Genomic DNA, 57671 nt, shown 5'->3' with positions numbered 1-57671 from the left:
CGCCTGTCCGACAGCGCCGCGATCCGCGCCAACCTGCTCTATTCCAGCCAGGACGTGCCGGACCGCGAGCCCGCCGACCGCGAGCGCTGGGGCGCGGCGGTGTCCGCCCTGCTGACGCCGAGCGAGAGCGTGCGCGTCCTGCTCGACTACTATCACCTCGCGGCCGAGGACTCGCCGGACCTGGGCGGCTATCTCCCGCCGCCGACCGGCACCGAGGGCAACGTCACCCGCTACGCCCCCTGGCACGATGTGCCGGCCTACCTGCAAGACGAGGACTTCATGGAGTCCGAGGTCGACACTTTCACCGGACGGATCTTCTTCGAACCGTCGGAGAACCTGCAGGTCATCAACAGCACCCGCTACGGCACCACGGAGAACGGCTATGTCGTCACCGGGCTGCGCGGAGGGGCCTACGATCCGGCGACCGGCAACTACGCGGCGCTGACGCTGAGCACCCACCAGGGTTGGCAAGAGGTCGAGTATTTCGTCAACCAGCTCAACGCGATCGGCAAGTTCGCCACCGGCTCCATGCAGCACACGCTGATCGTGGGTGCGGAATATTCCGACCAGCAGGTTCGCAACGGCGTCTTCCAGGTCACCAACACCGGTACGCCGAACTGCGGCACGAGCTACTGCCTGACCACCGCAGGACCTGACCGCACGGTAGTGGCGGGTGACATCGGTTCGCTGCTGGGCCGCCAGATCACGCGCGGGGGTGAGGATTCGAACTGGCAGGTGGAAACCTGGTCGTTCTACTTGATGGACACCGTCGATGTGACCCCCTGGCTCACGCTGCACGGCGGAGTGCGTCTCGACAACTTCGACTACAGCAACACGATCACGGCGCTCAGCCGCCCGGTCGGCGATCCGCTGCGGACCACCGAATACAGCTATGGTGACACGCTGTGGAACGGCCACGCCGGCGTGGTGGTGAAGCCGCATGAAGAAGGCATGGTCTACTTCAGCTGGGGCACTGCCCGAAACATCAATGGCGGCGAATCCGATCTGGGCAGCAGCTGCGGCTATGGCGGCATCTGCGTTCCCGGCGACGGTACTTCGACCGCGGGCGACGGGCGGCCGGAAACCTCGACGAACTTCGAACTCGGCACCAAGTGGGACCTGTTCGACGACCGCTTCATGGTCACCGCAGCGCTGTTCCGGACCACCAAGGACGATGTCTTCGAATCGGTTGGCACCGGCTACGAGCCCGGCGGCTCGCTCAACACCGGCAAGCACCGGATCAAGGGCGTGGAACTGGGCCTGGTCGGCAACATCACGCCGCAGCTTTCCGGCCAGATCGGCGCGACGTTCATGGACTCGGAGATCCTCCGGACCAGCGCGGCAGCTCCGGCGGGCGAGACTTACGTCGGCAAGAACCTGTCGAACTTCGCCAACAACCATTTCACCGGGCAGCTGCGCTACCAGGCGACGGAGGCGTTCGCCTTCGGCGGCACGGCGACCTACAAGGGAGCGATGTACACCGGCCAGCCGGACTCGGCGCCGAGCTACAACTTCACGCTGAACACCTACACCTACAAGGTGCCCTCGTATTGGACGTTCGATGCCTTCGCGAGCTACAAGCTCAGCTCGAACATCGCGGCGCGGGTGAACGTGACCAACCTCAGCAACGAGAACTACTACGTTGCCGGTTACCGAAGCGGTCACTTCCTCTACAAGGGTGACGAACGCCGCGCCACGCTGACCCTGACGGGCCGGTTCTGACGAAGCGGGGCCGGGGGCGGCGCAAACCGCCTCCGGCCCGTGCTGCAAACAGGTAAGACATGCTGATCGTCATCGAACAGGTCCTGGACCGGGATGAAGTCGCCGCCATGCGCGAGCTGCTCGATGCAGCAGCTTGGGTAGACGGGGCGCAAACGGCCGGCTCGCGTTCGGTGGCGGTTAAGCAGAACCTCCAGCTCGACCGGGCCGATCCGCTGGCCGGCGAACTCGGCAACACCATCCTGCGCAAGCTGGGGCACAACGCGCTGTTCATCTCGGCCTCGCTGGCAGAGACGATCTTCCCGCCGATGTTCAACCTGTACCAGAACGGCGGACACTACGGCACGCACGTCGATTCCGCGCTGATGCGCATGCCGGATGCGAACAGGACGATCCGCAGCGACCTTTCCGCCACTCTCTTCCTTTCGGACCCGGCCGATTACGACGGCGGTGAACTCGTGATCGAGGATGCCTATGGCGGGCAGGGGGTGAAGCTCGCGGCGGGGGACATGGTGCTCTACCCGTCCAGCAGCCTGCACCAGGTGACTCCCGTGACCCGGGGCCAGCGCATCGCGGCGATCCTGTGGCTGCAGAGCGCCGTGGCGGATACCCAGGCGCGGTCGATGCTGTTCGATCTCGACCAGTCGATCCAGTCGCTATCGGTGGGCCGGACCAAGGACGATCCCGATCTCGACCGGCTGATCCACGTCTATCACAACCTCCTGCGCCGCTGGGCGACGCTATGACGCTCTTGCCGCGCGCCACAGCCAAGGCGATCCTGTGGCTCCTGCTGGCGGTCCCGGCCGCGCTGATGCTGCGCGGGCTAGTGGGCGGAGAGGCGTTGCCGATGGACCTGCTCCACCCGAGCGGCGAGACGTCCGTGCGCCTGATGGTGCTGGCCATGCTGCCGGGGCCCCTGATCGACGCCTTCGGCCCGAACCGCTTCCTGCGCGGCTGGCTTTCCATCCGCCGCAACCTGGGAGTGGCGGCGTTTGCCTATGCCCTGCTGCACCTGGCGATCTATGTCATCGACATGCGCACTATCGCGGCGATGCTGGACGAGCTGGGCCTGCCCGGCATCTGGACCGGATGGCTCGCGCTTTTCCTGATGATCCTGCCGGCGGCGGTCAGCTTTGACCGCGCGATGCGGTGGCTTGGGCGAGGCTGGAAGCGCATCCAGCGGCTCGTCTATGCGGCGTTTGTGCTGGCGCTCGCGCACTGGCTGCTGCTCGACTGGAACTGGAAACCAGCGGCCATTCATCTTCTGCCGCTAGCCATGGCCTGGCTGCTGCGCGCCTGGCGCGTTTCGACCAAGGTAACACGAGAAAGGACTTTCGCATGAAAACGATTCGCCCCCCACTGGTCGCCTTCGCCGCGGCGCTCGGCTGCGCCCTAATGGCGTCGCCCGCCCAGGCCGATGGGGAGGTGACCTGCAACTCCGGCCCCAAGGACAAGTGGAAGCCGATGGCGGAGCTGCGCAAGAAAGTCTGGGCCGAAGGCTGGCAACTCGAAAAAGCGCTGGTGCAGGGCGATTGCTACGAGGTTTATGCCCGCAACGAAGCCGGCCAGGTGCTGGAAGCGTTCTTCCATCCCGTCACCCTGAAGAAGCTGATCGTGTACCGGCGCGGCCAGGAAATCTTCCGCGCCAAGGGCTTCGATCCGGCGGGCTGAAGCCCGACCGCGGCGCGGGTGTTGAAAAAGCACCGAAAGCGCTCGTCGGAGCCTTGGGCCTGACGCCGCCGGCGGCTATCGCCAGGCCGGTGGAAGCGCAGGTTGTCATTGGCGAGGACGAGTCCGGCAAGCCTGTGCGGATTGACATCGAAGAACTGCTCGCCACGCGCCTGCTGGTGCAGGGGAACAGCGGCTCCGGCAAATCGCATCTGCTGCGGCGTCTGCTGGAACAGAGCGCGGGGCTCGTCCAGCAGGTTATCGTCGATCCGGAAGGCGATTTCGTGTCGCTGGCCGACCACTTCGATCACGTGGTCATCGACGGGGCGAGTCACTCCGTCGCCGAGATCGAGACACTGGCGGAGCGCACCCGCAAGCACCGGGTCTCGGTGGTCCTGGCGCTGGAAGGCCTCGACGTGGAGCAGCAGATCCGCTGCGCGGCGCACTTCCTCTCGGCCCTGTTCGATGCCCCGCGCGAGCACTGGTTTCCCGCGCTGGTGGTGGTCGACGAAGCGCAGATGTTCGCTCCGGCGGTGTCCGGCGAGATCAGCGAGGACACGCGGCGGATTTCGCTGAATGCGATGACCAACCTTATGTGCCGCGGCCGCAAGCGAGGGCTTGCGGGCATCGTGGCGACGCAGCGCCTGGCGAAGCTGGCCAAGAACGTGGCCGCCGAAGCCTCGAACTTCCTGATGGGCCGCACCTTCCTGGATATCGACATGATCCGCGCGGCCGACCTGCTGGGCATGGAGCGGCGCCAGGCGGAGCAGATCCGCGACCTCGAACGCGGCCGGTTCCTGGGTCTCGGTCCGGCGATCTCGCGGCGGCCGATAAAAGTGCGGATCGGTTCGGTCACATCGGGCCCACGGGCCAGCAGTGGGGGACTGCTCCCTCTGCCCTCGGCCCCGCCGGAAGACATGGAGGCGCTGCTCCACACGCAGCTTGCCCCCGCCGCCAAAGCGCGGATTGAAGCTCCGCCGCCGCCGCCTGCGCCCTCTTCCGACAGTGCAGCCGAGATCGCCCATCGCATGGAAGAACTGGGGCAGCCGCAACCGCCGGCAGGGCCTGAGGCCCCGGAACAGCCCGCGGAAGAGCGCACGGAGGCAGTCCAGTCGATCTTGCGCGAAATGGCCGCCGATGCGGGCTCTGCCTTCCGACCCACGGCCGCGCTATTCCAGGCCTTTCTCACGCAGTGCCGCAAGCGCCATGTCTCCGCTGGGCTCGACATGTCCGGCTTCCGCCGCCGCTTCGCGATGGCTCTCGCCGGTCTCGACCGCCTGCCGGAGCGGGAACGGGAAGCGATCGCGGAACTGGGCTCCGAGCTGGAAGACGACGTGCTGGCGCCGTTCCTGCTCATCGCCCGAACGATGGCCGAACGCGGCGAAGGTCCCGACGAAGACGAACTCTCGCGCGTCTACGGGACCAACTCTCCCGGCCGCATCAGGCGCCTGCTCGAGCATCTGGAGAAGAAGGGCGTGATCCTCGTCCGCGAGGATTATGGGGGAGGGCGCACACTGAGCGTTCCCGGCCTGGAGCATGCGCAGCCCTGATCTGCGTTTGCGGTGAGCAGTGCTTCGGCGGCGGCGCGCGGCGCTCGCGCGGCGATGTGAGTGAATGTTCCTATATTCACAGGGTTGCCTCTCCTGTAGCGGCTTGAGAAGGCAACCGCCGGCCGCTGCAGCGGTCCCAAGCAGAAGCGCGGCAAAGCAACCCAAGACAGCTGCCCGGGATCAGGATGAGCACCGCAGCGGCAACGAAAGGTCCTTTTGCGTAAACACTATGTCCCAGAATGCAGCCGCGGCGTCCGTTCCTAAACCTGAAATTAACCTGGATGGGCTTGAGTCCTCCCGCAAGGGAGATTGCAACATGTCGATAGAAGCCCATCTCGAGCAACGCCGCCGCGCCGTGGAAAGCCGTGTCGGGCCGCGCCGCAAGCTGCGCCTGCTTGCACCGGGGGCGAGCAGTTCGGGCGAAGCGCTGAACGTCGTCGTGCACGACCTCTCTGAGACCGGCCTTCTCCTGCAGACATCCGGGCAACTCTCCGTCGGTGAACGGATCGAAGTGGTCCTGCCCCACGCCGGGCCAACCGAGGCCGATGTCGTATGGGCGAGCAACGAGTTCTTCGGCTGCAAGTTCGAGAAGCGCATCAGCCGCGCGACGCTGAGCGCCTCGCAATTGCTGAGCGGGCCGCAGCCGGTTTCTGCGGAGGACCACGGCTCGCCGCCCGCGGACGAGCCGGCCAGCGAGGAAAGCTTCGGCACCCGTCTCCGGCGAATTCGCAAGCAACGCGGCATCAGCCTTATCGGCCTGGCGCGGCTCGTCGGCGTCAGCAAGCCGACCGTCTGGAAGTGGGAACGGGACGATGTGCGGCCCCGCCAGAAGTCGGTTCAGGCACTTGCCGTGGCACTCGGCGCATCGGAGCGCGAGTTGCTCTTCGGCGAGACCTCTGCCGCACGTCGCTCAGCGGACGAGCATCGGGGCGCCGCGGAAGGCGAGACCGTGCCGCTGGGAGAATTGGTGCAGAGCTGCAAGCAGAGGATCGCCGAGGCAGCGGGCACGAGTTCGGAGAACGTCTCAATCACGATCCAGATCTGATCGCGCTTGCGGGCCGGGGACTGCGTGAGCCGTAGTCAGATCGAGACCAGGATGCGGTCCAATACGGGATCGTAGCGCACCTCGATCCCCCGGCTGCGCATCTCATCGAAGCTGACGAAGCGCCCGCCGGAGCCGAGTTGCCCGATAAGCTCCTGCCGGCCGGACTTGACCAGGATCCGGCCCAGTTCCTCCCGTGCCATCGAAAGCGTGGAACTGGCATCCACGTGGATGCGGGCGTCCCCTGCGTCGGCCCCGTTCAGGCGTATGGCCTTGCGGATTTCGATCGCCGATCCCCCAACTCGCGATCCCGTCGTGTCGGCGAGGTCGAACTTGATCGCCAGCGCCCCATCCCCCGTAGGGCTCTGGCCTGACATTGCATTCGCCAGGCGCGGGCCAGCCGAGTGTTGCGGCAGCAGGTGGGCCGCGCCCTCCGCCGCCGTGGCCGTTTCGGCGGCAGGCGCAAGGTCCCCCGCGCCTGGTTCGTGCGCCTGGGCGAGAAATCGGCTCCCGGAGGCTGGCGGTCCGGACCGCCGCAAGGCGATGCGCACCGGGTATTCCCCAGCCGCCGAAGGTGCGCGCCCGGCGATTACGTACCATCCCGCCACCACGTCTCCGAGCGAAACGGCGGCCACGCCGGAAAGCGCAAGCACCGCCACCGGCCACCGCCGACCGAACCTACGCTGCAGCTGTGCCATGCGTCACCCCCGCGTTCCCCCGGCATTATCCAGCAAATGGGACCGGAGGTAAACCGACGAAGGGGATCGTGCCTTAACCGGCGGGCGGACTGCTCGCGGCCGGCTCCCTCGGCATCCCCGCCGCCACGGCTGCCGCGCAGCAAAGGGCGAACAGCGAGGTGGACTGAACGTAGAAGAGCGCGCCGTCCACGAACGAATAGGCCGCGAGGATCAGGGCCGCACACTGGAACGGCGCTGCCTCCGCCGTGCGGTTCTTCAGGAAGCGGGGCGCCAGCCACAGCGCCAGTGCGGCGCAGAACGAGGCACCTACGATGCCCCAGACGTAAAGCAGTTGCAGGATGATGTTGTGGGGTTGGGCGACCGACATGGATCCCCAGCGATGCACGAACTGTCCCTCGCCCCAGCCGAACAGCGGCCGTTCAAGCACTTTCGACACAGTGGCTTGCCACAGTTCCATCCGACCGCTCGAGCCAAAGCGAGCCATGCGTGCGGGACCTTGATCGTCGATGGGGAGGAATGCGGCCAATCCGAACGACAGTGCCAACCCGGAGAGGCCGACCAGCCCCAACAGCAGCCAAAGCCGCGAAGAGCGGAAGCGCGGGAGCAAAACAGCACACACAGCAAAGCCAACCACGACAGCCGCGACCACGCCCCGCGCACCTGTCCAGAAAGCCACGGCAAATGCCACCGCAGCGGCAAGCAGGGCGATCTTGTCGCGCTGGAGAATGCGCATGGCGCAAAGACCGATGACCGCGGCGGCGTAGTACCCGAACCAGCGGATATTGCCGAACGCCGGTAGGTCGAACGCACCGACCACGGGGTGCGCGGTTGTCGCTACGAAGCCGCCAAGGAGTGCGAAGAACACCAGGAACCCGACCAACTGCGCCCGGACGACGCGATCGAAGTCGAGCATGCCTTGTAGCCGCAGGTTGACCAAGGCCAGGCCGAACAGCACGTGGATGGTCCAGGCCGCCGTTCGCGCGAGCGCCGCAGCAGGCTCGGCAGCAGTGATTGCCGTGCCCCAGGCCAACAGGCCAAGCGCTCCGAGAAGCGCCAGCGGGAGTGCTTGGAGCTTGCCGAGCCGGTTTCCCTCGCCGAACGAGACGATGACGATGGTCAACTCCGCCGCCAGCACCGGAAGTGCGAACGCCCGGGCCATCTGCTGCAGGGGCGTGAACTCTTCGGTCCAGGTGAGCAGGAACAAGGCAGCCGGCGCGAGTCCGAAACTCCACGCGACGAGGCGGTCCAGTTGATCGCGATGTGCGGCAAGGCTGCTCACGAGTCGCGCTGCGGCACCGCGGTGCTCGCCTCCGCCGACCGGGCGAGGCCAGCGCCGGACGGGGCAACCGGCAGTTCGACGGCCCCGTCTGCGCGGGCGATCCGGCGCGCTGCGGCACCGGCGGCGAGCCAGATCAACCAAGTCGCCGCGATCGAGACATATCCGTCGACTGCGTAGTGGTACGCCAGATGTACGGAGCCGATCATGATGATCACGAAGAAGGCGCCGAACAGCAGCCCAGCTATCCTGGATATTCGCCGCATCGCCAGGAAAAAGAGGAATGCGATGGACACGTGCATCGATGGCATGGCGCTGATCCCGCGTCCGAGACCGCCACTGCCGGATGTGTACCAATCGATCAGCTGTTGCTGTACGGCCAGGGTCATCACCGGGTAGTGCGCGTTGGCGGCCTTGAGATAGGCCATCTGCTCGTCGAAACGCGGATCGCCCAGCATCGGCCCGACGAAGCACGGGCCCACGGATGCGAGGGTGATCGCCAGCCCATTTCCCAGCAATGCCCAGCAGGCGAAGTAGGCGACGAAGAATTGCGCCCTCAGCTGGCGGTCGCCCACGAAAAAGCAGAAGCCCACGCCGCCCGCGTAGATCAGCAGGATCCACAGGTGATAGAACCCGGCCAGGATCGAAGTGACGAGAGGGTAGCCGAAGACCGGCTGCAGAATCCTCCATGGATCGGTGCCGTGCAGCGCCCGGTCCAGCGCGATCCAGGTGTCGTCCCAGGTATAGGAACTGAACAGCGGGATGGCGCTCTTCATCGAACCGAACACGGGCAGGAAGATTACCAGCGCCAGCAGCATCGGAATACCGCGCACCAGCTGACTGGACACGCCGCTGGAAACGAACGACGCCGCGACGAAACGGATCGGACTAGCCGGGCGATGTCGCGCAAGAACGCTGGCCATGCCGAGGACCAGGCTGACGAGAAGCGCCGCGAGGTAGAGATTGAAGTTCAGACGGTAAGTCTGAGGGGCCAGTGCATTGATGCCTTTCCCGGCAAGCAACGCGACGTAACCGGCCCAGGTGAGGCACAGCGCGAGCAGTATCGCTCGATCCGCCGCCGCACCGCGGCGGAGTTCTCTCAGCAGTTCTCGCACCCGGTCCCCTCCAACGGCCTGCATCGCACACCTAACGGCCGGCGGTTGGTGCAGCAACAGGGCCGGGTGCGCCGCTGGTTAAATGCAGCGCGCTTTGTGTGCTTGGATTGAGTGATTCGGGGTGATTCGAGGCTCACGACCCTTCATCTGGAGGTAAGCTGCGCGTTGCTCTTCAGGCACTTGGGGTGGGAAAATACCCCAAAATGGGTAGCCGCCGCAGTCAATAGCGTCTCGAAACGATACTGCAAAGGAAACCAAGTCGTTATGCAATTGACTGTTTTGGCAACTAGGGAAACATAGCTGCAGTTCGCAAGGAAGCCTGCGTTTCGGGGTCCGGCAGCAGCCGGAAGACAAAACGGGATCGTGCCGGTTTCAGGAACTTCCTCAGGCGAGCGGGGGCAAGCCGGAAATAGAAGCCGGAGCCTGTGGTAAACTCCCGCGGCATGCACTGCCCGCGGGCTTAGTGGGGTATTGTGACATGAAGACTTTTCTCAAGACGTTCCTCGCGGACGAATCCGGCGCTTCGGCTGCCGAATATGCTCTGATCCTGGTTGTGATCGGTGTTGCCATCATCACTGGCGGTTTGGCACTCGGCGATGCGATCGGGAGCGCCATGTCCAAGGCTGGCGAGTGCATCCTGGATCCCTCGACGGGTGGCGTAGTGAACAAAGCCGACTGCGGGGACTAAGCGCCAACAAACTCCGCCCGCCTTCGCGGGTGGGCGGAGTTCCTTCTTAACGGGATCATCTGGGGGCGAGCCGCATGGAACGGCGTAATCTGATAATCGTCGGCGTTGCCGTGGTTCTCGGCTTGATGGCCGTCTACTTCGCCAACGCTTGGTTTAGTGGCGTTGAGCAGCGCCAGGAGCGGGTGGCCGAAGAACAGCAACTCGTCCGCGTTGCGGTTGCCAACCAGGATCTGCAATTCGGCAGTCCGTTGACGCGCGACAACGTCCGCGTGGCTAACTGGCCGGCGGACTCCGTCCCACAGGGAGCATATCGCGACAGCGAGTTCGACCGGCTGCTGTCCGGCGGCAACGTTGCCATTCGCCCGATCGCGCGCGGCGAACCGATCCTCCTATCGAGAATTTCCGAGCGCGCGGTCCTTTCCGCCAATATCCCGGAAGGCATGCGCGCTGTGACCGTGCCGGTCGACGCCGTGAGTGGCGTCGCCGGCTTCGTTACTCCGGGCGACGTGGTCGACGTGATGTTGACACGGCAAATGCCCGGAGAGGGCGCAAGCGGCGACGACAAAATGGTTTCCATCATCCTGGAGAGCGTGCCGGTTCTGGCGATCGATCTGCGCGCCGACGAGCAGAACTCCGAGGCGGCCGTAGGTCGGACCGCCACGCTGCAAGCCACTCCGCGCGATGCGCAGAAGCTGGTGCTAGCCACGCAGGTCGGCCGCCTCAGCCTGGCGCTGCGCAATATCGAGAGCCTGGACAACGGCAGCCGGGCCACCGTCACCACCCGCGATCTCGGCGGTGGGTACTACATCCGCGGCCGCTCGTCCGCGCCGGTGCAGCAGGTGCAGACCGTGCGCGCTTCCGCGCCTGCGGTTGCCGGTACGGCCGCATCCGCTGCCGCTCCTGCGCCGCGGCGCCCGTCCGGACCCACGATGGTCGTGGTGCGCGGCGTCGACACCACCAATGAAGAGGTCCAGCGCTATGGTTCGTAATATAGCCCGCAGCACCGCGAGTGCGGCGCTGGCGCTGGCGCTGCTCGGCACCGCCGTCCCAGCCAGCGCCCAGCTACTCGAGAACGGCGTCCATGGCGGCTCCCTCGAAGTGCCGGTCAACAAGAGCCAAGTGGTCTCCGCCGACCAGCCGATCGCCAAGGCGATGGTCGGCAATGCTGCGATCGCGGATGTCGTGCCGCTCACCGACCGTTCGATTTACGTGCTCGGCAAGGCGATGGGTACTACCAGCCTGACGCTTTACGACCGTGGCGGTCGCGTGCTGGTGGTGATGGACATCGCCGTGGGGCCGGACGCGCAAGGCTACCGCGAGCAGATCGCGCGCCTCGTGCCCGGCACGCAGATCGATGCGCAGATCTCGGGCAATTCGCTGATCCTGACCGGCATGGCCAACGACGCCGGCGCGATCAGCCGCGCCGTCCAGCTGGCGCAGACTTATGCCGGCGAGAACGTCGTAAACATGATCGGCCTCGGCGCCAGCCAGCAGGTCATGCTGGAGGTCAAGTTCGCCGAAGTGCGCCGCGAGATCGGCGAGGATATCGGGGTGCGCGGCTTCGCGAACGGCGACAACTTCGACGGCGCGTTCGGCGGTGGCGCCTCCGTCGTCCCCGGTGCGGACGGCCGACCCGTTTTCGAGATCGGCAGCATCCTCAACAGTTTCGGTGTGTTCGGTACGACCTTCCGCGCGCTCGGCCTGGATTTCGAAGCATATCTCAACGCGCTGGAGAACAAGGGCTTCGCCAAGACCCTGGCCGAACCGACCTTGGTCGCGCTGTCGGGCGAGACAGCCTCCTTCCTGGCCGGCGGCGAGTTTCCGATCCCGGTGGTGCAGTCCGGCGGCGGCGGTGACGACGGCGCGAGCAGCATCACGGTGGAATTCAAGCCGTTCGGCGTCAGCCTCGGCTTCACACCCACGGTGCTCGGCGACGGCACTATCAACCTCAAGGTCGAACCGGAAGTGAGCGCGATCGACCCGGCGGCCTCGCTGCAGCTCAACGGCATCTCGATCCCCGGTCTGCAGACGCGACGGGCGAGCACCACGCTGGAACTGCGCAACGGCGAAAGCTTCGCCATCGCAGGGCTGCTGCAGCGGAATTTCCAGACGACGATCAACCAGGTGCCGCTGCTCGGCGGGATTCCGATCCTGGGCGCGCTGTTCCGTTCGACCGAGTTCCAGAAGGGCGAGACCGAGCTGCTGATCGTTGTCACTCCGCGCCTGGTAGCGCCGATCCGGCCCAGCCAAGTGCGGCTGCCGACGGACCGCGTGAAGGATCCCGATGTCGGTGCCGCGGTGTTGCTGGGTGAAGCTTACGATCCAGTACCTGCAGGCGAACTGGCGGCCCAGCCCGCCGAGGGGAGTGGCGACTATGAATACTGATCTAGTTCGGCGCGCCGCATGCCTGTCGGCTCTTTCTCTCCTCGCCGGCTGCGCCAGCGTTCCCTCGGTGTTCGAGGAGCCCGGCGACGCTGCTTTCGGCGAGGCCAACCGGCAGACGATGATGGCCCAGGTGATCGATCCCGACCCGGTCTACGGCGGCCCGATGATCACCAGCGGCGACCACGCTGCCGATGCGATCGAACGCTACCGCAACGATGCAGTCAAGGAACCCGAGACGATCAGCACGACCAGCGGCGCTGGCGGCAGCGGCAACTGAGTTTCACGGTGAGGGAGGCATATGTCCAAGCGCGGCTGCAAGGCTTTCTGGCGTAACGAGAACGGGGCCACAGCCGCGCTTTACGCGCTGGCCTTGCCGGCGCTCGTGGCGGTCGGCGGCGTCGGGTTCGATTATGCGCGGCTGGCGGGCATGGACTCCGAACTGCAGAATGCGGCGGACCAGGCGGCGCTGGCCGGGGCTACGCAGTTGGATGGGAAGACCGATGCAACATCCCCCAGCGGCATTGGCGCGTGCCAACGTGCGATCAACGCAGCGCGAGGCGATCTCGTCACCAACAACACATTGCTGGCGAACGACGCGAATCAAACTCGAGCCGTTGATATTGCTCCTGCCTCCGACGATGAGGACGCGGCAGAGATCGCATTCTTCGCCGAACGATCGCACGCGGAGGCCTACACCGGCGATCCCGCGGATGCAAATCGCCTCGACCTCGCTGACGCCGACTGCGACGAGGCCGCTCGCTTCATCATCGTGGAGACGGAGACGAGGGCTGCCAACTACGCATTGACGCCGGTTGTCGGCGCGTTCGCGGGCCGACTTAAAGCGGCAGCAATCGCTGGCTTGGGGTCTTCAGTGTGCAAGGTGCCGCCAATAATGATCTGCAACCCCAACGACACACCTGGGGATGGGGTTCCGCCGTTGCCGTTCAACGCGGCTTCAAATCGGGGGATTGGTGTCGTTGCGACGGGACATAGTGTCGGGAAAAGCAACAATGGAGGGGAGCCCGGTAGCGACACCCGCACCACTTGGGCGCCAGGCGACTTTGGTTTCTTGGAAGTCGGCGAGTCAAGCGAACCAGGTCCAAAAAATGCGGCGCTGCTGAGGGCGCTTGCCTACTCGAACCCGCCAACGAACTGCGTGCCTATCGGCGAAAACCGTGTGAGCACTGGAACTCCGCAAAGCTTGTATAATGCGATAAATACACGGTTCGATATCTATGACTTCAACGATAATGGAAGCAATGTACTTGCGAGCTGCCAAGGGTCAACTTGCCCTCCTTCCTCGAACGTCGTAAAAGACTTCATCAATTCCAAACCGGGAAGTAGTTGCAAGTTGAAGACTGGACAAGGAAACAATGGAGGCTGGGAGCTTCCTGCTGCTGGTAGCGAGTTCAAACCACTGGGGCCAACTGCACAGAGCGATGGCACCTATGATGATAACGGTGTCGTTGCGGCGATGGGCTTACCACGCGACCTCTGTCACTATACGTCATTCAACAATAGCGGGTTTTGCGCTGGAGGCGGTGGACGGTTTGGCGATGGTATCTGGGCCAAAGCCGACTATTTCCGGTACAATCACCCGGGCGTCACTCCCCCTTCCGGTTTAAATACGCGGTACGATGTCTATCGTTGGGAATTGGGGCTGCTCGGTTCCGGGGGCGTGATACCAAGCCTTGCGCCTCAAAGGGGTGCTCCCGTCTGCTTTACGGGGAGCGCCACGCCGCATCACAACAGGCGGGTCTTGACTGTAGCGATCGTCGCGAACTGCGGCGATGATGTGGGCGCTTACCGACGGTTGAGTGGTCAATCAAGCGATGCGCTGATCGAAGAATGGGTCGATGTATTTCTTGTGGAACCTTCAACTGACCACGCCCGGCGGTACAATGCATTCAAGGACGCGATCTACGTCGAAATCATCGGACGGTCTCAAATGGCAGGCGATGGGTCTTACGCTTCGCAGCAAGTCCGCCGCGACATGCCGTATTTGGTCCGATGATGCGGTGGCTCTGGTCCTTCATTCAGAACAGTCGCGGTGCGGCGGCGGCGGAGATGGTGTTGATGCTGCCGCTGTTGGTCATCTTATTGTTCGTCACATTCGAAGGCGGTTACTTCTTGTGGAGCGAGCATAAGGTGGTGAAGGGCGTTCGTGACGGCGCGCGTTACGCCGGGCGGCTCGACTTCTCGAACTACACCTGTTCCTCCTCAGCCGCAGATGCCACGGCTACGACTAACATCAAAAATCTGACCCGCACAGGCGAATTGAGTGGCGGAACTGCGGTGGTGCGCGGCTGGCAGAATGCGCACATTACCGTTTCCGTCAGTTGCGTAACCGGTCAGGGCGGGCTCTACGACTCCGTGTCCGGTAACGCCCCTCGAGTCACGGTAAGCGCCGCCGTTCCTTACCCCTCGTCGCCGCTCTCCGATTTGGTCTCAGTACTGGGCTTCGACAGCGGCAGTATCAACCTGAGGGCCTCGGCGCAAAGTTCGGTGATGGGGCTGTGATCGTTCTACTCGCCATCCAGCGCGACCAGCGCGGCGGTAGCGCCACCGAGTTCGCGCTGATCCTGCCGCTGTTCCTTCTGTTCCTGCTCGGCATCATCGATGCCGGACGCTATGCGTGGGAGTACAACCAGGCAGAGAAGGCCACGCAAATCGGCGCGCGCTGGGCGGTCGCGACCGACATGGTCCCGGGCGCGCTGAAGGACTACAGCTACGCGGTTTCGTGCAGTGTTCCGCAAGGAACGCCTGTCGGGCCGGCCGAGTTCGAGGGTACCACTTGCACCGGCGACGGTACAACGGCGACTTGCACGCCGTTCTCGCAATCCTGCTCCCCCACGGTTCCGGCAACGGGAGGGGACGGTACAGCGTTCGGCACGCTCGCCAGCCGTATGAAGGACATCTATCCCGCCATTCAGCCGCAGAACATCGTGGTCGCCTACGCCAACTCCGGCCTCGGTTTCTCCGGCGATCCGAACGGTCCCGATGTGGCACCGCTGGTGACCGTCAGCTTGAGGAACCTCACGTTCCAACCGATGACGCTGATGTTGTTCAACGGACAATTGGGCATCCCCTCCGCCAGCTACACCCTGACGATGGAAGATGGCCGAGGGGAGAGTTCAAACTGACATGGGACAACAAGACAGCCCTCTCAGCCCCGGAAAGGAACGGCGCTTGCGACTTCCCGCGCCACTGACGGTGCTTGCCGCCAGCGAGCAGATCGCTGCCTTGCGTGCGGCTGCCGGAGCGCCGTGGATCGAGGGCGCGCGGCTGCTTCCGCTGGAGCTGCACGAAACGATCACCGACGCGCACCTGTTCGGCGCCGGCATTCTGGTCGTGCAGGTCGATCCCACAGTGCCCGGCTCGATGGACCGCGTGGAGAGGGTCCGCGCGCTGCGTCCGGACTTGCCGCAGATCGTCGCGCTGGAGAGCGCCGACCTGCGGCTGGTCCGCACCCTCGTGCGGCAGGGCGTCGCCGACGTCGTTTCGTTGCCGCTGTCGCCGGAAGAGCTGCTGCAGGTCGTGATCGCCGTGATGGAGGTCCAATCCGCGAAAGACGGTTCGCGCGCGGGGCTCGCGCCGCTGATCGCGGTCACACGGGCACTGGGCGGGGGCGGAGCGACCACGCTGGTCACGCATCTGGCGGCGAGCTTCGCCGATCCCGAAGCCGATAAGCCGAATGTCTGTCTGCTGGATCTCGACATTCAGTATGGGCGCGCGGCGGAAGTTCTGGGCCTCTCCCCCAAGCGCAATCTGGCCGATCTTCTCGAGGCCGGCGACAGGCTCGACGCTTCCCTGCTGGGGTCCGTGGCTGCACCCCATGCCAGCGGCGTGGCGGTGATCGCCGCGCCCGCCGAGATCGTCCCGCTGGAGTCGATCGACGCCGAGCAGTTGCGGCGCGCCATCGATCTGGCACGGCAGGAGTTCGACTTCGTCTTCATCGACTTCCCTTCGAACCTGACCAACTGGAACCTCTCGATCCTGGCCGAGGCGGACGGGATCGTCATGCTGGCGGAGCAGACCATCGCCAGCCTGCGCCAGGCGCGGCGGCGGCTGGACCTGTTTCGCAGCGTCGGGATCGATCGGCGGATCGTCTCGGTCGTGGTCAACCGGATGGAGCGTCGCCTGTTCGGCACGATCAGCTTAGCGGATGTCGAGAAGGCGCTCGACCACCCGGTCCTGTGCGGCCTCCACGCCGACGGGCAGAGCATCGCCGTGGCGCAGGACCAGGGTATCCTCGTCCGGCAGGTGCGCGCCAAGAGCGCCTACGCTGCGGATGTCGCCAAGCTGGCCGACACGCTGCGGCCGCGGCTGGAGGGAGGAGCAGGGCTATGAGGTGGCAGATCGCAGGCGGGCGGGCGTCCAGTGTCGCCGTCGAGGAAGCCGCGGCGGCATCCGCGCTGCTCACGGCCACGGCCACATCGGAAGCCGAAGTCGACCGGTATCTCGGCCTGAAGACCACGATCCACCGCAAGCTGCTCGACCGGATCAACCTCAGCATCCTCGACAAACTCTCGCGAGAGCAGATCGCAGCGGAGGTCGGGGACATCGTCCTGGGGCTCCTGATCGACGAGGATGCGGCGCTCAACTCGCGCGAGCGGGACCGGCTCGTCGGAGAAGTGCTGGACGAGCTGCTCGGCCTCGGCCCGCTCGAGCCGCTGCTCGCGGACGAGTCGATTACCGACATCCTCGTCAACGGCCATAGGACGGTGTTCGTCGAGCGCCACGGCCTGCTGGAGAAGGCTCCCACGCGTTTCCAGGACGAGCGCCACCTGCTGCGCATCATCCAGAAGATCGTCAGCGCCGTGGGGCGGAGGATCGACGAGTCATCGCCGTTCGTGGACGCCCGGCTTGCCGACGGTTCGCGCGTCAACGCGATCGTGGCCCCGTTGGCCATCGACGGTTCGCTGCTGTCGATCCGCAAGTTCGCCAAGAAGCGCATCGGCATGGCCCGGCTGATCGAGCTGGGCAGCATTCCCGAAGCGGTTGCCGAGGTGCTTTCCGCGATCGTGCGCTCGCGGCGCAACGTGCTGATTTCCGGCGGCACCGGTTCCGGCAAGACGACGCTGCTGAACGCGCTCTCGTCCTACATCGACGGGCGCGAGCGGATCGTCACGATCGAGGATTCGGCGGAGCTGCAGTTGCAGCAGGAGCACGTTGCACGGCTCGAGACGAGGCCGCCGAATATCGAAGGGCGGGGCGAGGTTACCCAGCGCGAGCTGGTCAAGAACGCGCTCCGCATGCGCCCCGACCGGATCATCGTGGGCGAGGTGCGCGCCGGCGAGGCGTTCGACATGCTGCAGGCGATGAACACCGGGCATGATGGGTCGATGACCACCGTCCACGCCAACACCGCGCGCGATGCCCTGTCGCGCCTGGAGCAGATGATCGGCATGAGCGGGATCGACATGCCGCCGGCGTCGTCGCGGGCGCAGATCGCCTCGGCGATCAACGTCGTCGTCCAGATCGGCCGCCAGGCGGACGGCCGCCGCCGCCTGCTCAGCCTGTCGGAGATCACCGGCATGGAAGGGCCGACGATCACCATGCAGGAAATCTTCCGCTTCAAGATGAGCGGCCGCGGGGAGGACGGCGAAGTGCTCGGCCACTTCGAAGCGACCGGGATCAGACCGAAGTTCCTGCAATATGCGTCCGAGCACGGCATCGAGCTTCCGGCCGAGCTGTTCCGGCCCTCGCTGCGGATCGGGAACGCATGATGCCCAGCACCGAGATCGTCCGGTTCCTGATCCTGGTCGCGGTGTTCGCGTCGGTGTTCCTGCTGATGCAGGTCGTCCTGCGGGTGTCGGTCGAAAGCGGCCTTCACGCGAATGCGGTGAACCGGCGCCTGAAGCTGATCGCCGGTGGCGCCGACAGGCGGGATATCATCGGCTCGCTGCGCAAGAACGATCCCCTCCTGGGACCGGAGGGGGTGGGGCCGTTTGCGAAGCTTTACCGCACCTTCCGCCGCAACCTAACGATGGCGGCAGTCCGCTTCACCGCGGCGCAAGTGGGGCTCGCGATGGCAGTGCTCTTCGCGGCCATCATCCTGCTCGTCGCCATCCTGGCCTGGAGCGCGAACTACCCCCTCTCGGCAGGCGTGATCCAGCTGATCGTGGCGTTCGCGGCGGCCACCGCAGTAGGTATTCCCGTAACGGTCGTGGGTTTCCTGGCGCAGCGGCGGCGTAAGAGGATGCAGGCGCAGTTTCCCGTGGCGCTGGACATCTTCGTCCGCGCTTTGCGCTCCGGCCATCCGGTCGCCAGCGCGATGGACCTCCTGACCCACGAGCTGGAGGATCCGATCGGTTCCGAGTTCGGCCTGGTGATCGACGAAGTGTCCTATGGCGCCGAACTGACCGACGCGCTCCACGACATGGCCGAGCGGTGGGACCTCGACGATATCCGCATGTTCGTGGTGTCGCTGTCGGTGCAGAATGAAACCGGCGGCAACCTGGCGGAGATCCTCGACAACTTGTCCAAAGTTATCCGTGAACGCGCTTCGCTGTACCTGAAAGTGCGCGCGCTCAGCTCCGAAGGCAGGATGACCGGCTGGCTGCTCGTCGCGCTGCCGATCATCACTTTCGTCATGCTGTTCTCGATGAACCCAGGCTTCTACCTCGACGTGGCGACGGACCCGATCTTCTACATCGGCTTTCCGGCGATGCTCGTCTGGTATGCTGTCGGGGTGATCGCGATCCGCAAGATGGTCAACCTGAAGGTCTGAGATGGTCGAATTCCTCGCCAACAACGTCATCGCGCGGGCCGCCTTCCTGGCCCTGCTGTTCACGGCCGTGATGGTGGTGGTGCTGCTGAGCTCCCGCGCGGCAGGCCGGCGCGCCGCGCTGAGGGCCGACCTTAGGGCGATCGCCGGTTCCGGCTCCACCGGCGGCCGAATGCGGCTGCAGGACCAGAAGGACAGCGGCTGGGCGAAGCTGGCCGAAAAGATCGAGAAAGCCGGGCTCAGCCTCACCGACAGCAAAGGCGACAAGCTGCGCGCGAAGCTGATCGCCGCGGGATTCACTTCACCGGCGGCGCCGAAGATCTTCACGCTGGCGCGCCTGGTCCTGGTGATCGTCCTTCCAGCCGCGTACCTGCTGATGGCGAGCGCCGGCGGGGAGGAGATCTCGTTCATCAGGCTGTACTTGTTCGGTTCGGTCCTCGCGCTGACCGGGCTGTACGTGCCGAACCTCTATGTCACGGCGAAGGCCGACCGCCGGCAGGAGGCGATCAGGAACGGCTTCCCGGACTGCCTCGATCTGATGCTCGTGTGCGTCGAAGCCGGGCTGGGGCTCGAAGCGGCCATGGACCGGGTCGGCCGGGAGATGGTCACGTCCCATCCGCTGGTGGCGGAGCTGCTCTCCGGCGCGACGCTGCAGCTGCGGGCGGGGGCTCGGCGCGAGGAAGCCCTGCGCAAGATGGGGCAGAGCAGCGGGGTGGACGAGATCCGCAGCTTCGCCACGCTTCTGATCCAGTCGGACAAACTGGGCACGAGCATCGCCGACACGCTGCGCGTCTATGCCGCGGAAATGCGCGAGAAACGGCGTCTGCGGGCCGAGGAGAAGGCGCACCGCCTTCCGGTGATGATTTCCATTCCGCTGGTCGTCTGCATGCTGCCGACGATGATCGGGGTTCTGATGATGCCAGGGGTTGTCCGAGTGGTGCGGCAGCTGATGCCCGCCCTTGCAGGGGGATGATGATATGAAGAGGCTGGTCAAGTTTACGTGCGTGGCCGCGTGCGCGGCGATGCTGGGGGGATGTCAGTCGTTTCCGCTCACCGGCTGGATGTTCAAGGGCAAGCGGCCGGCAGCGGAACAGCGGACCGAACTGGCCGGTAACACAGCGGGCGCGCTGGAAGAGGGCCGGGCGCAGCTGCGCGACGGCAAAGTGTCAGCCGCGGTCGCGTCCTTCCGCATCGCGCTGCTCGATCCTGCCACCAGGGCGGAAGCAAGCAACGGCCTGGGCGTCGCCTATGCCAGGCTTGGGCGGCCGGACCTTGCGGAACGCTACTTCCAGGGGGCCATTATGGCCGAACCCGCGAACACCAAATACGTCGCCAACCTGTTGCGCCTGCAGCAGCAGGTCATGCTTGCGACCCGCGCGAACGCGTTCGAAGCCGCCGCGCTGGCGCACACGGTGAACGCCGCCGAGCCGCGGAGAGAGCGCGAGGCGCTCGCCGGCGGAAGGGTGGTCCGGGTCTCCCGAGGCGAGGTCGTGGTGCAGTCGCGCGGCGACCTGGGCAACGCTCCGGCGATCGCCGTCGCCTACAGGGACGCGACTGCGGACCCCGCGGCTGTACCGGGCGCTCCGTCAGAAGGCAGCTATCCCGTGAGAATAGCGCTGCCCGAATGAGCTTCGCCTTTGCGCTGCTGCCCGCTGCCGTCCTTGCAGCCGCGGGCGCCTATCTCGACATACGCCACCGCCGCCTGCCGAACCGGCTCTGCGCCGCTCTCGCGGTGGCTGCGGCGGCCGGACTGGCCCTCAGCGCGGGCGCGGGCGCTCTGCCTTGGGCCCTGCTCCATGCAGCGATCGCGCTTGTCATCGGCATGCTGCTGTTCGCGCTCGGCGCGATCGGGGGCGGCGACGCAAAGTTCTATGCCGCCGCGGCGCTGGCCATTCCTGCTTCGCCCGTGGCCGGTCCGCTCGCCTTGCTCGGCTGGACCTCCGCCGCCGGGCTGGTTCTCCTGATTACGATGGCTGTCGGGCGCCGCATGCTGGGCCGCCCCGGCAGCTTCCTGAAAGGCTGGGAGGTTCCTTACGGGGTTGCGATCGCGGCGGGCTTTTTGCTCACCCACTGGCTGGATACGCCGATAGCACTGCCTTCCGGCGTACTTTGAGATAACGGCGCCGGTTGCCCCCCCAGTGCTTCCGCCGACCTTCCGGTTGAGCTGACGCGTCGAACTCGGCGCCGCGAATACTTCGCAACGCTCCGACAATCTCGCGGTGACTATCCCAAAACGAGACAGCTGCCCCAAGGCTTGCGCCAGCCTCGGGCGCGGTTGCGTGGCACGTTTACGGATAGCGCGCTGATAATGCGACCGTTTTTGAGCTTTTTCCAGAGCCGCGAACGGACTGTTGCAACAAGTTAACAAGATTGCAACCGACCGGGAAACCTGCTTGTTGGACGGGTATTGGCGACTCACCGCTGGAGCAGAACGTTTCAGCGAGCGGGCGCCGGACGAGGCCGCAGGATTGATGGTGAATCCAACGGTGCTGCAGGAGCACAATCCTGCAGTTCACGCCGCCGCGCGGATGGCTGCGCGGGAAAATCCATCCTTCAGGGTCTCCGAGGTGGGGCAAGACGATGATGGATTTCGAGGGCCAGGGCGGGAACGCATTCGACAACCCGGATTTTGCGCAGACCGAAGGCGGAAGCCCTTTGCCGGTCGCAGGCGCGGGTGTCCGTATCGTCCTGACGCCGGACAGCCAGGGCGTGGTCGTGCTCCCCGCCGGCCTTACCCTCCAGGACATCCAGATCCAGGGCCGTGACCTGGTAGTGATCGGCGCCGACGGCGCTCGGTACGTGATCGTCGACGGCGCCATGGTCGTTCCACAGATCGTGGTCGAGGGGGTGGCCGTGCCGCCGGCCAACCTTGCTGCCCTGCTGGTCGGCAACGAGCCGGAGCCCGCCGCCGGCCCGCCCCGGAGCTCGGGCGGCAACTTCGCCGATCCGGTCGGCCCCCTCCAGGACGCGTTCGGGTTGGGCGATCTGCTGCCTTACACGGAACTGCAGTTCACCGCGGAGGACGAGCGGGAGGTCATTCCCGCCGAAGCCGACCCTCGTCCCGATATCTCGATCGAGGTCGGCAACTCCGGCGTTTCGGTCCGCAACGCGGAAGCATCGGTCAGCGAGGCAGGCCTCCCCGCGCGTGCGGGCGAGCCCGCCGGCAGCAACAGCGCCGCGGACAGCGAAAGCACCTTCGGCTTCATCAACTTCTCGTCGCCCGACGGTACCTCGCAGGTTGCCCTCAACGGCGTCCCGATCACCGCGGTAGGGCAGACCTTCGCCACGCCCTTCGGCGTCCTGACGATCACCAGCATCGCAGACGGCCGGATCGGGTACAGCTACACCCTGACCGACAACACTGCCGACCCCGCTCCGGAACAGCGGTTCACCGTCACGATCACGGATTCGGACGGCGATACCGCAACCGCCACGCTGGTCATCACGATCGCCGACGACGCGCCCAACGCGGCCAACGACACCGACAGCGTTGCGGCCGGCAGCTATGCCGCGATCGGCGGCAACGTGATCACCGGCCAGGGCACCGACAGCGGCGCCGCGGGCGCCGACACCCTCGGGGCGGACAACGCCCGCGTCACTGCCGTGGCGAATTCGGCCGGACAGTCGGTCAGCGGCAGCACCGTGCTGGTCATCCAGGGCGCTTACGGCACCCTGACCCTGAACGGAGATGGGTCCTACAGCTATCAGCGTGCGCCGGGCACGCCGGGCGGATCGACGGACACCTTCACCTATACGCTGACCGACGGCGACGGTGACAGCGACACTGCCACGCTGACGATCGCCATCGGCGATGCCCCGGCAACGGTGACTTCCGTGCCCCTGGTGGGCGATGGCACCGTCGTCGACGAAGCCGGCCTGCCGCCGCGCGGCACCGAGGCACCCGGATCGGCCGAGGCCACCGATGTCGAGACGACGTCCGGCACGATCACCTTCGCGGCGCCCGACGGGGTCGCCGGCGTCTCCCTCAACGGCGTGGTCGTCACCGGCGCCGGGCAGCAGATCGCGCTGCCGCAAGGAACGCTGACGATCGTGTCCTACGATCCCGTCGCAGGCACGCTCGAGTACAGCTTCACCCTGGCCGACAACACCTTCGGCGATGCCACCCAAATCGGGCTCAGCGTCACCGTGACCGATACGGACGGGGACAGCGACACCGAAGATTTCGTGATCATGGTGGTGGACGACACTCCCCTCGCTGTCGACGATTCCGCGGCCCAAGGCGCGGAGAACGCGCCCGTGATGGTCGACGTGTTCGCCAACGACACTCCGGGCGCGGACAGCGTGAGCCTCGTTTCGGGCATAGCACTCGTCGCCGGCTCGCTGAGCGGGTCCGGCACGGTCGTCTACAACAACGACGGCACCTTCACCTACACGCCCGCGCCGGGCGAGGAAGGCACCGTCACTTTCGACTACACGATCACCGATGGCGACGGCGACACCTCGACCGCGACCGTGACCATCGTCCTCGCGCCGGATTCCACCCCCACGATCGACGTGATCGAAGCGCAGGGCGGGGCCATGGTGCACGAAGCCGGGCTGCCGGCGGGCTCCAACGCCGCGGCCGACAGCGAAACCACGGTCGGCACTTTCGCGATCGCGACCGGCAACGATCCTGTCGGCTCTCTTGTGATCAACGGCGTGAACGTGACCGGCGGAGGCACCGTCGCAGGCGCGCACGGCACGCTGACCGTCAGCCTGTCGGGTGGCAGCTATAGCTACAGCTATACGCTGACCGGCAATACCGCCGGGGACGGCACGCAGGACGTGTTCAGCGTGGTCGTGACCGACAGCGACGGGGACAGCGCCAGCGCGCCGCTGGTCATCGACATCGTCGACGACGTGCCGACCGCGCGGGCCGATGCGGACAGCGTCGGCGAAGACACTGCCCTCGTGGCCGACGGCAACGTGCTGACCGGCAGCGGCGGAACGGACGCCAATGCTTCCGACGGTGTCGCCGATACACGGGGCGCCGACGGCGCTTCCGTCACCACGACCGGCAGCTTTGCCGGGCTCCACGGTACGCTCGTGCTCGCCGCCGACGGCAGCTACAGCTACACGCTCGGCAACGGCAGCACGGCGGTGCAGGGGCTTTCCGCCGGCGAAACGCTGACCGAGGTCTTCACCTACACCATTCGCGACGGTGACGGAGACACGTCCGCCGCCACCCTGACGATCACGATCAACGGCACGGACGACGGCGTCTCCATCGGCGGGCTCGACGGCGCCGGCGCCGAAGAACTGGTCGACGAAGCCGACCTGGCCGACGGCTCCTCGCCCGATGCGGCGGCGCTGACTCAGGCCGGCACGTTCACCTTCACCGCGCCCGACGGGCTCGACGATGTCGGCATCGGCGGAACGCAGGTCGTCACCAACGGCGTGTTCACTCCCGGCCTCACCGCCTCGAGCCCGCTCGGCACGGTGACGATCACCGCCTTCACCCCCGTACTTGCTGCCGACGGCTCGATCGTCGGCGGCACGTTCAGCTACTCCTATACTCTGGGCGACAACACGCTGGCACACGCGGGTGCGGGCCGGGACAGCGTCACCGACAGCTTTGGCGTCACGGTGACCGACGTGGACGGCTCAAGCGCCACCGCCAGCCTCGACATCCGGGTGGTGGACGACGTGCCGACGGCGCAGGCCGACGCGAACAGCGTGGCCGAAGGCGCGGTGGCTGCCGGCAATGTGGTCGGCAATGACAAGTTCGGTGCCGACGGTGCGGCACCAGGGGGCGCCGTCACCGGCGTGGCTGCCGGCAGCGATCCGTCGAGTCCGATCACGGGGGGCATTGGGGGCGTGATCGCCGGCCAGTACGGTACGCTGACGCTGAACGCGGACGGCAGCTATACTTACGACGGCGCCCCCGACACCGTCCCGCCGATCGGGGCGGTCGACACGTTCGTCTACACGATCACCGACGGGGACGGGGACACTTCGACCACGACCCTGACGATCACGCTGAGCGACAGCGGCCTCGCGGCGGCGAACGAGGATGCCGCGGTCGACGAGGCGGCGCTGGCGACCGGCAGCGATCCGCTCGGCACCGGCGAGACCGCGAGCGGCACGCTGGCGAACAACGTCAGCGGCGGCACCGGGCCGTACAGCTTCGCGCTGGTCGGCGGCGGCGCCGGCAGCAACGGCACGCTGACGCTGAACGCCGACGGCACCTGGAGCTACACGCTGGCGACGCGGGTCGACGGGGCGACGTCGGACAACGGGCCGAATACGCTCAACGATGTCGAGACGTTCACCTACCGGGTGACCGACGCCAACGGCAACACCGTCACCCAGATCCTGACCATCGACATCGTCGACGACGTGCCGACCGCGCGAGCGGATGCGGCGACCCAGGCGGCGGAGAACGCGCCGATCGTGATCGATGCGCTCGCGAACGACGTGTTCGGCGCCGACGGAGTAGCTCCGGCAAGCGTGTCGGTGGCGACGCAGCCGGCTTTCGGCACGGTCAGCTACTCCGCCGCGACGGGGCTGTTCACCTATACGCCCGCGCCGGGTGCGGGCAGTGCATCCCTCACGGACAGCTTCACTTACACCATTGTCGATGGCGACGGGGACAGCTCGACCGCGACGGTGACGATTACGCTGCGTCCGGACTCGCAGCCGGTCGTCGAGGCAGTGACGGCGGCCGTGGACGATGACGGCCTGGGCGGCAGCGCGCTCTCCGGCACCGGCGATATCGACGCGAATGCCGGCGAGGTCCCGTTCAGCTCCAGCGAAGCGGTGTTCAACGGCAAGATCGACGTGAACTTCGGTGCCGACGGCGGCACCGTGACTTTGGCGAACCTCCACGGGACGGCCGGCCAGGTCGGCGCCGAAGCGGTGACTTACGGCTGGGACGAAGGATCGCGTACACTGACCGCGACGGGCGCTCGGGGTCCGCTGTTCTCCGTCACTCTCCAGCCGGACGGCACCTATACGGTCACCTTGCTGGACAACGTGCTGCACTCCGCGGGAGGCGATGAGACGAGCGCTCCGGCAGTCGTGCTCGATTATCTCGCGACCGACGGCGACGACGGCGATCCTGCGACCGGGACGCTGACGATCACGTTCAACGACGATGCTCCCTTCGCGACCGACAATTCCGCGAGGGCTGAAGAAGGCGAGAGTGTCAGCGGCAATGTCCTGACAGACGGCACGCCGGATCAGTTCGGAGCCGACGGCGCGGCCGCACCCGGGGCGGGGGTGATCGGCTTCGCCCAGGGCGGCACCAGCGCGGCGCCGGGTGGATCGATCTCCACCACGCTCGGGACCCTGACCCTGAACGCCGACGGCAGCTACACTTACGTCGCCAAGTCCAACACGATCACTGCCGATACGACGGACACCTTCACCTACACCATCGAGGACGGCGACGGCGACCGGTCGACCGCCACGCTGACGATCAATGTCAGCGCGGTGACCGGAACGGTGTCCGACGACAATGTTCTCGTGAACGAGGCCGGCCTGAACGGCTCCGGCGGCGTAGGCGTCGGCAGCGCAGCAGGCACCGACAGCGAGACCGATTCGAACGGCTCCGTCACGGCAAGCGGCGGGACGCCACCTTACACATATTCGATCACCAGCACTCCGGGCAGCCCCGTGGGTACGCTGACCCTGGACAGCTTGACCGGCGCGTACAGCTACACGCTCGACGGGCCGATCGATGGGCCGACGGCGGCCGATGGCGCGCAGACGCTGTCGAACGTGGAAAGCTACGGCTACGAGGTCCGTGACATCCTCGGCAATCTCATCGGGACCGGCACGATCGTGATCGACGTGGTCGACGACGTGCCGACGGCGCGGGCCGATGCGGGCGTCGTCGTGGCAGAGGATAGCCCGGCTGCCGTGGGCGGAAACGTGCTCACGAACGATACCCCGGGGGCGGACGGGGCGACCATGGTTTCGGTCAACATCGGCGGAACGGACTACCTCGTGCCCGCCGCCGGAACGACTATCCCCCTCGCCAATGGAACCTATACGTTCCAGGCGAACGGCGCCTGGACCTTCGATCCCGCCACGGGGCTCGACCACACGGGCGGGGCGATCGACGCCTCGTTCACCTACACCATCGAAGACGGAGACGGGGACCGCTCGTCGGCCAGCCAGCCGATCTCGATCACTGACGGAGCGGGCCCGACAGCCGGTCCCGCGATCGACCTGGTGGTGGACGACGAGAACCTCGCGGACGGTTCGAACCCGGCTACTCCCGTCACCGACAGCCAGGACATCGTGTTCACCGCCGGATCGGATGCCATCGCGACGGTCGCCTTCGGCCTCGACCTTTCGGGACTTAGCCCGAGCCTTTCGTGGACGCGCGTAGATGGCGACACCATCGTCGGCCGGGACGGAGCCACGCCGATCGTCACGCTCCAGCTGACCCGCACGGGCAACACGGCGACCGTTACGGCGACGCTGCACGACAACCTCAGCAGCCATCCCGGCATCGACGCCGACGACCTGCTGGCGCTCGGTTCGGTCGATGTGATCGCCACGGACAGCGACGGCGACACGGCCACGTCGTCCGTTTCGATCTCGGTCTCGGACGATGTGCCGGTGGCGGACGACGACGCGAACAGCGTGACGGAAGGCCTTGGCAATACGGCCGCAGGCAACGTCTTCGGCGCGACCGGCTCGAGCCCGGGCGACGATGCCGATTCGATCGGAGCCGACGGGCCGGCAGCGGGCGGTGCGGTGACCGGAGTGCGCGTGGGGACCGAACCGAGCGGCGGCGCGCTGGCCACTGTGGCCGGAGCGACGGTGGTCAGCGGGGCTTACGGCAACCTGACCATCAACCCTGACGGCACCTACAGCTACCAGCTGACGACGGCGTCGATTCCCACTGGAGTTACCAGCGAAACGTTTACCTACCGGATTACCGATGGGGACGGCGACACCGACCTGGCCGAACTGGTGATCGCGCTGAACCAGGATGCCAACGCGCCCAACGTGACCGGCGACGCGCGGACGGTCTACGAGGACGGCCTTGCGGATGGAGCCCAGTACGGGGCGACGAGCGAGACTGTAACCGGCACCTTTACGGTCGCCGCCAACGGCGAAGGCTACACGCTGACGCTGGACGGCGACGTCGGCGGCCCCGTGACAATCCTCGCCGCTGGCGACAAGGTCACCACCAGTAAGGGCGAGCTGACGATCACTTCGATTTCGGCCCCGGTCGGCGGAGTGGTGACCTATGGCTACAGCTACACGCTCTCTGGGCCGCTGACGCACACCGGCGCGGGTGAAGCGAACCCGCTGCTCGATACGATCACCATGACCGTGACCGATGCGACCGGCGACAGCGACGGAACGCCGGGCTCGATCGTCATCACGATCGTGGACGACGTGCCGACGGCGATCGCGCCGGCGGCCGCCAGCGTGGTCAACAAGGCCGGCTCTTCGACGACCGCTGCGCTGGACCTGAACGGCGTGACCGACAACTTCGGCGCGGACGGACCTGGCCTGATCACATTTGCGAACATCGCGCAGGGCTCGAACTCGGGCATGACGTCCGGCGGCACGGCGATAACCCAGTGGCTGTCGAACGACGGCCAGACGCTGCAGGGCCGCATCAACAGCACCGACGGCTCGGACGGTACGCTGATCTTCGAAATCGATCTGAACCAAGGCGCCAGCAACTATACGATCGCCATGTCGGGCACGATCGACAATGGCGCGGGCGTTTCGTTCAGCAATCTCACCAGTACCAACGCGGGCAACGATCTCTACCGCGGCGTGGGGGCCAACAGCGCCGCCACGAAAGTGGACCTGCTCCTCTCCGGCTCGGCCCCCGGAGGGGCCCCGGATACGGTGAACACCAACAACACGGCAATCGGCGTGGGGAATCAGTCGGTGGGCCCCGGCGACACCCTGCGCATCGATTTCGTGAGCAACCTGACCAGCGGTGCCGCAACGCCGAGCGGCTTCGGCTTCACCGGACATGTCTCGACCATATCGTTCCTCGGCCGCATCGCGGAAGTGCAAGGGAACCAGAACGAACAGGTCAATTTCAAGGTGTGGGCGCTGAACACGACCTTGACCCAATCCGGTACCCCCGACCGTAATCCCGCTGGCGGCTTCTCGGACAGCAGTACCGTCACCATCACGGAAGTCACCGTAAGGGATTATGCAACCGGGGGCACGACGACGGTCGACATCTCCAGCTTGCCAGTGACCGGGGCGAAAGCCATCGCCTATGGCATCAGCGTTGTTCGCAATGCGGATGGCTCGATCACATTCCAAGGTGTTCAGGAGGGAGATTCCTACGGGTTCAAGACCAGCTCCGGCACTTTCGACGCGGTTGCGGTTCAGGGGCTTACGGGCGGGTTCGACGTCGGAACCTTTTCGATCGGCACCATTATCACCGGGGACCCGATCGATTTCTCCTATGATCTGCAAATCACCGATGGGGACGGCGATTCCGTGCTCATGCCGGATGCGCTGAACATCACGGCCAACCCGGCCACCCCGCCCGTTGCGCTCGATCTCGATGGCGATGGCGTGGAGTTCCTCGGCCTCGATGCCAGCGTGGCCTACGATTACGGCGATGGCCTGAGGACCACGGGATGGGTCGCGCGCGACGACGGACTGCTGGCGCGGAACACCGGCAGCGGCCTGGACATCGTCTTCACCGACGACGCGGTCGGCGCCACCAGCGACCTCGAGGGTGTACGGCTCGGCTATGACAGCGACGGTGACGGGTTGTTGACCGCCGCCGATCACCGCTGGGCTTCCTTCGGCGTGTGGCAGGATGCCAACTCCAACGGGAAAGTCGATGCCGGCGAGTTCAGATCGCTGGCGGAAGCGGGCATCACGTCGATCGGTCTCGTTTCCGACGGTCAGTCGTACAGTGCGGCGGACGGCGATGTGCTGGTCCAGGGCACCGCGAGCTTCACACGAGCGGACGGAAGCACCGGCGATGTCGCCGATGCGCTGTTCGCGACGACTGCTCAGCAGAAGGCCGACCAGCGCACCGTGGAAACGGTCGTCACCGCGGCCGCTGCGGGCGCGCTGCTGGTGCCGCAGCCGGTTCTTGCGGACGATCGGGTGATAACGGCAGACGTACCGCTGGAGCGGATCGATGCGGGCCTGATCGACCCGGACGCGCCGGAGCCGGCCGGCTTCGCGACGGAAGCCGATCGCACCACCGACGCCGACCTGTTCGAAGCGGCGGTTCAGGCTCAGCCGGCAAACCCTGCGGCGACCGCGGACCTGTCGGATGAGGATTTCGCTCCTGCGCAGAACGCAGCGGCGGATGCCCCCTCGGCCAGTGTCGCTCTCGATTCCGCTTCCGAGCCGGCGGCCGACTTCGGCGGCTCGGTTTTCGCGGGCTTCGATGCCGATGTAAGCGGCGGCGCGCTGATGGAAGCGCTCCTGGCGCTTCAGGCAACGCCGGCGCAGCCTGCGGCCTTGCAGGCTGCGGCGATCGGGGAAGCACTCGGCGAAGCGGCCGACAGTGCCGCAGTCGACGCGGTCATCGACCACTATGCCGGCGGGGAAGCCGCGGAGTTCGCCAACTGGGGCGGCGACATCGAACCCGCGATGCTGCTGCAGGCGCTGGATGGACATGTCTTCGCCGGCAACGGGGCGGTCATTTCCGATGCGATGGACGATGCGGCCACGATGGCCGCAATGGCATCGGCTTGAAATCGAAGAGCGAGGGGCATCCGATGAGAATACGATTGGCGCTACCGGTCATGGCGACCTGCCTGGCCGCGGCCCTGCCGGGCGTGGCCCAGGCGCAGGCAAACACCGACGGTCTGGCGGGGGCCGATGTCGGCACGCTGCGCTCTGAGATCGGGCAGAGGTACGATGCGGCTCTGGCCGCGACGCTGGACCCGAGCGTGGTCAACGCGGACGATTCCCGCTTCACCTGGGCTTCGGAAGCCAAAGTGCAGTGCGGCATCGCGCTCGGCTTTCTCAAGTCGGGCACACGGGACCAGACGAGCATCGCCAAGTGCCAGATGGCTTCCGACCTGATGACCCGGCAGCCGGCGCCGCAGCAGGCCGCCCCGCCGCCCCCGCCGCCGCTGTCCACGCAAGCCTGCCGCGGCGATCTGCCCGGGATGGTCTTCTTCGACTTCGATTCCGCCGTGCCGCCGGCCGATGCCGGGCAGACGGCGGATTTCGTCGCCCGCAACGCCGGCCCCTGCGGCTGGAGCAGCTTCACGCTGACCGGGCATGCGGACCGTTCGGGCAGCGAAGCCTACAACATCGATCTGTCCCGCCGCCGGGCCGAGGCCGTAGCGAGCGTGCTGGCTTCCGCCGGCCTGCCGCGCGCTTCGATCACGACCGATGCCAAGGGCGAACAACAACCGCGAGTGCCAACGGCGGACGGCGTGCGCGAGCCGCAAAACCGCCGCGTCGAAATCACGGTAAGGTAACTGGGGGTCACATGCGCAAGATCACACTGCTCGCAACCGCGGCCTTGCTGGCCGGCACTGTGCCGGCCGCGCAGGCGCAAGACGGAGCCATATCGCTGCAGGACGCCATTTCGGTGGCGATGCAGACCAATCCGCAGATCATCCAGGCCCAGATGAACAAGGAAGCGATCGAATTCGAGCGCAAGCAGGCCCAGGGCCTGTTCTTGCCGCGGGTCGATCTCGAAGCTTCCGCGGGCGTCCGCCGGCTGGAGAACCGCACGCGGCGAACCCTGGGGATCGCCGACGACGAGCTCTACCCGCTCGAAGCCGGGCTGACCGGCGAGTGGACCGTCCTCGATTTCGGCCGCCGCCGGGGCGAACTGCTGCGCCAGGCGGCCCGGGTCGACGGTGCCTCGCTGCGGGTGGTCGAGCGGTCGGAGTTCGTCGCGCTGCAGGTGGCGCGCCAGTATTTCGACGTGCTGCTCCAGCAGCGGATCGCCGCCGCGTCGGAAGACAATGCCGCGTTCCACCAGGCGCTCGTCAACGACCTCGGGCAGGGCGTCGACCAGGGCTCGATCAGCATCGCCGACCGCCAGCAGGCGGAAGAGCGGCTGCAGTCCGCGCTGGTCCGGCGCGAGGAGGCCCGGCAGGGCCTCAACGAAGCGACCATTGCGCTGCGCCGGCTGACCGGGCTGGAGATCGGCCAGGTGACGCTGCCGCCGAACCTCGCCAGCGCGCTTTCGCCCAGCCTGGCGGACGCCGTCGGGCAGGCGCGCAACCAGCACCCGCTGGTGCGGGAAGCCATGGCCGATGTCGATGCGGCGAACGCATTGGCGAAGTCGGCGGAGGGCGATCTCTACCCCACGGTCGGCGTCGAAGTGCGCGGCCGCGTCGGCGAGGATATCGACGGGTTCCAGGGCGCGACCAACGACGTGCAGGCCCGCGCGGTGCTGCGCTGGAACATCTGGGACGGCGGCATCAACCGCGCCAAGCTGCAGGAAACGGTCCGCCGCGCGAGCGAGACCCGCTACCGTCTCCACGACCTGCAACGCCAGGCGGAAGAGGACGTGCGGATGGCCTGGTCGACGATGCAGACCCAGGCCAACATCGTGGAAGTGCTCAACCGCCAGAGCCAGGTCAGCGACGATCTGCTGCTGTCGTACCGCAGCCAGTTCAACGTCGGCCGCCGGTCGCTGCTCGACGTGCTCGACGCCCAGAACACCCGCTACAACACGCAGGTCCGGCTCGAGACGGCGCGCTTCTCGCAGCTTTTCGCGCAGTACCAGGCGCTCGCAGCGGCGAACGATCTGCTGGAAGCGCTGAACATCACTCCGGGCGCCGGAGCGGGCGCCAACGAGCGTGCGCGGTTCGAATACGGCCCGCCCGTCGCGGCCGAACTCCAGCGCCGCGTGAACCCCTGACCCCGTCCGTCGCGGCCGATTAGAAAGTAGCGCGTGTGTCCAGGTTCGATGAACGTACCGAAGGCCGGCTGGTGGATCCCCTCGCCGAATGCGTGGCGGAACTCGCCCGGCGCCTGTCGGCGGGCTTTTCGGCCGTCGTGCTGGACGATCTCCCGCGCGACGTTCACGGGCGCCTGCCGGCCCATCAGGCGGGCGCCGCGCTCGAGCTGGCGGGGCTGAACTTCGACATCCGCGGCCGGCGCAAGCTGCCGCGCAACGGCGCGCCTTATCCGGCGCTCGTCGAGCTGCGGGGCGGCGAGTTCGCGATCCTGCTCGACGTGCGGGACGAGGACCTGCTGGTCTGGCGGGCCAAGCGCGGCGAGGCGTGGGAGCCGTTCAAGAGCGTCGCCGCCGAGTACGCGGGCCGCTTCATTTCGGTCTACGGCGATCCCGATACGCTGCGCGAAGGGGAAGCGCCCTGGCACGCCAAGGCGCGCAGCCACTGGTTCTGGGGCGAACTGCGCAAGGAACGGCGGGCGTTCTCGCCCGTGTTGCTGGCCTCGCTGCTGATCAACTTGCTGGCGATCGCGCTGCCGCTGTTCACGATGAACGTCTACGATCGGGTGATCCCGAACCGTGCGGGGTCGACCTTATGGGTCCTGGCCCTGGGCGTGGTCTTCGCGTTCGCGCTGGAGTTTGCCCTTCGCCGGGCCCGGACGGCGGTGGTCGACGACATTTCCCGCCGGCTGGACTTGCGGCTGTCGCAGAAGATCTTCGGGCGGCTGCTCGCCACTCCGCTGGAGGAACGCCGTGGCCACACCGGCGCCCTGGCGGCGCGGGTCTCCGAATACGCCGTAGTGCGGGACTTCTTCGCCGCCACGACCGTGATGCTGATCGTGGACCTGGTGTTCATGGTCGTGTTCATCGCCGTCGTCGCTATCATCGGCGGCTGGCTGGCGCTCGTGCCGCTGACCATCATCGCGGCCATGGCGGCGGCGGGCTTCGTGCTCCAGCGCAAGGCCGTCGAGGCGGCGCAGGACGCGCAGGCCGATCACGGCCTGCAGCAGACCCTGCTGGTCGAATCCATCGCGGGCATGGAAACGCTGAAGAGCATGGCGGGCGAGGGCGGGATGATCAGCCGCTGGCACCGCCTGGCGGAGATCGGCGCGCTTTCGCAGCAGCGGCTGCGCGACGTCACCTCTCTGGCCGTCGGCCTGGCGCAGACGTTCCAGCAGGTCTCCACCATCGCGCTGATCATCGGCGGGTACTACCTGTTCGCATCCGGCGAGATCACCATGGGCGCCATCATCGCGATCGTGATGCTCGCCTCGCGCTCGATGGCACCGGCCGGGCAAATCGCGTTCCTGCTCACCCGCGGGCGGCAGGCGCAGGAGACGCTCGGCAGCATCGAGCGGCTGTTCGACGGCGAGGACGAGCGCCGGAAGGGCAGCAGCCTGGCGCCCGCGCGCATCGAAGCGCCGGCGATCCGGTTCGAGAACGTCCAGTTCCGCTATCCGGAGGCCTCCACGTCCGCGCTCGACGGCATCGATCTGGAGATCCGGCCCGGGGAACGCATCGCCATCGTCGGCCGCGTGGCTTCGGGCAAGAGCACCCTGGGGCGCGTGCTTTGCGGGATGTACCAGCCGACCGACGGCTCGGTCCTGATCGGCGGCATCGACAGCCGGCAGTACCGCCCGCAGCAGCTGCGCGCCGCCTTGCGCTTCGTCGGGCAGGACTCGGCGCTGTTCACCGGTACGGTGAAGGACAACCTGACGCTGGGTAACCGCGAGACCTCCGACGATGAACTGATCGCGGCCATGCACGCCACGGGTGCGGACCAGTTCCTGTCCCGCGACGCCGGCGGCTTCGACCGTCCGGTGGGCGAGGGCGGGCGCAGCCTCTCAGGCGGTCAGCGCGCGTTCCTGGCGCTGACGCGAGCGCTGGTCTCGCCTAGCGAGCTGCTGTTCCTGGACGAGCCGACAGGGGCGATGGACAGCCAGACGGAGAAACATTTCGTCGAGCGACTGTCCCAGTCTCTGACAGATCGACAGACCCTGGTCATTTCGACCCATCGTCCGGCCCTGTTTTCGATCTGCGACCGCCTTATCGTACTCGACAAGGGGCGCATCGTGGCTGACGGACCCATGCAGGAGGTCATTTCCGCCTCGGGCGCAGAAGGCGCGATCGTTCGATGACAGCTTTGCACATCAACCCGCCCGTAAGCTTCGCGGATCGGATGCGGCCTCGCGGCGTGGCGCTGCCCAAAGTCGCCGCCGCCGTGGCGGCGCTTGCCGTTGCAAGTGCCGCCGCCGGGTTCTTCCTGCTGCGCCAGCCGGCTGTCGCAGCGCCCAACGTGCAACTCAGCAGCACCATGCGCGCCGAGATCGGGGCGATGTCCACCGGGGCGGAACAGGCCGTGTTGGTCTCCGGCGAAACGGCGCAGTTGCGAAACGCTCGCATCCCGTTTGCGGCCGAGAGCCTCGGCGGCATGCGCGGCTTTGCCGACATCGACAGCGCATCGCCGCAATACGGCACCGCGCTCAAGTGCCTGACCCAGGCGATCTACTACGAAGCCGCGAACGAGACTGAACTCGGCAAGCGCGCCGTGGCGCAAGTCGTGCTCAACCGCCTGCGCCATCCGGAGTATCCGAACTCCGTGTGCGGCGTGGTCTATGAAGGCGCCAGCGCGCCGGTGTGCCAGTTCAGCTTCACGTGCGACGGTTCGCTGCTGCGCCGGCCGATGGCGCGCCAGTGGGCCGAGTCCCGCCGGGTCGCGGCCGCGGCGCTGGCCGGCAGTGTCGTCCCCGAAGTCGGATCGGCGACCCATTACCACGCCGACTACGTCCTGCCCCGCTGGGCCTATTCGCTGGGCAAGCTGCGGCAGATCGGAACCCATATCTTCTATCGCTTCCCCGGCCGCGTCGGCATGCCCGAGGTGTTCGCCGACCGCTGGTCAGGCAGCGAAGCCATCCCTTCGCTTGACTTCGGCCGCCTTCGGTCCAAGCTGGCCGTGGCTGACGAGCCGGTGATCGAGGAGGCGGAGCCGGCCTACGTGCCCGGCCTCGCCGTGGTTCCGGACGTGAAGGACCGCCACGCGCCCGCCGACGTCGGTGGCCGGATCGATCCCGCTGCCGGCTGGCGCCTGTCGATCCCCGATCCGGTCCAGCTGAGCGCCAACTATCGCTCCGCGCTGTCCCAGCAGGGCGCAGCCAAGGCGGATGCGGGTGCGGCGGAACCTGCGGCTCCCGCGCCTACCCAGGGTCACGCAGCGCCATGATCGCTGCTTTGCCCGCGCGTTTCGCCGGCTGGGATTCCAGCCGCCGCCTGATTGCCGTTTCCGCGGTGGGGATGCTGTTGCTGATCGTCTGGGCGGCGTTCGCCCAGGTGGACGAAGTGACGCGCGGAACCGGCAAGGTGATCCCTTCGAGCAAGGCCCAGCTGGTGCAGCCGGCGGAGCCGGCGATGGTCGCCGAGATCCTCGTCCGCGGTGGACAGACCGTGAAGCAGGGCCAACTGCTGGTGCGGCTCGACGATGCCCAGGCTTCCTCGGAACTAGGGCAGCTGGAGACGGAGAACGAGCGGCTCTCGGTCCGCGCCCGGCGGCTGGCGCAGGAGGCGGCCGGCGGTTCGCTCGGCTGCGCGGAAGGCACGGTCTGCGCCGAAGAGCAAAGGCTGCAGCAGGTGCGCATGGCCACGGCCCGCTCGCGCGAGGGCGCGCTTGCGGCCGCGATCGAGCAGCGCCGGCGCGACCTGCAGGAAGCGCAAGCCACGGCCGGTTCGCTGGAGGACAGCCTGCGCCTGGCGCGGGAGCAGGTGCGGATGCTCGAACCCCTGGCCAGGCAGGGCATCGTCCCGCAGACGGAACTGCTGACGGCGCAGCGGGAGGTTGTCGACGTGCAGGGCCGGCTTTCTGCCGCCCGCCAGGCCGCCGCTCGCGCTTCGGCCTCGATCCGGGAGGCTCAGGCCGAGCTGAATTCCGCGCGGCTGGAGTTCCGCCAGCAGGCGCTGGACGAACGCAGCGAAGTGACCACCAGGATCGCCGTCAACCAGGAGACCATTCGCGGCGCATCGGCACGGCAGCAGCGCAACGAGTTGCGCTCCCCGGCGGACGGCATCGTCAACGACCTGCAGATCACCACGGTCGGAGGTTTCGTCAACGCCGGGCAGAAGATCATGCAGATCGTGCCGGTGGGCGACAAGCTGCTGGTCGAAGCGCGTGTCGCGCCGAGCGACATCGCCTTCATCAAAGTCGGCGATCCGGCGAACGTGAAAGTCACGGCTTACGACTTCTCGATCTTCGGCGGGCTTCGCGGGCGGGTGCAGCAGATCTCTGCCGACAGCATCTTCGATGAGGTCGAGCGGGAGGCCTATTACAGCGTGCTGATCGAAACCGACCGGTCCTACATCAGCAGGAACGGCCAGCGCCTGCCGATCGTGCCGGGCATGATCTGCGACGTGGAGATTCTCACCGGCCGCAGGAGCATTCTCAGCTACCTGCTCAAACCCGTGAACAAGGCGCTCGACGAGGCCCTGACCGAGCGGTAGCGCTCAGTAACCGTGCAGCCAGACCTGGTGGCCGCTGAAGCTCAGGATCGGCCGATAGTCATGGGCCTGCGAGGCATCGAGCAAGGCGTCGCTGCCGTCGTCGAGCATCACGAACCCGCCTTCGTGGCGGACGATCAGCACGGCATGGTCGGCATTGCGCACGAGGTCGCGGGCGATCGTCAGAAACATGTCTCTGCGCGGGATCCCGGCGGCGGCGAGGAGCTGCATCTTGGTCAGCGCGATATCCTCGCAGTCGCCGCGTCCAAGCTCGAGAGTCTTCTTCGCCCCGGCCCAGAAGTCGGCGCGGGAGAACAGGTTGCGGTCCTCGGTATAGACGATGCGATCGTTCACCCAGGCGTTCACCCGGCTCAGGATAGCCGAGCGGCCGTGCGCTCCGTCACCGATCAGCGCCCGATAGCGCGCCTTGCTGACTTCGTCGTTTCGAACACGCTGCCAGTCCCGGTCGAACCCGGTCCGCCCGATCGCGAGCCGCTTGCTGGCGAGGAAGTCGTCGCCCGACAGCACGGCCGGACGCGGCATGGCCATGCCGGCGTCCGGCGCCCGCCAGCCGGCGCATCCAGCGGCCTGTACGCGGAAGCCGCCGGCGGCAGGGGCAAGCGGCTTGCGCTGCGTGTGCCCGGTTGCAGCTATGGCGGCTGCCGGTTGCGGCATGGCTGGGCTGGCGCTTTGCAACATTCGGATGCGGTCGAGCGCGCTCGGCTGCCCGCCGAGGATTGCGGCGCTCTTGGATGCCGGAGCCGCGGGTTGCAGCGGACGCGCCGCCGCCAGTGAAGTGATCCCGGTCTGCTCGCATGCAGCGGAAGCAAGGGCCGCGGTCTCGGGCTCGGTGGCAAGAGGCGCCGTGGCAGCCTGGCCGGGCGACGCGCCGAGCGCCAGGCCGCTCACAGCCGCCGCCAGGGCGGTTCGTGCAAGTGCCGGTCCGGTTGTCCAGTGAGCCACGCTCCAGAATCTGGAGCCAAGCGGTCAAGGTTGAGTGACCGGCTGTAGTTAACGCCCCGGTAAGGAATATCGGCCAGAAGCCCTGGCCCTTGCACGGGAGGGCCTTGTGTAAGCAGTCGGAGTCTCTAGCGGGATAGGGGATCGAGCGGCGCGCCGTTGGATCGCACCTCGTAGTGCACGTGCGGCCCGGTGGAATTGCCGGTCGAACCGACGAATCCGATTACGTCGCCCTGCTCGATGGCCTGGCCGGCCGTGACGTTGAGCCGTGAGAGGTGGGCGTAGCGAGTCTCGACACCACCACCGTGCGCAATCGTCACCAGCAGGCCATAGCCCCCGGACCAGCCGGCGGTCTTCACGACGCCGCCCAGCGTGGCCTTGAGGGGCGAACCGGCAGGCGCCGCAAGGTCGATCCCGGAATGGAAGCGGGAGCCGCCGTGGATCGGGTGATAGCGCATTCCGAAGCCGCTGGTCAGCGAGGCTGCGGCGATCGGCAACATGGTCGGGAAGGCGGCGGGGCCGCCGATTTCGCGAAGCAGCGGACTCGCGGCGAAGGAAACCGCCAGCGCGCTGCCCGCGACAGGTGAGCGAACCGCATAGCGCACGGGACCGACGTCGGCGTTTTCCGCCCCGACGGTGATCCGCACGGCCGGAGGGGGAACGTTGCGCAGCGGCTGTCGTTCGTTTCGTGTGGTATCCTTGCCATTCGCGATCTCAGGCACTTGCAGCGAAGCCCCGGCGACGGTCAACTGGACAGGCGCAGCCGCCGTCATCGGAGCCTGGGCAAAAGCCACGCCCGACATCATGCACCCGCAAGCGGCCGCCGCAATGGCGAACACGTTCGGGTTGAAAACGGCCCTGGAACCCATGATCCCACCACCTCCCAGCGGCGTGCGGTATCGTACCCGATCCACCGCGGGCCCCCAAGTGGAATGGCTGCATCGGCACGCGGCAAATGCGGGGTGCCCCCGATTGGTACAAAGCTGCAGGCCTGCAGCGACAAAATCGGCCCGGGGTCAGCTTGTTGTCACAAACCCGTAATACGGAGATACCAAGACAGCGCGGCTGCACAGCGATGGATATTCCCAAACCCAGCGGACCTGAGATCCTTTCCGAAGGCTTTGCGCCGGCGCGGCAGCGCTATTTCAATCGCGAGCTGAGCTGGCTGGCGTTCAACGAGCGGGTCTTGGCCGAAGCGCGCAACCCGGAATACCCGCTGCTCGAACGGCTGCGGTTCCTCTCCATCTCCGGCAGCAATCTCGACGAGTTCATCATGATCCGCGTCGCGGGCCTGGCCGGGCAGGCCAACCGCGGGATCGAAGCGCGCTCGATCGACGGCAAGACGCCGTCGCAGCAGCTCACCGAGATCCGGCGCCGGGTGAAGGCGCTCGACCTGGCGCAGCAGGCTGCGCTCGCCGACCTGCGCGGGCTGCTGGCGAAACGCGGGATCGAGATCGCCGACGGCAAGGCGCTCCGCCCCGACGTGCTGCGCCATTTGCGCCGCTATTTCGTAGAGCAAATCAGTCCGGTGATCACCCCGCAGGCGATCGATCCGGCGCATCCCTTCCCCTTCGTCGCCAACCTGGGCATGGGCGTCCTGTTCAACCTGACGCGCAAGGCCGACGAAGCGGCGCTGGTCGAAATGGTGCTGATCCCTTCGGCCATCCCGCGCTTCGTGCGCATCCCGGGTGACGAAGCGATCTTCGTGTCTATCGAGGACGTGATCCGGCTGTCCGCCGACTTGCTGTTCCCCGGCTTCCGGGTGGAAGGCAGCGGCGTGTTCCGCGTGCTGCGCGACAGCGACATCGAAGTGGAGGAAGAGGCGGAGGACCTCGTCCGCTACTTCCGCAGCGCGATCCAGCGCCGCCGCCGCGGCCGCGTGATCCTGCTGGAGCTGGACGGCGATTTCGACCCCGACGCCGAGCAGCTCCTGCGCCAGCAGCTCGGCCTGCGGGGGGCGTTCATCACCAAGACCGGCGGACTGCTCGGCATCAGCGCCCTTTCGGCGATCGTCGAGGAGGACCGGCCGGACCTGAAGTTCGAATCCTTCAGTCCGCGTTACCCCGAACGGGTGCTCGAGCATGACGGCGACTGCTTCGCCGCGATCCGCGAGAAGGACATGGTCGTCCACCACCCCTACGAGAGCTTCGAGGTTGTGGTGGACTTCCTGCGCCAGGCGGCGGCCGATCCGGCGGTGGTCTCGATCAAGCAGACGCTCTACCGCGCCGGGCACCAGTCGCCGGTGATCGCCGCGCTGATCGCCGCCGCCGAAGCTGGCAAGTCCGTCACCGCCGTGGTCGAACTGAAGGCGCGGTTCGACGAGGAGCAGAACCTGCACTGGGCGAACCAGCTCGAACGTGCCGGCGTTCAGGTGATATATGGCTTCGTAGACTGGAAAACCCATGCAAAGGTCTCGATGGTGGTGCGCCGCGAGGAAGAGGGTTTTCGGACTTACTGTCACTTCGGGACAGGGAACTATCACCCTGTAACAACGAAGGTTTATACGGACCTCAGCTTCTTCACCGCCGATCCGAAGCTCGGGCGAGATGCCGCCCGGCTGTTCAACTTCGTCACCGGCTATGTCCAGCCGGTGCGCACCGAACTTCTCTCGATCTCGCCGCTCGATCTGCGTGAGACGCTGTACCGCCACATCGACCGCGAGATCGAGAATGCCCGCAAGGGCCGCCCGGCGGGTATCTGGGCCAAGCTCAACTCCCTGACCGAAAAGGCGATCATCGACCGGCTCTACGAAGCCAGCGCGGCCGGGGTGCAGGTGGAGCTGGTGATCCGCGGCAATTGCTGCCTCCGCGCGGGCGTGGCGGGGCTGTCGGAGAACATCCGCGTGAAGTCGATCATCGGCCGCTTCCTCGAGCACAGCCGGATCTGGGCGTTCGCCAACGGCTATGCGCTGCCGAGCGCGCGTGCCCGCGTGTTCATCTCGTCCGCCGACGCCATGTCGCGCAACCTGGACCGGAGGGTCGAAGCGCTCGTGCCGATCCGCAACCGGACGGTCCATGACCAGGTCCTGGAGCAAGTGCTGCTGGCCAGCTTGCTCGACACGGAGCAGAGCTGGGCGTTGGCGCCGGATGGGACCTACACCCGCATGAAGAAGCAGGGTGAGGCAGGGTTCAATTGCCACACCTATTTCATGAACAATCCTAGCCTCTCGGGCCGGGGCGCCGCTCTTGCCGGGTGGAGCGTCCCAAAGCTGACTTTACGCAAGGGGGCCTTATGATCGCCGAATGGTCCGCCCCGCGCTGGGCTCCTCCGAGCCCCGACCGGGCGGTGATCGATATCGGTTCGAACACCGTGCGGCTGGTCGTCTACTCGGGCGCGCAAAGAGCGCCCGACGTCTGGCTGAACGAGAAAGTCGCCGCGCGGCTCGGCCGCGACCTGGCCGACACCGGGCGGATTTCGGACAAGGCGGCCGACATGGCGCTCGTCGCTCTTCGGCGCTTCGGCGCGCTGCTGTCCGGCCTCGGCGTGCGACAGGTGGAAGTCGTCGCCACCGCTGCCGCGCGGGATGCGACCAACGGCGGTGAGTTCCTCGACAAGGTCCGTGCGCTCGGCCTCGAGCCGCGGCTTCTCACCGGGGAGGAGGAGGCGCGCGCTTCCGCCTGCGGTGTGATCTCGGCGTTCCCCGGTGCGCACGGCGTCGTCGCCGATCTCGGCGGCGGCAGCCTGGAACTGGTCTCGATCGAAGGCGAACAGGCGCACCAAGGCGTCAGCCTGCCGCTCGGCACTCTCCGCCTTGGAGCGCTGCGCAAGCGCGGAGCCGGGCCGTTCAAGGATACCGTTCACCAGGCCCTGGCGCAGGAGGGGTGGGCCGCGGCGCATCCCGGTCCGCTGTACATGGTCGGCGGGACGTGGCGCGCTTTCGCACGCTTTGCGATGCAGCTTCTCGGCCACCCGCTGCACGATCCGCACGGGCTCGAGATGGGCGTGGAAGAGGCCGATCGGATCGCGCGCGATCTGGTGCGGGCGGATCCGGCGAAGCTGAAGGAAGACGCCGACCTCCCCACGATGCGGGCCGTGAGCCTGCCCGATGCCGCCGCATTGCTGCGGGTGATGCTGGCGGAACTGCAGCCGACCGCCCTGGTCTTCTCCTCGTGGGGCCTGCGGGAGGGCTTGCTGCACCAGAAGCTCCCTCCGCTGGCCCGCAGGCAGGATCCGCTGCTCGTCGGCGTGTCCCATTTCACCGCCCCTCGTGGAGGCTCGATCTCCCGCGCCGCGACCATTGCCGGGTGGACCGCCGACGTGGCCCGGGGGGAGGGCGCCTATAGCGAGCGCTTGCGCCTTGCCGCGATCATGCTCGCGCTGGCCGCCGCACGCCTGGAACCGAACATCCGTTCCCGCCATGCGCGCGACTGGGCGCTGGAGAAGCGCTGGATCGGGCTCGACATGGGCGGCCGTGCGCGCCTTGCAGCGGCGCTGGTCGGGGCCTGCGACAAGCCGGCGTTGCCGCCGGAGCTGCTCGCGCTGGCCGACGAGCCGCTGCTTCGGGAGGCTCTGGGTTGGGGCCTGGCGGTGCGGCTGTGCCGCCGCCTCGGCGGGGGATCGCGCCTCTCGCTGGCGGGCAGCGCCTTGCGGGTCAGGGACGGCAAGCTCGTGCTCTGGTTCGATCCGAGCCAAGCCGATCTGGTCGCCGACACCGTCAGGGCCGACCTCGCCACGTTGGCGAAGTGGCTGGGCATGTCGCCCGAGATCGTCGTCGGCGAGAAGGTCGCTGCCTTGCCGATTTGACAGTAATGTGACTGTCCCCCGCTGCGCCTTGGCGAGCGGGGGCGGCAGCGCGATACTGCAAGGTCAGGCGCGATGAGGGGGCCATGCATGGAGCGTACGAATACCGTGGATACGGACGCGAAGGGCTCGCCGGCACAGGAAGCGAGGAGCCCCGCGCATGCGGATCTGACCGACCGGCAACTGGCGGAAGCCGTGCTTGCGCGCACGCTTCGCCCGCGGGCGGCCGACATCCGCCGCCTGGCCGAAGCCGTGCTGGCGAAGTCCGCGAAGAAGAAGGCCAAGGACGGGACGAAGAAAGCGGCCGGGAAGAAGGCGGCCGGCAAGAAGACGAAGGCTCACAAGGCCAACGGCAAGCTCGCCAAGATCCCGGGGCAGAAACGCAAGAAGGCCTGACGGCGGCCCACGTGGTTCGGCTCTACCCCTGACCCGTTCGTCCTGAGCTTGTCGAAGGGCGGCCGGCGCGCCATGCGTGGTTCGACAGGCTCACCACGAACGGAGCGTTGAGTGGGTTCGAGAGGTGCCGGACCCTTCCGTTCGTCCTTAGCCTGCTTTCCGTTCGTCCTGAGCTTGTCGAAGGACGTTGGACCGGCAACCTAGCCGCAGATATCCTGGCTCCAGCCGATCGCCGAGATCCCGCGCCGCCCTTCGCTGCGGCCGAGCTGGACGATCACGTCGATCACCGAAGTGGCGTATTCGATCGTGTCGGACCGGCTGAGGCCGATGCCGGTCTGCATGACCATCAGCGAAAGCTGTTCGAGCGCCCCACGCAGCGAGTTGGCGTGAATGGTCGAGAAGCTGCCCGGGTGGCCGGTGTTGATCGCGCGCAGGAAGCTGACGCTTTCCGCGCCGCGCAGCTCGCCCAGCACGATGCGGTCGGGGCGCAGGCGCAGGGCCGCCTGCAGAAGGTCGTTGGGCGTGACTTTCGCCTCGCCCAGTTCGCCCTTGACGGCCACCAGCCCGACGCCGTTCGCGCCCGGCAGGCGCAGCTCGGGCGTGTCTTCGACCAGCACCACGCGCTCGTGCCCGGGGATCTCGCCGAGCATGGCATTGAGGAACGTCGTCTTGCCGGTGCTGGTACCGCCGGAGATCAGCACGGTCTTGCGCGCGGCGATGGCTGCCCGGAGGAACGCGATCGGCTGCTGCTCCGGGTCCGGAAACGCTTGCTCCGGCGCGGCGCTCAGCGGACCGCAGTCGTAAGCGTCGAGCGGCAGGTCGAGCCTGCGGTGCCGGCGGATCGCCATGGCCCAGTGCCGCCGGGTGGCGGGCGGACCGCAGAACTGCACGCGCGCGCCGTCTGGCAAAGTCGCGCCGAGCAGCGGGTGCTCCCGGTTGATGCCCTGGTGGCTGACCCGGGCGACCTGTTCCGCGAGGCGCTGGATCAGCCGGTCGTCGATCTCTTCGGCAACGACGCGCTGCATCCCGCCGTGGGCGGAATCCTCCACCCACAGCTCTCCGGGGCGGTTGACGAGGATCTCGGTCACCGTGTCCCGCTCCAGCCAGTCCCGGAACGGCAGCAGGTAGGCATCGAGATAGGCGCTGCCGCCGGAGGGCACGACCGGAGGCTCGGACGCGGCGAGCTGGTGGATCTTCGCGGTCACAGGCGGGGCGCGCGCGAGAAATCGAGGTCGCGGGCGGTAAACACGCGGATCGGTTCGCCCTGGCGCACCCGGACGGTCGGGCTGATGTTGTTGCCCTGCTGGACCGCTGCCGCCGCCGCGCTCTGTCCGCCGCCGAGGATGACGCCGGCGCCGCCGGTGCCGAGCGTGCTGAGGCCGCCGATCACCGAGAGTAGCATCGCCGAACCGAAGCGCTGGAAGAAATGACTGTTGACCTTCCCCTCGAGCCCCGTGCTGCCGTCGAAGCCGGTCGCCGGGGAGGCGAGGTTGACCGAGACGCCATCGGGCCGGATCAGGCGCGTCCAGATGACATAGGCGCGCTTCTGCCCGCCCTGCAGGCCCGACTGGTACTGCCCGATCAGGCGGCTGCTCCGCGGCACGAGGATGCGGGTACCGTCGAAGCTGCGCACGTCCTGGCTCACCACCGCGCGGGCATAGCCCGGCACGTCGGTATTGATCGCGGTTTCCAGGATCGCCGGGATCATCGTGCCTTGCGTGACAGTGGTCTTGGGATCGACATCGACCCGCGCCTGAGCCGGTCCGCCGCCGACGCCGCCGATGCGGCTGGCGAAGTCGTTGGCGTTGTTGCCGGTGGCCGCTTCCGTGCCCGGTGCTGCCGGTACCGCGAGACTTGGCAAGCCGCCCGCGTCGAACACCACCGTGGGAGAGCTGTAGGGATTGCCAGCCGGCGCGAGATTGGTCTGGGGCGGTGCGGCAAGAACCGGCGCCGGGGCGGGATCCGGCTGCGGCGCGACCGTTTGGGCCGGCGCGGGCTGCGGCTGCTCCGCCAGCGGCACGGGAGCTTGCGCGGGTTGCTGCTGCTGTGCCGGCTGCTGCGCTTGTGGCGCGGCCTGTTCGGTGCGCGTGGCGTTCATGCCCCACAAGGTCGCGGCGCCCAGCAGGGCCACCACGCCTACGCCGGCGGCGAGACCGAGCGCGTCGGACTTGCCCTTGCGCTGGCTGACGACCGGGTAGGCCGTGCGGCTGGCGAGATCGATGATCTCGGCGGTTTCGCTCTCGCGCGGGTCGCGGTCGTTTTCCTCCGCGATCGCCGGTTTGGCGGCCAGGCGCATTGCAAGCTTCATCACTTCACCTCGTCGAGCTGGGCGAGGGCGGCGCTCTGCCGCTCCGGTCCATTGTTGCCGATCGTCGCCAGGTCCTTGCCGGAGCGCAGGATGATCTCGCGCGGGACCCCTTCGATGACGATCACGTCACCGCGCACGGCGAAGTTCACCGGGCCTTCGGTGCCCGCCTTGTCCTTCACCAGGATCGCCGGGACCGGAGTGCCCGCGGGCCAGGACAGGAACGTCGCCGCGCCGTCGTCGTAGATTCGCGCAGGGAGCAGCTTCCGGTCGCCTTTGCCAGCCCAGGCGAAGTTGAGCTCCGCCGGATCGACGATCGCTTCCGGAGCGGTCGCGGCCGCCATCTCCAACTCGTTCGGCTGCTGCGCATCGAGCTGACGCGCGGGCGCGGGCTCGATCTCTTTGGGGTAGGAAAACGAGAGCACATAGAGCGGGTTGGCGTTGCGCGGGCTGGCGACCAGGTCGAAGAAATAAGTGCGGTTGTTGGTCACCACGGTCATGTTGGTCGCGGCGCGCTCGGCCAGCGGTTTGAGGAACAGCAGGTTGGCGCGCTTGTTCGGCGTCACCTGCCAGCTTTCGGAGTCCCCGATGGCGACGTTCTCGATCAGTTCGTCGTCCGCGAACTTGATCGTGGTCTGAACGTTGGCCTTGCCGTTGATGCGCACGACTTCGGCAGGCTCGTAGAACCGCTCCACCAGGCGCGGGTCCTCGGCGTGCAGGGGCGTGGCGATGGCGAGCAGGGCGAGCGCGGCTGCCGGCGGGAGGCGGGTCATTTCAGCTTCTCCGAGTGTCGAATGGGTGCGGCGCGGAAGCGGCTTCCGACGCCGCGCGCACGGGACAGGAACTGGGTCGATGTCGGGGCGGCGTGGCCTGCCGCGCTGCCGACGATGCGGGTCTCGCGGCGGGTGGTAGCACCGCCGCCTTGATCGTTGGCCGGGGCCGGTGCGGGGGCCGCCATGCGGATCTGGCGCGACGGAGCCGGTGCGCTGCTGCGCGCCTGATCGACCGCGGCCGCTGCGGCGGACTGGGCGTAGACTTGCCTGGCGGGCGCGGCGCTGGCGGCTTCGCTCCGTTCGCTCGCGGCGCCAGCGGTGAGGCCGAAGACCGACCAGCCGGCGACCATCGCCCCGGCCACTTTCATCACCAAGACCATCAGCGCCATGTGAACCGCGCCGATCATGAAGAAGGCCATCGCCGCCTGCGCGTTGATCTCACCGGGCACCGTCACCAGCGAGGAGAGCACCGGAACCGCCAGCTCCAGCATCAGCGATCCGCCGAGCACCGCGAACAGCGGGGCCATGGCCAGCAGGACCACGCCCTTCAGCCATCCGGTGAACAGCCCGCGCGTGCCGGGGAACAGCGCCAGGACCACGAAGACGGGGCCGAGCGCGAGGAGCACGGCGAGCGCGATGCGCGAGGTCGCCAGCACGCCGACGGTGCCGAGCAGCAGCAGCGTGCCGCCTAGCCACAGCAGCCCGGGGGGCGAGAAGGTGCTCTGCGCCTGCTGTCCTTCCGAGGCCTGGACCAGCGACTGGAACACGATGTCGATCTTCTGCGCGAACACGTCCGTGGCGTTGCCGGGTGTGCCGGTGAGGATCGCGGCAAGCTGGTTCGGCGTGCCGGTCGCAAGGTTCCAGACGACGCTCTGGTAGGCGATCCAACTCGTCGCGAACGTCAGCACCAGCCCGAGCGTCACGATGCGCGGCGTCAGCGAGGAAATTCCGATCCGGCTGCGCCCGGTGATCAGCGCGAAAGCGAACAAGGCGACGAACAGCGTGAGCAGGATCGTGAGCGCCGGCACCAGCACCCCGCCGCTGCCGAAAAGGCGGCCGAACGCCGCCTGGGCCATCTGGCTCGAGGCGCAGTCAACGGCGCGCAGCGAAGCGGCGACGCCGCTGCCGACGCCTTCCATCGTTTGCTGGCAGGCAGCGGCGTTCATTCCGCGGCTTCCCACACGTAGTCGTCATCCTTGCCCGTCTCGCCCGGCCAGGGATGGCCGGTGAGCGCCGGGTACCAGTCGACCGGATCGTCACCGACCGAAGCCCGCACCACGTCCAGGCGGCGCACGGCGCTTTCCCGGCCGGAGAGCACCGTCAGCACTTCCGGGGCATTCGAGAGGTCAAGGCGCACCACGACCGAGGCATCGGGCTGGCGAACCAGGAACGCACGGCTGTGCGCCGGCAGGCTGCGGATCAGCGCCAGTTCGTGATCGGTCAGGCCGAAGCCGTCGCAATAGTCCTCGGCGCGCGCCTTGGCGTTGGGCATGAAGATCATCGTCGCGGTCTGCTCGACGAGCGCGGTTGAGATGCGGCTGTCGAGGGCGTCGCGGGCGGACTGGGTGGCGAAGCCGACCAGCGCGTTCCGCTTGCGCAGAGTCTTCAGCCAGTCGCGGATGCGGGCGGCGAAGACTTCGTCGTCGAGCGCCTTCCAGCCTTCGTCGATGAGGATCATCGTCGGATCGCCGTCGAGCCGCTCGTCGATCCGGTGGAACAGGTACATCATCACCGGCGTGCGCAGGCGCGGGTTCTCCAGCAGCGCGGTCATGTCGAAGCCGAGCACGCGGTTGGAGAGATCGAGCCGGTCGGTCGCGTTGTCGAACAGCCAGGCGTGCTCGCCGCCCTCGATCCACGGGGCGAGCCGGTCGGCCAGATCGCCCGGCTGCGGCCGGCGCGCGCCCGAAAGCAGCTCGCGGAAATGGCGCAGGCGGCGCAGGGCGGCGGCGTTGGCGTAAGCGGCGTCGACCGCCTGCGCGATCGTGGCGAATTCCTCCGGCCCTTCGGCCTTGAGCATCACCGCGAACCAGTCGCGCAGGAAGGCGCGGTTGGCCGGGCTGTCGGGCAGGGCGAGGGGGTTGAACCCGGTCGGTTCGCCCGCGTGGATGCGGTCGTAGCGCCCGCCGATGCCGCGGATGAACAGCTCCGCGCCGCGGTCCTTGTCGAACAGCACGGTGCGGGGGCTGAACTTCTGCGCCTGGGCGGCGAGGAAGTTCATCACCACGGTCTTGCCCGAGCCGCTCGGCCCGATGACCGAGAAGTTGCCGAGATCGCCGTGGTGGAAGTTGAAGAAGAACGGTGTCGCGCTGGTCGTCTCCAGCAGCGCGACGGCGTCGCCCCAGTGGTTGCCCTCGGCCTTGCCCAGCGCGAAGCCATGGAGCGAGCCGAAGCTGGCCATGTTGGCGCTCGAGATCATCGCGCGGCGGACGAGATAGTGTTCGTTGCCGGGGAATTGGCCCCAGAAGGCGGGTTCAAGATTAGTATCTTCGCGCACAGCGATCGCACCAGTATCCGCAAGCGCCGCCGCGCAGGCGGCGGTGGCGTCGTCGAGCCGCTCGAGGTCGCGCTCGCGCACAAGGACGGTCAGGTGGTGATCGCCGAAGCTGACCGAGCCGCCGCCGAGCGCGTCGCGCGCGGCGAGCATGTCGGAGCGTTCGGACATCGCTTCCTCGTCGGCCGACTTGAGGCGGCGGATGGCGAGGTCGATCCGTTCGCGGGCGGTCTGCCGCTCGTGCGGGGCGAAGCTTTCGCTCACGACCATCTCGCACGGCAGCCGCAGCAGCGCGTCGAGCAGGCCCGGCGAGGTCGCGTCGGGATAGTCCTTCAGGCTCAGCATCGCGCCGAAATCCGCGCCGGACGATCCGCGCAGCTCCATCGCGTCGAGGCCGAAGCTGGCCCGGCGATAGGGCAGCATGCGGCCGATGTCGGTATCGTCGGTGGGCCGCCGGACCGGCCGCATCTCGCCATTGTAGAGCGCGCTCAGCAGTTCGAGCAGCTCGTTGTTGGTGGCCCCGCTCGGCCCCTCGTAGTCGCCGAGCATCTGCGCGCCGTAGTCGCCCAGCGTCGCGGCGAGCGCCTGGACGGCGGCGCGGAGCGAACGCAGCTCGCGCGGGTCGGCCTCGACCTGCTTCCGCCCATTGCGGCGCCAGAGCTTCGCCGCCTTCTCCGCCAGGCCGGCCTTGCCGCGTGCCGGTCGGCGGATGAGGGTGACGAACTGGTCGTTCACGAACAGCGATCCGCCGGCCAGCTTCTCGCGCCAGCGCCGGTCGATGTGCGCCGAGAGCGGGTCTTCGAAGGTGGCGTCCAGTTCAACGCTGACCTTGCGGCGGACGACGTGATGGTAGAGCACGAAACGCGCATCGAGGCTGGAGCGGAGCATCACCTCGCGCGTCGCCGCGTGGGCGTTGAGCGCGGCGCTGTCCTCGGTCTCGAACAGCAGCCCGGGCACCTGCAGCGCGCACATCAGCGATCCGTCACGCAGCATCATCGTGTTCGCGTCGACCAGCCGGGCATAAGGCAGGCGGTCGCCGGCGTGGGTTTCCTTGGCGCTCCAGGCGGCGGCACCGAGCCATTTCTTGGTCATGCTTAATTTCCCAGCCCGGTCATGGGGCGTAGCTGTTGCAGCCCCAGCGCTGCCAATTCTTCACCCGTGGGCACTTGCTCACTTTGGTCATCCACAAGTCGAACACCCGGGGTTCCCGCAGGCAGGCGAAGTAGCCCACGCCGTGGATCGCCAGCGCCGCCAGCAGCGCCAGGAAGCTGCCCGTGATCAGGAACAGCTCCGTCGTCACCGCGGCGTTGATGATGAAGAAGTTGTACGTCACCCCGGCGAACATCTGCGGCCGCGTGAGCGTGCGGTGTACCGGGTGGCGGACCAGCTCCATCGGACGGGCTCAGCCGACCGCAGCGGCGGACTGGATGCCCGAGACGATCGAGGCCGCGCCGAACAGCACGAAGCAGCCGACGATCACCGTCGCGCCGAAACGCCAGTTCATCCGCCCGGTCAGCATCATGAAGCCGACGGCCGCTACGGCCATGACCGCCACCGCGGTGGCGACATTGCCGAGCAGCGTGCCCTGCATCCACGACAGCGCCGCGACGATCGGGCCGGAACCCTGCGGGTCCGTGCTCTGCGCCATGGCCGCCGCCGGGCTCAGCAGCGCGAGGACGGCGGCAGGGAGGGTGAACTTGCGCATTGTAGCTTATCTCCGGGAGTGAGCAGACAGGCGGCCCATGATGGCCGCCACGTAGGTTTGGGTTTCACGGATGCGCGGGATGCCGCCGGCGCGCAGGACACGCCCTGGGCCCGCGTTGTAGGCGGCGAGCGCCTTCTCGACATCGCCGTCGAAGCGGTCGAGCTGTTCGCGAAGGTAGCGCGCGCCGCCTTCGAGATTGGCGAAAGGATCGTCCGGGTTTACGCCGAGGTCACGTGCCGTGCCGGGCATGAGCTGGGCAAGGCCGCGGGCCCCGACCGGCGAGCGGGCATCGGCCCGCCAGCGGCTTTCCTGCCAGACCAGCGCCTCGATCAGCGCGGGGCTGAGGTCGAAGCGGGCGGACAGCTCCTTGACCTTGGCGGCGTAAGTGGTCGGAACGTTGGCGGCATTGTTCGAAACGTCGGCGACGACTGCTTCGGGAATGGCGGGCGCTTCGTCGAGATTGAGCGCGGGAGTCTCGCTTACCGGCTGCTGCCCGCCGACGATCCATTGCGCACCGGCGGGGCCGATCTCGAGGACATCGGCGCGTGCAGCCGCAGGTGCGCCGGCGAGGGCGCCCAAGACTGCCAGCAATGCGACTCGATTCCACGTCATCGGACCCTCCGGAAGCGGGCTCTGCGATTCCGAAATGACAGGGCTGTGACAGTGCTGTCGCAAATGCGGCAGGTGGAAGACGGCCTATGCGCAGGAGCTGCCGGATGCCCTCTAAAACGGGCTCAGCTGGCGTCCGACGTGACAGCAGACCTTCGAGCGGGGCTGCCGGATGGGCCCTGAAACAAGTTCAGGGTGACGAAGGGGGATGGGGGATGGGGGTGACGTTGGGAACTGAGTGGAGGTCATAATGCCCGTCATCCTGAACTTGTTTCAGGATCCATCTCGCCCCCAGGTGCGGAGCAGGCCGCTAAAGGGCCTTGCTCTCGGCCAGCTCAGACGCACTCCGGCGCCGGCGGCGCATACAAAAAGGGCCGCGCCGGCAGTGCCGGGCGGCCCATGAGTCAGGGCAATCGGCTTTGGTTCAGCGCGAGGCGAACTGCGTGGAGGCGAACGCGCCCTGATCGAGCATGGCCAGCGCGCGCCTGGCGAGGTCCCGTGAATCCATCCAGTCGCCGCTGGCAGTCTCCAGCCGATAGCGCTGCTCGCTCCGCACCGCGGCCTTGAACATCGCCCTGGCGTCTTCCGCCCGTCCGGCGCGGGCATAGGCGATACCGAGGTTGATCAGCCGGGCGGGGTGATCGGCATCCCCTTCGGCCTCCCGCTCGATCTTCGCGATGGCTGCCGCCGTGTCGCCCGACGTCAGTTCGTCATACGCGACCTCGACAGCAGGCGCTTCCACCGTTGCCTGTGCCATCAGCAGCGAGGCGATGAGTGCAGTAACAGCCATGATCCTTACTCCCACTTCTTCTTAGTGGATTGAGAATGATCCCGTTTCGCCTCGACTGCAACACAAATGAAACACTGTCATCAAGATGTAACATTGATCTGCTGGCGACTCGGAAAGCGCCATGTTGTCACATCGCGGTCATACAACGGTCACTGACACATCGCGGCATTTATTGCAAAAAAAGCGTCACTTTCCGGTCCTACCCCGCCGCTCGCGACAACCGTTCGCGTTTCCGATTCTCGGATCATGAGGGGACAGTTTCCTGTGACATACTTCCATCGCTCGCTCGTTCTTGGCTGCAGCATGCTGGCGCTTTCCGCCTGCGGCCCCGACGACATCGCGTCGCCCGGCGCCGGCAATGTCGACATCGACATCAACAACCCGGCGCCGTCGCCCACTCCCACGCCGACTGGCCCGGCCCTGGTCACGCCGGCCGGCGCCTGCCCGACGATCGCCGACCCGCAGGGTCTGTCGGACGAAGGCACGATCACCGGGCCGACCGGTACGTATCGGGTCTGCGAACTGCCGAACCTGATCCGGGTGTCCTCCACCCTGCCGAAGGTTCCTGGGCTGCTCTACTCGATCAACGGCCGCGTGAACGTCGGCTGCGACGGCGGCTTCACCGCGCCCACCACGGCTGCGCCGCACACCTCCACCACCGTCGGCTGCGGCTCGCTGACCTCCGACAGCAACGTGACGCTGACGATCGCGCCGGGCGCGGTGCTCTACGGCGCGACCGGCCAGTCCTGGCTCGTCGTCAACCGCGGCAACAAGATCAACGCCGACGGCACGGCGACCCAGCCGATCATCTTCACCAGCGAAGACAATGTCGCCGGGTTCAACACCGACTCCTCGCAAGGCCAGTGGGGCGGCGTCGTGCTGCTCGGACGCGGCCGCACGACCGACTGCGCCGTCGGCTCGGTCGCTTCCAATACCTGCGAGCGCGACACCGAAGGCGCCGCCGACCTGGCCCGCTTCGGCGGCACGGACGACACCTACAACGCCGGCACCATGCGCTACGTGCAGATCCGCTACTCCGGCTTCGTGCTCGGCGCGAACTCCGAGCTGCAGGCTCTCACCACCGGCGGCATCGGCAGCGGCACGACCCTGGAATACATCCAGTCGCACAACAGCTCCGACGATGGCGCCGAGTTCTTCGGCGGCGTCGTCAACCTGAGGAACTTCGTGGTCACCGGCGCCGATGACGACAGCCTCGACGTCGATACCGGTTCGCGTGCCGACCTCCAGAACGTGCTGCTGATCCAGCGTCCGGGACAGGGCGACGCCCTGATGGAGATCGACAGCAACGGCAGCGAGGGCGACACGCCGCGCACCCGCCTGCGGGTCGCCAATTTCGTGGGCCTGCAGCCGCAAGTCAGCGCCTCCAACGAAAGCAGCTCGCGCGCATCGCTGTTCTTCCGCGGCAATGCCGACGTGACGCTGGTCAACGGCCTGGTGGTCACGCCGAACAACGAGTGCATCCGCATGAACGGCTCCGGCACGACCCCGGCGACGCTCACCGCCCGCTCGGTGGCGCTGACCTGCAGCACCGACAAGTACATCGGCAGCGGCTCGTATACGCCTGCCAATGTGCAGACGATGTTCGGCTCGGGCTCCAACAACAACGACGACAACCTGGCCTCGACGCTGACGATGCAGTTCGTCAACGGCGCGAACGAGAATGGGATCGTCGCGTTCGACGCCAGCACCTTGTCGAGCTTCTTCACCGTGCCGAGCCCGAACCGGATCGGCGCGGCCTGGAGCGGGAACACGTCCTGGTACACCGGTTGGACCTGCAACAGCTCCACCGCGAACTTCGGCACCAGCTCCACGTCGTGCTCGTCGCTGCCCACGACCTGACCGGCTGCTGACACTCATGCGGGGGCAGCCGGTCTGGCTGCCCCCGTCCATGCATCTGAATTGAGGGAAATCCGATGGCCACTATGTCGCGTCTCGCCGGCGCCTTGCTGATCACATCCGCGCTAACCATGCCCACCGTGGCCTTCGCGCAGCAGGCGGATGCAGGCACCGCGCCGGCAGACCTGCCACCCACCGAGCCGCTCGACGAGCAGGCGGACGTCCAGGAACAGGAAGAGGTCGAAGTTTCCGTTCCCGGCGGCAGCGAGATCGTCGTGACCGGCCGCGCCAACCGCAATATCGAGCAATCCTCGACCCAGGTCCTGTCGGTTCTCTCGAGCGAGCAGATCGCCCGGACCGGCGAAGGCAACATCGCCGGCGCGCTCAGCCGCGTCACCGGCCTCAGCGTGGTCGGCAGCGGTTATGTCTACGTGCGCGGCCTGGGCGACCGCTACTCGCTGGCCCTCCTCAACGGATCTCCCTTGCCGAGTCCGGAGCCGCTCAAGCGCGTCGTTCCGCTCGACCTGTTTCCCACCGGCGTGATCGCCTCCTCGCTGGTCCAGAAGAGCTATTCGGCGAACTTCCCGGGCGAGTTCGGCGGCGGCGTGATCAACCTGACCACCAAGGCGATTCCGCAAGACGATTTCCTGACCATTGGCGTCGGCGTGTCGGGCGATTCCTTCACCACCGGCCAGCCGGGCCTGACCTATTACGGCAGCAGCAGCGACTGGACCGGCTACGACAACGGCAACCGCGACATCGCCCCGGCACTGCAGGAATTCTTCGACAGCGGGGAGCGGATCAGCTCCGGTAATGTCGACACGTCCGCGATCGCGGGCGAACTGGTCACCAGCCGCAACGCGGTGATTCAACGCTATCGCAACATGCCGGTCAACTTCTCGGCCAGCTTCTCCGGCGGCAAGTCCTTCCCCTTGGCGGACGGCGACTTCGGGGTCATCGCCGGCGGCGGCTACAGCAACAAGTACCTGACCCGCCAGCCGCGCCAACAGGTTTCGCTGAGCGCCGACCTGTCGACGCTGGAATCCGACTTCTTCTCGACCACCACCGACCAGCGCATCGTGGTCAACGGCCTGCTTGGTTTCGGCTACGAGTTCGGCGAGAACACGATCCGCTGGACCAATCTCTACATCCACGACACGCTCAAGCAGGCGCGGACGGGCATTGGCAACCGCCAGGAGACCGCCGCCGACTTCTTCCAGCAGCGCACCGGCTTTTACGAGCGGCAGCTGATCGACACGCAGCTTGTCGGCGAATTCGAAGTGACCCCGGCGCTTTCGGTGGAATTTCGCGGCGCCTACGCCAATTCGAAACGCGATGCGCCGTACGAGCTGTTCTTCGAATATGTTCGCACCAACTCGGCGGCCGATCCCTTCGGCCAGTACTTCGTCAACCGCCTGAACAACGGCAACGGCGGCGATGCCGGCGTGACCTTCTCGAAGCTGAACGAGGATCTTTGGTCGGGCGGCGTCGACGTGAGTTACGAGCTCACGCCTTCGATCAAGCTGACCGTGGGCGGCGCCTATGCCGACACGCACCGGACCAGCTCGCGGCGCGACTTTACCTTCCTGGCGCCGAACGACTTCATGGGCCAGCCGGCGATCATCAGCGCCATCGGAATGTTGCGTCCGGATTTCCTCATGGGCCCGAACGTGGTCGATACTTTCGGCATCACGATGATCGAAACCGACGAAGGCAACCCGGCATTCGCGGCCGATCTCGTCAACCGGGCTGGATACGGCAAGCTCACCGGCAGCCTGACGGATGCGCTGTCGTTCGACGTCGGCGTGCGCTACGAAGACGCCCAGCAGGACGTCGCGCCGATCCAGGTGTTCACCGATCCGGGGGCCAGCGACGCGACCACCAACCTCGACAACAACTACTGGCTGCCGGCGGCGACGCTGACCTACGAAGTCCAGCCGGGGATGCAGCTGCGCCTCAGCGGATCGAAGACGATCGCCCGACCGCAGTTCCGCGAGCTGATCAACCAGCCGTACTACGATCCGGAAACCAACCGGCCTTACCGCGGCAACCCGCTGCTGCAGGACAGCCAGCTGTACAACGGCGAGGCGCGCTTCGAATACTACCTCGGGCGCGACGAACGGGTCTCCGTCTCGGGCTTCTACAAGAAGATCGACAACCCGATCGAGGCGTTCATCAGCCCGCTCAACGCCAATCTCACGACGTCGTACGCCAACGCTCCGGAAGCGCAGCTTTATGGCGGCGAGCTGGAGGTCCAGAAGTACTTCGGGCTCGGCGACCTGGCAGGCGAGGGGTACCGCCGCATCGTGCTGATCGGCAACTACACTTACACCAAGTCGAAGCTGAAGGTCGGCCCCGACGACACGGTGCAGGTCTACGGCGCCGCGTCGACCATCGCCAGCGACTACTTCCGTGACGGCGTGCCGCTCACGGGCCAGTCGGACCACATCGTCAACCTGCAGTTCGGGCTCGAGAACGAGGATCGCCTGTCGCAGCAGACGTTCCTGCTCACTTACGCAAGCGAGCGCGTCGTCAGCCGCGGCCTCAACGGCACGCCGCCGCAGCCCGACGTGGTGGAGAAGCCCGGCGTGCAGCTCGACTTCGTCGCCCGCGAAGGGTTCGACCTGTTCGGCCGCGCGCTGGAGTTCAAGGCCGAGATCCGCAACATCCTCGGCCAGGACCATGAAGAGTACCAGCAGAGCGGCGACCGCCGGATCGACGTCAACAGCTACGACGTCGGCACCAGCGTGGCGCTGTCGCTGTCCACCACGTTCTGAGGGGGCCAGGCGGGCAGGGGTGACCTGCCCGCCGAGGTTCCGCTACCTTGCTTTGGAGTGTTCCTGCGGGCGTGCCGATCCTCCCCCTCTGGGGGAGGTGGCACTGCGTAGCGATGACGGTGGGGGCGTGGCCTGGTGCAACCGTTCGTCCAGGCCAGCCCCCTCCGTCACCGGCCTTCGGCCGGCGCCACCTCCCCCAGAGGGGGAGGATTTGGTTACCGCTCCAGCAGGCGGCGCCAGCGGTCGGACCAGCTGCGTTCTGGCCATTCCTCGCCGTGCGGCTTGATGCGGACGACGTCGAGCCGGTTGAAGCCGCTGCGGATGCCCTCGATGGTAACCGCCTGATCGACGTAGCGCGGCAGCCGGCCGCTCAGTTCGAGCTCCCACTCCCCGCCCTCGAACAAGGCGATCACGAAGCGCATCCGTTCCGGCCGCCTGACAACGCCTTCCACGGTATGAGATGTTCCGAGCGGCATTCCCCCCACTCCCCCGGAAGTCGATGGCGGTGCGCCCCCGCTTTCGACTTCACACCATGAACCCTGGTGATCGGGGAGTTAGTAAACCGACATAGCTCGGCCCCTACGACCTTTAGGCTGGGTAGCCCTGGACATACGTCGCAGGCTCCCCGACCAAAGGGTCAAGGATGTGCGGGCTGTATCGAGCAGCCCCCTCGGCTATGGCGGGGTTACTATGCCCCGGAAGCCGTGCGTGGCGGCTTCGCGGCCTGTATGGAATGTTTCCCGCGCCGACTCAACGCCCAGCTTCAGGAAGCCCGGCGCGATCCGCAAATCCTCCCCCTCTGGGGGAGGTGGCATCGCGTAGCGATGACGGTGGGGGCGTGGCCTGGTGCAACCGTTCGTCCAGGCCAGCCCCCTCCGTCACCGGCCTTCGGCCGGCGCCACCTCCCCCAGGGGGGAGGATTTAGTCACTCCGAATCCTCCCCCTGCAGGGAGGATCTGACTAAAGATCCAGCACGTAGCCTTTGTCGTAGACGGTGCGGAGGACGTGGCCGGCGCCGACCTGGCGGAGGCCGTGGCGCAGGCGGCGGACCCAGACGTCGACAGTGCGCAAGTATTCG

Annotated in this window: 46 protein-coding genes (2 of these 46 only partly in view); 30 read left to right on the top strand and 16 right to left on the bottom strand. The window is 67.0% G+C overall.

Annotated elements, in window-relative coordinates; genetic code table 11:
• The 6 genes from GRI75_RS08225 to GRI75_RS08200 form a co-directional block, all read left to right on the top strand.
• A protein-coding gene (locus tag GRI75_RS08225; RefSeq protein ID WP_160746487.1) for a TonB-dependent receptor crosses the window boundary here: on the top strand, nt 1–1722 show its 3' portion. Its footprint begins 657 nt before the window's first position; only the last 1722 of its 2379 coding nucleotides appear in the window; its start codon lies off the left edge, out of view; it ends in the stop codon at nt 1720–1722.
• A gap of 59 nt (nt 1723–1781) precedes the next feature.
• Nucleotides 1782–2465 carry a Fe2+-dependent dioxygenase gene (locus GRI75_RS08220; protein WP_160746486.1) on the top strand — a complete coding sequence of 228 codons (684 nt, stop codon included), beginning with the start codon at nt 1782–1784 and terminating at the stop codon, nt 2463–2465.
• Nucleotides 2462–3061 carry a ferric reductase-like transmembrane domain-containing protein gene (locus GRI75_RS08215; RefSeq protein WP_160746485.1) on the top strand — a complete coding sequence of 200 codons (600 nt, stop codon included), beginning with the start codon at nt 2462–2464 and terminating at the stop codon, nt 3059–3061. Before GRI75_RS08220 ends, GRI75_RS08215 begins: the two co-directional genes overlap by 4 nt.
• The gene (locus GRI75_RS08210; RefSeq protein ID WP_160746484.1) at nt 3058–3390 is read left to right on the top strand and encodes a PepSY domain-containing protein; all 333 of its coding nucleotides are present in this window, start codon (nt 3058–3060) and stop codon (nt 3388–3390) included. Before GRI75_RS08215 ends, GRI75_RS08210 begins: the two co-directional genes overlap by 4 nt.
• A gap of 89 nt (nt 3391–3479) precedes the next feature.
• Nucleotides 3480–4937 carry a helicase HerA domain-containing protein gene (locus GRI75_RS08205; protein WP_160746483.1) on the top strand — a complete coding sequence of 486 codons (1458 nt, stop codon included), beginning with the start codon at nt 3480–3482 and terminating at the stop codon, nt 4935–4937.
• Between the two features lie 316 nt (nt 4938–5253).
• The gene (locus GRI75_RS08200) at nt 5254–5982 is read left to right on the top strand and encodes a helix-turn-helix domain-containing protein (RefSeq protein WP_160746482.1); all 729 of its coding nucleotides are present in this window, start codon (nt 5254–5256) and stop codon (nt 5980–5982) included.
• Between the two features lie 35 nt (nt 5983–6017).
• On the opposite strand, the gene GRI75_RS08195 is transcribed toward GRI75_RS08200, so the two are convergent.
• The 3 genes from GRI75_RS08195 to GRI75_RS08185 all read right to left on the bottom strand — a co-directional run bounded on the left by GRI75_RS08195 (nt 6018) and on the right by GRI75_RS08185 (nt 9068).
• Nucleotides 6018–6638, bottom strand: coding sequence for a hypothetical protein (locus GRI75_RS08195; protein WP_160746481.1), 621 nt, complete (start codon nt 6636–6638; stop codon nt 6018–6020).
• Nucleotides 6639–6750: 112 nt separating this feature from the next.
• Nucleotides 6751–7956 carry an O-antigen ligase family protein gene (locus GRI75_RS14760; RefSeq protein WP_160746480.1) on the bottom strand — a complete coding sequence of 402 codons (1206 nt, stop codon included), beginning with the start codon at nt 7954–7956 and terminating at the stop codon, nt 6751–6753.
• The gene (locus tag GRI75_RS08185; protein ID WP_160746479.1) at nt 7953–9068 is read right to left on the bottom strand and encodes a phosphatase PAP2 family protein; all 1116 of its coding nucleotides are present in this window, start codon (nt 9066–9068) and stop codon (nt 7953–7955) included. The genes GRI75_RS14760 and GRI75_RS08185 overlap by 4 nt, the downstream gene beginning before the upstream one ends.
• A gap of 478 nt (nt 9069–9546) precedes the next feature.
• Between GRI75_RS08185 and GRI75_RS08180 the strand changes: the two genes are divergently transcribed.
• The 19 genes from GRI75_RS08180 (at nt 9547) to GRI75_RS08090 (ending at nt 37193) form a co-directional block, all read left to right on the top strand.
• Nucleotides 9547–9756, top strand: a complete 210-nt coding sequence (locus GRI75_RS08180; RefSeq protein WP_160746478.1) for a Flp family type IVb pilin — start codon at nt 9547–9549, stop codon at nt 9754–9756.
• Between the two features lie 74 nt (nt 9757–9830).
• Nucleotides 9831–10745: a Flp pilus assembly protein CpaB gene (cpaB, locus tag GRI75_RS08175; RefSeq protein WP_160746477.1), complete on the top strand. Its 915-nt coding sequence runs from the start codon at nt 9831–9833 to the stop codon at nt 10743–10745.
• On the top strand, nt 10735–12141 hold the full coding sequence (locus tag GRI75_RS08170; RefSeq protein WP_160746476.1) for a type II and III secretion system protein family protein: 1407 nt from the start codon (nt 10735–10737) through the stop codon (nt 12139–12141). The genes cpaB and GRI75_RS08170 overlap by 11 nt, the downstream gene beginning before the upstream one ends.
• A complete protein-coding gene (locus GRI75_RS08165; RefSeq protein WP_202389659.1) occupies nt 12131–12418 on the top strand; it encodes a hypothetical protein in 288 nt (95 codons plus the stop codon). Before GRI75_RS08170 ends, GRI75_RS08165 begins: the two co-directional genes overlap by 11 nt.
• A gap of 21 nt (nt 12419–12439) precedes the next feature.
• The gene (locus GRI75_RS08160) at nt 12440–14155 is read left to right on the top strand and encodes a pilus assembly protein TadG-related protein (RefSeq protein ID WP_160746475.1); all 1716 of its coding nucleotides are present in this window, start codon (nt 12440–12442) and stop codon (nt 14153–14155) included.
• Nucleotides 14152–14661 (top strand): TadE/TadG family type IV pilus assembly protein, encoded by a 510-nt coding sequence (locus tag GRI75_RS08155; protein WP_235911418.1) that lies wholly within the window; start codon nt 14152–14154, stop codon nt 14659–14661. The genes GRI75_RS08160 and GRI75_RS08155 overlap by 4 nt, the downstream gene beginning before the upstream one ends.
• Entirely contained in the window at nt 14658–15284 is a 627-nt protein-coding gene (locus tag GRI75_RS08150) for a TadE/TadG family type IV pilus assembly protein (protein WP_160746474.1), read from the top strand. Before GRI75_RS08155 ends, GRI75_RS08150 begins: the two co-directional genes overlap by 4 nt.
• Nucleotides 15285–15330: 46 nt before the next feature.
• Nucleotides 15331–16491 (top strand): AAA family ATPase, encoded by a 1161-nt coding sequence (locus GRI75_RS08145; protein WP_160746473.1) that lies wholly within the window; start codon nt 15331–15333, stop codon nt 16489–16491.
• Nucleotides 16488–17870 carry a CpaF family protein gene (locus GRI75_RS08140; protein WP_160746472.1) on the top strand — a complete coding sequence of 461 codons (1383 nt, stop codon included), beginning with the start codon at nt 16488–16490 and terminating at the stop codon, nt 17868–17870. Before GRI75_RS08145 ends, GRI75_RS08140 begins: the two co-directional genes overlap by 4 nt.
• A complete protein-coding gene (locus GRI75_RS08135) occupies nt 17867–18874 on the top strand; it encodes a type II secretion system F family protein (protein ID WP_235911417.1) in 1008 nt (335 codons plus the stop codon). Before GRI75_RS08140 ends, GRI75_RS08135 begins: the two co-directional genes overlap by 4 nt.
• A 1-nt stretch (nt 18875) precedes the next feature.
• A complete protein-coding gene (locus GRI75_RS08130) occupies nt 18876–19844 on the top strand; it encodes a type II secretion system F family protein (RefSeq protein WP_160746471.1) in 969 nt (322 codons plus the stop codon).
• A 4-nt stretch (nt 19845–19848) separates the two neighbouring features.
• Nucleotides 19849–20499, top strand: a complete 651-nt coding sequence (locus GRI75_RS08125) for a tetratricopeptide repeat protein (protein WP_160746470.1) — start codon at nt 19849–19851, stop codon at nt 20497–20499.
• Nucleotides 20496–20984 (top strand): prepilin peptidase, encoded by a 489-nt coding sequence (locus GRI75_RS08120; protein ID WP_160746469.1) that lies wholly within the window; start codon nt 20496–20498, stop codon nt 20982–20984. Before GRI75_RS08125 ends, GRI75_RS08120 begins: the two co-directional genes overlap by 4 nt.
• Nucleotides 20985–21451: 467 nt before the next feature.
• On the top strand, nt 21452–30532 hold the full coding sequence (locus tag GRI75_RS08115; protein ID WP_160746468.1) for an Ig-like domain-containing protein: 9081 nt from the start codon (nt 21452–21454) through the stop codon (nt 30530–30532).
• Nucleotides 30533–30555: 23 nt separating this feature from the next.
• A complete protein-coding gene (locus GRI75_RS08110; RefSeq protein ID WP_160746467.1) occupies nt 30556–31269 on the top strand; it encodes an OmpA family protein in 714 nt (237 codons plus the stop codon).
• Nucleotides 31270–31280: 11 nt separating this feature from the next.
• On the top strand, nt 31281–32669 hold the full coding sequence (locus tag GRI75_RS08105; protein ID WP_160746466.1) for a TolC family protein: 1389 nt from the start codon (nt 31281–31283) through the stop codon (nt 32667–32669).
• Between the two features lie 35 nt (nt 32670–32704).
• Nucleotides 32705–34843, top strand: a complete 2139-nt coding sequence (locus GRI75_RS08100; RefSeq protein WP_328597950.1) for a type I secretion system permease/ATPase — start codon at nt 32705–32707, stop codon at nt 34841–34843.
• Nucleotides 34840–35925, top strand: a complete 1086-nt coding sequence (locus tag GRI75_RS08095; RefSeq protein ID WP_160746465.1) for a cell wall hydrolase — start codon at nt 34840–34842, stop codon at nt 35923–35925. Before GRI75_RS08100 ends, GRI75_RS08095 begins: the two co-directional genes overlap by 4 nt.
• Entirely contained in the window at nt 35922–37193 is a 1272-nt protein-coding gene (locus tag GRI75_RS08090) for an HlyD family type I secretion periplasmic adaptor subunit (protein ID WP_160746464.1), read from the top strand. Before GRI75_RS08095 ends, GRI75_RS08090 begins: the two co-directional genes overlap by 4 nt.
• A gap of 3 nt (nt 37194–37196) precedes the next feature.
• Here GRI75_RS08090 and GRI75_RS14755 read toward each other — a convergent pair whose 3' ends face one another.
• Nucleotides 37197–38153: a transglutaminase-like cysteine peptidase gene (locus GRI75_RS14755; RefSeq protein WP_160746463.1), complete on the bottom strand. Its 957-nt coding sequence runs from the start codon at nt 38151–38153 to the stop codon at nt 37197–37199.
• 125 nt (nt 38154–38278) lie between these two features.
• Entirely contained in the window at nt 38279–39019 is a 741-nt protein-coding gene (locus GRI75_RS08080; protein ID WP_235911416.1) for a M23 family metallopeptidase, read from the bottom strand.
• Nucleotides 39020–39225: 206 nt separating this feature from the next.
• Here GRI75_RS08080 and GRI75_RS08075 point away from each other — a divergent pair, with 206 nt between their 5' ends.
• The 3 genes from GRI75_RS08075 (at nt 39226) to GRI75_RS08065 (ending at nt 43286) form a co-directional block, all read left to right on the top strand.
• A complete protein-coding gene (locus GRI75_RS08075; RefSeq protein ID WP_160746462.1) occupies nt 39226–41385 on the top strand; it encodes an RNA degradosome polyphosphate kinase in 2160 nt (719 codons plus the stop codon).
• Nucleotides 41382–42893 carry a Ppx/GppA family phosphatase gene (locus GRI75_RS08070; RefSeq protein ID WP_160746461.1) on the top strand — a complete coding sequence of 504 codons (1512 nt, stop codon included), beginning with the start codon at nt 41382–41384 and terminating at the stop codon, nt 42891–42893. The genes GRI75_RS08075 and GRI75_RS08070 overlap by 4 nt, the downstream gene beginning before the upstream one ends.
• An 87-nt stretch (nt 42894–42980) precedes the next feature.
• Entirely contained in the window at nt 42981–43286 is a 306-nt protein-coding gene (locus tag GRI75_RS08065) for a hypothetical protein (protein ID WP_160746460.1), read from the top strand.
• Nucleotides 43287–43486: 200 nt separating this feature from the next.
• Here the strand turns inward: GRI75_RS08065 and virB11 are convergent, their stop codons facing one another.
• From virB11 to GRI75_RS08020, 9 genes are all read right to left on the bottom strand, one after another.
• Nucleotides 43487–44491: a P-type DNA transfer ATPase VirB11 gene (gene virB11, locus GRI75_RS08060; protein ID WP_160746459.1), complete on the bottom strand. Its 1005-nt coding sequence runs from the start codon at nt 44489–44491 to the stop codon at nt 43487–43489.
• Complete coding sequence (locus GRI75_RS08055) at nt 44488–45594, bottom strand: TrbI/VirB10 family protein (protein ID WP_160746458.1); 1107 nt, start codon at nt 45592–45594, stop codon at nt 44488–44490. The genes virB11 and GRI75_RS08055 overlap by 4 nt, the downstream gene beginning before the upstream one ends.
• Nucleotides 45594–46364 carry a TrbG/VirB9 family P-type conjugative transfer protein gene (locus GRI75_RS08050; protein WP_160746457.1) on the bottom strand — a complete coding sequence of 257 codons (771 nt, stop codon included), beginning with the start codon at nt 46362–46364 and terminating at the stop codon, nt 45594–45596. Before GRI75_RS08050 ends, GRI75_RS08055 begins: the two co-directional genes overlap by 1 nt.
• Complete coding sequence (locus tag GRI75_RS08045) at nt 46361–47530, bottom strand: type IV secretion system protein (protein WP_160746456.1); 1170 nt, start codon at nt 47528–47530, stop codon at nt 46361–46363. The genes GRI75_RS08050 and GRI75_RS08045 overlap by 4 nt, the downstream gene beginning before the upstream one ends.
• On the bottom strand, nt 47527–49947 hold the full coding sequence (locus tag GRI75_RS08040) for a VirB4 family type IV secretion/conjugal transfer ATPase (RefSeq protein ID WP_160746455.1): 2421 nt from the start codon (nt 49945–49947) through the stop codon (nt 47527–47529). Before GRI75_RS08040 ends, GRI75_RS08045 begins: the two co-directional genes overlap by 4 nt.
• 19 nt (nt 49948–49966) lie before the next feature.
• On the bottom strand, nt 49967–50248 hold the full coding sequence (locus GRI75_RS08035; protein ID WP_160746454.1) for a type IV secretion system protein VirB3: 282 nt from the start codon (nt 50246–50248) through the stop codon (nt 49967–49969).
• 9 nt (nt 50249–50257) lie between these two features.
• Nucleotides 50258–50560, bottom strand: a complete 303-nt coding sequence (locus tag GRI75_RS08030) for a TrbC/VirB2 family protein (protein ID WP_160746453.1) — start codon at nt 50558–50560, stop codon at nt 50258–50260.
• A 6-nt stretch (nt 50561–50566) separates the two neighbouring features.
• Nucleotides 50567–51172 (bottom strand): lytic transglycosylase domain-containing protein, encoded by a 606-nt coding sequence (locus GRI75_RS08025; protein ID WP_160746452.1) that lies wholly within the window; start codon nt 51170–51172, stop codon nt 50567–50569.
• 421 nt (nt 51173–51593) lie between these two features.
• On the bottom strand, nt 51594–51959 hold the full coding sequence (locus GRI75_RS08020) for a tetratricopeptide repeat protein (RefSeq protein WP_160746451.1): 366 nt from the start codon (nt 51957–51959) through the stop codon (nt 51594–51596).
• A 246-nt stretch (nt 51960–52205) separates the two neighbouring features.
• Between GRI75_RS08020 and GRI75_RS08015 the strand changes: the two genes are divergently transcribed.
• Nucleotides 52206–53819 (top strand): hypothetical protein, encoded by a 1614-nt coding sequence (locus tag GRI75_RS08015; protein WP_160746450.1) that lies wholly within the window; start codon nt 52206–52208, stop codon nt 53817–53819.
• 74 nt (nt 53820–53893) lie between these two features.
• Nucleotides 53894–56593: a TonB-dependent receptor domain-containing protein gene (locus tag GRI75_RS08010; protein ID WP_160746449.1), complete on the top strand. Its 2700-nt coding sequence runs from the start codon at nt 53894–53896 to the stop codon at nt 56591–56593.
• A gap of 215 nt (nt 56594–56808) precedes the next feature.
• Here GRI75_RS08010 and GRI75_RS08005 read toward each other — a convergent pair whose 3' ends face one another.
• Together GRI75_RS08005 and GRI75_RS08000 are read right to left on the bottom strand one after the other, a co-directional pair.
• A complete protein-coding gene (locus GRI75_RS08005; protein WP_160746448.1) occupies nt 56809–57069 on the bottom strand; it encodes a DUF5818 domain-containing protein in 261 nt (86 codons plus the stop codon).
• 484 nt (nt 57070–57553) lie between these two features.
• Nucleotides 57554–57671, bottom strand: the end of a protein-coding gene (locus tag GRI75_RS08000) for a response regulator transcription factor (RefSeq protein ID WP_160746447.1). Its footprint extends 554 nt past the window's final position; only the last 118 of its 672 coding nucleotides appear in the window; the start codon falls outside the window, past its right edge; the stop codon is at nt 57554–57556.

The sequence above is a fragment of the Croceibacterium soli genome (assembly GCF_009828065.1).
In the GTDB taxonomy this organism is placed as follows: Bacteria; Pseudomonadota; Alphaproteobacteria; order Sphingomonadales; family Sphingomonadaceae; genus Croceibacterium_B; species Croceibacterium_B soli.
The sequence above is the reverse complement of the archived record's forward strand: the minus strand, read 5'-3'. Positions and strand labels throughout refer to the sequence as shown.

What these genes read in the sequence shown, in the direction of transcription:
- GRI75_RS08080 (WP_235911416.1), bottom strand. Translation starts at nt 39,019, where the DNA reads ATGGGTTCCAGGGCCGTTTTCAACCCGAACGTGTTCGCCATTGCGGCG.
- GRI75_RS08210 (WP_160746484.1), top strand. Translation starts at nt 3,058, where the DNA reads ATGAAAACGATTCGCCCCCCACTGGTCGCCTTCGCCGCGGCGCTCGGC.
- GRI75_RS08070 (WP_160746461.1), top strand. Translation starts at nt 41,382, where the DNA reads ATGATCGCCGAATGGTCCGCCCCGCGCTGGGCTCCTCCGAGCCCCGAC.
- GRI75_RS08200 (WP_160746482.1), top strand. Translation starts at nt 5,254, where the DNA reads ATGTCGATAGAAGCCCATCTCGAGCAACGCCGCCGCGCCGTGGAAAGC.
- GRI75_RS08135 (WP_235911417.1), top strand. Translation starts at nt 17,867, where the DNA reads ATGATGCCCAGCACCGAGATCGTCCGGTTCCTGATCCTGGTCGCGGTG.
- GRI75_RS08130 (WP_160746471.1), top strand. Translation starts at nt 18,876, where the DNA reads ATGGTCGAATTCCTCGCCAACAACGTCATCGCGCGGGCCGCCTTCCTG.
- GRI75_RS08215 (WP_160746485.1), top strand. Translation starts at nt 2,462, where the DNA reads ATGACGCTCTTGCCGCGCGCCACAGCCAAGGCGATCCTGTGGCTCCTG.
- GRI75_RS08090 (WP_160746464.1), top strand. Translation starts at nt 35,922, where the DNA reads ATGATCGCTGCTTTGCCCGCGCGTTTCGCCGGCTGGGATTCCAGCCGC.
- GRI75_RS08065 (WP_160746460.1), top strand. Translation starts at nt 42,981, where the DNA reads ATGGAGCGTACGAATACCGTGGATACGGACGCGAAGGGCTCGCCGGCA.
- GRI75_RS08140 (WP_160746472.1), top strand. Translation starts at nt 16,488, where the DNA reads ATGAGGTGGCAGATCGCAGGCGGGCGGGCGTCCAGTGTCGCCGTCGAG.
- GRI75_RS08220 (WP_160746486.1), top strand. Translation starts at nt 1,782, where the DNA reads ATGCTGATCGTCATCGAACAGGTCCTGGACCGGGATGAAGTCGCCGCC.
- GRI75_RS08025 (WP_160746452.1), bottom strand. Translation starts at nt 51,172, where the DNA reads ATGACGTGGAATCGAGTCGCATTGCTGGCAGTCTTGGGCGCCCTCGCC.
- GRI75_RS08050 (WP_160746457.1), bottom strand. Translation starts at nt 46,364, where the DNA reads ATGACCCGCCTCCCGCCGGCAGCCGCGCTCGCCCTGCTCGCCATCGCC.
- GRI75_RS08035 (WP_160746454.1), bottom strand. Translation starts at nt 50,248, where the DNA reads ATGGAGCTGGTCCGCCACCCGGTACACCGCACGCTCACGCGGCCGCAG.
- GRI75_RS08095 (WP_160746465.1), top strand. Translation starts at nt 34,840, where the DNA reads ATGACAGCTTTGCACATCAACCCGCCCGTAAGCTTCGCGGATCGGATG.
- GRI75_RS08020 (WP_160746451.1), bottom strand. Translation starts at nt 51,959, where the DNA reads ATGGCTGTTACTGCACTCATCGCCTCGCTGCTGATGGCACAGGCAACG.
- GRI75_RS08180 (WP_160746478.1), top strand. Translation starts at nt 9,547, where the DNA reads ATGAAGACTTTTCTCAAGACGTTCCTCGCGGACGAATCCGGCGCTTCG.
- cpaB (WP_160746477.1), top strand. Translation starts at nt 9,831, where the DNA reads ATGGAACGGCGTAATCTGATAATCGTCGGCGTTGCCGTGGTTCTCGGC.
- GRI75_RS08115 (WP_160746468.1), top strand. Translation starts at nt 21,452, where the DNA reads ATGATGGATTTCGAGGGCCAGGGCGGGAACGCATTCGACAACCCGGAT.
- GRI75_RS08120 (WP_160746469.1), top strand. Translation starts at nt 20,496, where the DNA reads ATGAGCTTCGCCTTTGCGCTGCTGCCCGCTGCCGTCCTTGCAGCCGCG.
- GRI75_RS08170 (WP_160746476.1), top strand. Translation starts at nt 10,735, where the DNA reads ATGGTTCGTAATATAGCCCGCAGCACCGCGAGTGCGGCGCTGGCGCTG.
- GRI75_RS08010 (WP_160746449.1), top strand. Translation starts at nt 53,894, where the DNA reads ATGGCCACTATGTCGCGTCTCGCCGGCGCCTTGCTGATCACATCCGCG.
- GRI75_RS08015 (WP_160746450.1), top strand. Translation starts at nt 52,206, where the DNA reads ATGAGGGGACAGTTTCCTGTGACATACTTCCATCGCTCGCTCGTTCTT.
- GRI75_RS08055 (WP_160746458.1), bottom strand. Translation starts at nt 45,594, where the DNA reads ATGAAGCTTGCAATGCGCCTGGCCGCCAAACCGGCGATCGCGGAGGAA.
- GRI75_RS08125 (WP_160746470.1), top strand. Translation starts at nt 19,849, where the DNA reads ATGAAGAGGCTGGTCAAGTTTACGTGCGTGGCCGCGTGCGCGGCGATG.
- GRI75_RS08075 (WP_160746462.1), top strand. Translation starts at nt 39,226, where the DNA reads ATGGATATTCCCAAACCCAGCGGACCTGAGATCCTTTCCGAAGGCTTT.
- GRI75_RS08155 (WP_235911418.1), top strand. Translation starts at nt 14,152, where the DNA reads ATGATGCGGTGGCTCTGGTCCTTCATTCAGAACAGTCGCGGTGCGGCG.
- GRI75_RS08105 (WP_160746466.1), top strand. Translation starts at nt 31,281, where the DNA reads ATGCGCAAGATCACACTGCTCGCAACCGCGGCCTTGCTGGCCGGCACT.
- GRI75_RS08110 (WP_160746467.1), top strand. Translation starts at nt 30,556, where the DNA reads ATGAGAATACGATTGGCGCTACCGGTCATGGCGACCTGCCTGGCCGCG.
- GRI75_RS08160 (WP_160746475.1), top strand. Translation starts at nt 12,440, where the DNA reads ATGTCCAAGCGCGGCTGCAAGGCTTTCTGGCGTAACGAGAACGGGGCC.
- GRI75_RS08165 (WP_202389659.1), top strand. Translation starts at nt 12,131, where the DNA reads ATGAATACTGATCTAGTTCGGCGCGCCGCATGCCTGTCGGCTCTTTCT.
- GRI75_RS08030 (WP_160746453.1), bottom strand. Translation starts at nt 50,560, where the DNA reads ATGCGCAAGTTCACCCTCCCTGCCGCCGTCCTCGCGCTGCTGAGCCCG.
- GRI75_RS08045 (WP_160746456.1), bottom strand. Translation starts at nt 47,530, where the DNA reads ATGAACGCCGCTGCCTGCCAGCAAACGATGGAAGGCGTCGGCAGCGGC.
- GRI75_RS08005 (WP_160746448.1), bottom strand. Translation starts at nt 57,069, where the DNA reads ATGCCGCTCGGAACATCTCATACCGTGGAAGGCGTTGTCAGGCGGCCG.
- GRI75_RS08040 (WP_160746455.1), bottom strand. Translation starts at nt 49,947, where the DNA reads ATGACCAAGAAATGGCTCGGTGCCGCCGCCTGGAGCGCCAAGGAAACC.